54 protein-coding genes (1 of these 54 only partly in view) are annotated in these 56,223 nt (G+C 71.8%); 25 read left to right on the top strand and 29 right to left on the bottom strand.

Annotation, left to right across the window (positions count from 1 at the left end; translation table 11 throughout):
- The 3 genes from KBX08_RS06425 to KBX08_RS06435 form a co-directional block, all read right to left on the bottom strand.
- On the bottom strand, positions 1-1,097 hold a 1,097-nt coding region (locus KBX08_RS06425), incomplete at its 3' end, for a hypothetical protein (RefSeq protein ID WP_247668975.1).
- A 6-nt stretch (positions 1,098-1,103) separates the two neighbouring features.
- The gene (locus KBX08_RS06430) at positions 1,104-1,364 is read right to left on the bottom strand and encodes a hypothetical protein (protein ID WP_030332749.1); all 261 of its coding nucleotides are present in this window, start codon (positions 1,362-1,364) and stop codon (positions 1,104-1,106) included.
- A 152-nt stretch (positions 1,365-1,516) separates the two neighbouring features.
- Positions 1,517-1,909, bottom strand: a complete 393-nt coding sequence (locus KBX08_RS06435; protein WP_091408422.1) for a hypothetical protein — start codon at positions 1,907-1,909, stop codon at positions 1,517-1,519.
- Between the two features lie 140 nt (positions 1,910-2,049).
- Here KBX08_RS06435 and KBX08_RS06440 point away from each other — a divergent pair, with 140 nt between their 5' ends.
- From KBX08_RS06440 to KBX08_RS06450, 3 genes are read left to right on the top strand one after another with little or no spacing between them, the layout of a single operon-like run.
- Positions 2,050-4,608: an ATP-dependent Clp protease ATP-binding subunit gene (locus KBX08_RS06440; RefSeq protein ID WP_210781669.1), complete on the top strand. Its 2,559-nt coding sequence runs from the start codon at positions 2,050-2,052 to the stop codon at positions 4,606-4,608.
- Positions 4,605-4,817, top strand: coding sequence for a hypothetical protein (locus KBX08_RS06445; protein ID WP_210781670.1), 213 nt, complete (start codon positions 4,605-4,607; stop codon positions 4,815-4,817). The genes KBX08_RS06440 and KBX08_RS06445 overlap by 4 nt, the downstream gene beginning before the upstream one ends.
- Complete coding sequence (locus KBX08_RS06450; RefSeq protein WP_091408434.1) at positions 4,817-5,167, top strand: DUF3140 domain-containing protein; 351 nt, start codon at positions 4,817-4,819, stop codon at positions 5,165-5,167. The genes KBX08_RS06445 and KBX08_RS06450 overlap by 1 nt, the downstream gene beginning before the upstream one ends.
- A gap of 53 nt (positions 5,168-5,220) precedes the next feature.
- Here the strand turns inward: KBX08_RS06450 and KBX08_RS06455 are convergent, their stop codons facing one another.
- The 4 genes from KBX08_RS06455 to KBX08_RS06470 form a co-directional block, all read right to left on the bottom strand.
- Positions 5,221-5,466, bottom strand: coding sequence for a hypothetical protein (locus KBX08_RS06455; RefSeq protein WP_210781671.1), 246 nt, complete (start codon positions 5,464-5,466; stop codon positions 5,221-5,223).
- A gap of 60 nt (positions 5,467-5,526) precedes the next feature.
- Positions 5,527-6,507, bottom strand: a complete 981-nt coding sequence (locus KBX08_RS06460; RefSeq protein WP_210781672.1) for a LysR family transcriptional regulator — start codon at positions 6,505-6,507, stop codon at positions 5,527-5,529.
- A gap of 83 nt (positions 6,508-6,590) precedes the next feature.
- The gene (locus KBX08_RS06465) at positions 6,591-7,202 is read right to left on the bottom strand and encodes a hemerythrin domain-containing protein (RefSeq protein WP_210781673.1); all 612 of its coding nucleotides are present in this window, start codon (positions 7,200-7,202) and stop codon (positions 6,591-6,593) included.
- Between the two features lie 176 nt (positions 7,203-7,378).
- The gene (locus tag KBX08_RS06470) at positions 7,379-9,229 is read right to left on the bottom strand and encodes a hypothetical protein (protein WP_210781674.1); all 1,851 of its coding nucleotides are present in this window, start codon (positions 9,227-9,229) and stop codon (positions 7,379-7,381) included.
- 280 nt (positions 9,230-9,509) lie between these two features.
- Between KBX08_RS06470 and KBX08_RS06475 the strand changes: the two genes are divergently transcribed.
- Entirely contained in the window at positions 9,510-10,838 is a 1,329-nt protein-coding gene (locus KBX08_RS06475; protein WP_210781675.1) for a M20/M25/M40 family metallo-hydrolase, read from the top strand.
- Positions 10,839-10,896: 58 nt separating this feature from the next.
- The gene (locus KBX08_RS06480) at positions 10,897-11,559 is read left to right on the top strand and encodes a hypothetical protein (RefSeq protein WP_091408864.1); all 663 of its coding nucleotides are present in this window, start codon (positions 10,897-10,899) and stop codon (positions 11,557-11,559) included.
- A 50-nt stretch (positions 11,560-11,609) separates the two neighbouring features.
- On the opposite strand, the gene KBX08_RS06485 is transcribed toward KBX08_RS06480, so the two are convergent.
- Positions 11,610-11,801 (bottom strand): DUF5703 family protein, encoded by a 192-nt coding sequence (locus KBX08_RS06485; protein ID WP_013734349.1) that lies wholly within the window; start codon positions 11,799-11,801, stop codon positions 11,610-11,612.
- Between the two features lie 281 nt (positions 11,802-12,082).
- On the opposite strand from KBX08_RS06485, the gene KBX08_RS06490 reads away from it, so the two are divergent.
- Positions 12,083-13,045: a hypothetical protein gene (locus tag KBX08_RS06490; protein WP_210781676.1), complete on the top strand. Its 963-nt coding sequence runs from the start codon at positions 12,083-12,085 to the stop codon at positions 13,043-13,045.
- On the opposite strand, the gene KBX08_RS06495 is transcribed toward KBX08_RS06490, so the two are convergent.
- A complete protein-coding gene (locus KBX08_RS06495) occupies positions 13,024-13,995 on the bottom strand; it encodes an aldo/keto reductase (RefSeq protein WP_112587412.1) in 972 nt (323 codons plus the stop codon). The genes KBX08_RS06490 and KBX08_RS06495 overlap by 22 nt on opposite strands.
- A 185-nt stretch (positions 13,996-14,180) precedes the next feature.
- Here KBX08_RS06495 and KBX08_RS06500 point away from each other — a divergent pair, with 185 nt between their 5' ends.
- The 6 genes from KBX08_RS06500 to mshC all read left to right on the top strand — a co-directional run bounded on the left by KBX08_RS06500 (position 14,181) and on the right by mshC (position 19,681).
- The gene (locus tag KBX08_RS06500) at positions 14,181-15,233 is read left to right on the top strand and encodes an LLM class F420-dependent oxidoreductase (RefSeq protein WP_210781677.1); all 1,053 of its coding nucleotides are present in this window, start codon (positions 14,181-14,183) and stop codon (positions 15,231-15,233) included.
- Positions 15,230-16,066, top strand: coding sequence for an undecaprenyl-diphosphate phosphatase (locus KBX08_RS06505; RefSeq protein ID WP_112587410.1), 837 nt, complete (start codon positions 15,230-15,232; stop codon positions 16,064-16,066). The genes KBX08_RS06500 and KBX08_RS06505 overlap by 4 nt, the downstream gene beginning before the upstream one ends.
- Positions 16,067-16,114: 48 nt before the next feature.
- Positions 16,115-16,819 carry an MSMEG_4193 family putative phosphomutase gene (locus tag KBX08_RS06510; RefSeq protein ID WP_210781678.1) on the top strand — a complete coding sequence of 235 codons (705 nt, stop codon included), beginning with the start codon at positions 16,115-16,117 and terminating at the stop codon, positions 16,817-16,819.
- A gap of 157 nt (positions 16,820-16,976) precedes the next feature.
- Complete coding sequence (locus KBX08_RS06515) at positions 16,977-17,561, top strand: DUF3090 domain-containing protein (RefSeq protein ID WP_179778971.1); 585 nt, start codon at positions 16,977-16,979, stop codon at positions 17,559-17,561.
- Positions 17,558-18,376 (top strand): SCO1664 family protein, encoded by an 819-nt coding sequence (locus tag KBX08_RS06520; RefSeq protein WP_210781679.1) that lies wholly within the window; start codon positions 17,558-17,560, stop codon positions 18,374-18,376. The genes KBX08_RS06515 and KBX08_RS06520 overlap by 4 nt, the downstream gene beginning before the upstream one ends.
- Before the next feature lie 66 nt (positions 18,377-18,442).
- Positions 18,443-19,681: a cysteine--1-D-myo-inosityl 2-amino-2-deoxy-alpha-D-glucopyranoside ligase gene (mshC, locus tag KBX08_RS06525; protein ID WP_210781680.1), complete on the top strand. Its 1,239-nt coding sequence runs from the start codon at positions 18,443-18,445 to the stop codon at positions 19,679-19,681.
- Between the two features lie 320 nt (positions 19,682-20,001).
- Here the strand turns inward: mshC and KBX08_RS06530 are convergent, their stop codons facing one another.
- On the bottom strand, positions 20,002-20,793 hold the full coding sequence (locus KBX08_RS06530) for a GntR family transcriptional regulator (RefSeq protein ID WP_091408867.1): 792 nt from the start codon (positions 20,791-20,793) through the stop codon (positions 20,002-20,004).
- Positions 20,794-20,916: 123 nt separating this feature from the next.
- Complete coding sequence (locus KBX08_RS06535; protein WP_030332815.1) at positions 20,917-21,786, bottom strand: PAC2 family protein; 870 nt, start codon at positions 21,784-21,786, stop codon at positions 20,917-20,919.
- A gap of 276 nt (positions 21,787-22,062) precedes the next feature.
- Between KBX08_RS06535 and metH the strand changes: the two genes are divergently transcribed.
- Positions 22,063-25,563 carry a methionine synthase gene (gene metH, locus KBX08_RS06540; protein ID WP_247668985.1) on the top strand — a complete coding sequence of 1,167 codons (3,501 nt, stop codon included), beginning with the start codon at positions 22,063-22,065 and terminating at the stop codon, positions 25,561-25,563.
- A 444-nt stretch (positions 25,564-26,007) separates the two neighbouring features.
- Complete coding sequence (locus KBX08_RS06545) at positions 26,008-28,497, top strand: helix-turn-helix domain-containing protein (RefSeq protein ID WP_282102796.1); 2,490 nt, start codon at positions 26,008-26,010, stop codon at positions 28,495-28,497.
- Between the two features lie 57 nt (positions 28,498-28,554).
- On the opposite strand, the gene KBX08_RS06550 is transcribed toward KBX08_RS06545, so the two are convergent.
- On the bottom strand, positions 28,555-30,063 hold the full coding sequence (locus KBX08_RS06550; protein WP_210781683.1) for a cellulose binding domain-containing protein: 1,509 nt from the start codon (positions 30,061-30,063) through the stop codon (positions 28,555-28,557).
- A 195-nt stretch (positions 30,064-30,258) separates the two neighbouring features.
- Here KBX08_RS06550 and KBX08_RS06555 point away from each other — a divergent pair, with 195 nt between their 5' ends.
- On the top strand, positions 30,259-30,699 hold the full coding sequence (locus KBX08_RS06555; RefSeq protein ID WP_210781684.1) for a VOC family protein: 441 nt from the start codon (positions 30,259-30,261) through the stop codon (positions 30,697-30,699).
- A gap of 83 nt (positions 30,700-30,782) precedes the next feature.
- Here the strand turns inward: KBX08_RS06555 and KBX08_RS06560 are convergent, their stop codons facing one another.
- Positions 30,783-31,703, bottom strand: a complete 921-nt coding sequence (locus KBX08_RS06560; protein WP_210781685.1) for an NAD(P)-dependent oxidoreductase — start codon at positions 31,701-31,703, stop codon at positions 30,783-30,785.
- A gap of 322 nt (positions 31,704-32,025) precedes the next feature.
- Between KBX08_RS06560 and KBX08_RS06565 the strand changes: the two genes are divergently transcribed.
- A complete protein-coding gene (locus KBX08_RS06565) occupies positions 32,026-32,610 on the top strand; it encodes a hypothetical protein (RefSeq protein ID WP_247668976.1) in 585 nt (194 codons plus the stop codon).
- Between the two features lie 29 nt (positions 32,611-32,639).
- Positions 32,640-33,584 carry an acyltransferase domain-containing protein gene (locus KBX08_RS06570; protein ID WP_210781687.1) on the top strand — a complete coding sequence of 315 codons (945 nt, stop codon included), beginning with the start codon at positions 32,640-32,642 and terminating at the stop codon, positions 33,582-33,584.
- On the opposite strand, the gene KBX08_RS06575 is transcribed toward KBX08_RS06570, so the two are convergent.
- Positions 33,581-33,967 (bottom strand): nuclear transport factor 2 family protein, encoded by a 387-nt coding sequence (locus KBX08_RS06575; RefSeq protein ID WP_210781688.1) that lies wholly within the window; start codon positions 33,965-33,967, stop codon positions 33,581-33,583. The two genes, KBX08_RS06570 and KBX08_RS06575, sit on opposite strands and share 4 nt — an antisense overlap.
- 81 nt (positions 33,968-34,048) lie before the next feature.
- Here KBX08_RS06575 and KBX08_RS06580 point away from each other — a divergent pair, with 81 nt between their 5' ends.
- Positions 34,049-34,816, top strand: a complete 768-nt coding sequence (locus tag KBX08_RS06580; protein ID WP_210781689.1) for a helix-turn-helix domain-containing protein — start codon at positions 34,049-34,051, stop codon at positions 34,814-34,816.
- A 44-nt stretch (positions 34,817-34,860) separates the two neighbouring features.
- Here KBX08_RS06580 and KBX08_RS06585 read toward each other — a convergent pair whose 3' ends face one another.
- From KBX08_RS06585 to KBX08_RS06605, 5 genes are all read right to left on the bottom strand, one after another.
- Positions 34,861-37,692: a PQQ-dependent sugar dehydrogenase gene (locus KBX08_RS06585; RefSeq protein WP_210781690.1), complete on the bottom strand. Its 2,832-nt coding sequence runs from the start codon at positions 37,690-37,692 to the stop codon at positions 34,861-34,863.
- A gap of 87 nt (positions 37,693-37,779) precedes the next feature.
- On the bottom strand, positions 37,780-38,967 hold the full coding sequence (locus tag KBX08_RS06590; protein WP_210781691.1) for a ThuA domain-containing protein: 1,188 nt from the start codon (positions 38,965-38,967) through the stop codon (positions 37,780-37,782).
- A gap of 406 nt (positions 38,968-39,373) precedes the next feature.
- Positions 39,374-40,087, bottom strand: a complete 714-nt coding sequence (locus KBX08_RS06595; protein ID WP_210781692.1) for an alpha/beta fold hydrolase — start codon at positions 40,085-40,087, stop codon at positions 39,374-39,376.
- A gap of 113 nt (positions 40,088-40,200) precedes the next feature.
- A complete protein-coding gene (locus KBX08_RS06600; RefSeq protein ID WP_210781693.1) occupies positions 40,201-41,010 on the bottom strand; it encodes a CPBP family intramembrane glutamic endopeptidase in 810 nt (269 codons plus the stop codon).
- 37 nt (positions 41,011-41,047) lie between these two features.
- Positions 41,048-41,791, bottom strand: coding sequence for a cyclopropane-fatty-acyl-phospholipid synthase family protein (locus KBX08_RS06605; protein WP_210781694.1), 744 nt, complete (start codon positions 41,789-41,791; stop codon positions 41,048-41,050).
- Positions 41,792-41,853: 62 nt separating this feature from the next.
- On the opposite strand from KBX08_RS06605, the gene mug reads away from it, so the two are divergent.
- Complete coding sequence (gene mug, locus KBX08_RS06610) at positions 41,854-42,423, top strand: G/U mismatch-specific DNA glycosylase (protein WP_210781695.1); 570 nt, start codon at positions 41,854-41,856, stop codon at positions 42,421-42,423.
- Here mug and KBX08_RS06615 read toward each other — a convergent pair.
- Positions 42,420-42,923, bottom strand: coding sequence for an SRPBCC family protein (locus tag KBX08_RS06615; protein ID WP_210781696.1), 504 nt, complete (start codon positions 42,921-42,923; stop codon positions 42,420-42,422). The two genes, mug and KBX08_RS06615, sit on opposite strands and share 4 nt — an antisense overlap.
- Positions 42,920-43,282, bottom strand: coding sequence for a helix-turn-helix transcriptional regulator (locus KBX08_RS06620; RefSeq protein WP_238688832.1), 363 nt, complete (start codon positions 43,280-43,282; stop codon positions 42,920-42,922). Before KBX08_RS06620 ends, KBX08_RS06615 begins: the two co-directional genes overlap by 4 nt.
- A 110-nt stretch (positions 43,283-43,392) precedes the next feature.
- On the opposite strand from KBX08_RS06620, the gene KBX08_RS06625 reads away from it, so the two are divergent.
- Positions 43,393-44,493: a calcium:proton antiporter gene (locus KBX08_RS06625; RefSeq protein WP_210781698.1), complete on the top strand. Its 1,101-nt coding sequence runs from the start codon at positions 43,393-43,395 to the stop codon at positions 44,491-44,493.
- A gap of 78 nt (positions 44,494-44,571) precedes the next feature.
- On the opposite strand, the gene KBX08_RS06630 is transcribed toward KBX08_RS06625, so the two are convergent.
- Positions 44,572-45,828, bottom strand: a complete 1,257-nt coding sequence (locus KBX08_RS06630; protein WP_210781699.1) for an RNA polymerase sigma factor — start codon at positions 45,826-45,828, stop codon at positions 44,572-44,574.
- 4 nt (positions 45,829-45,832) lie between these two features.
- The gene (locus tag KBX08_RS06635; protein WP_238661275.1) at positions 45,833-46,225 is read right to left on the bottom strand and encodes a YciI family protein; all 393 of its coding nucleotides are present in this window, start codon (positions 46,223-46,225) and stop codon (positions 45,833-45,835) included.
- Positions 46,226-46,430: 205 nt separating this feature from the next.
- Here KBX08_RS06635 and KBX08_RS06640 point away from each other — a divergent pair, with 205 nt between their 5' ends.
- On the top strand, positions 46,431-46,640 hold the full coding sequence (locus KBX08_RS06640; protein WP_210781701.1) for a hypothetical protein: 210 nt from the start codon (positions 46,431-46,433) through the stop codon (positions 46,638-46,640).
- 6 nt (positions 46,641-46,646) lie between these two features.
- On the opposite strand, the gene KBX08_RS06645 is transcribed toward KBX08_RS06640, so the two are convergent.
- On the bottom strand, positions 46,647-46,817 hold the full coding sequence (locus tag KBX08_RS06645) for a hypothetical protein (RefSeq protein WP_210781702.1): 171 nt from the start codon (positions 46,815-46,817) through the stop codon (positions 46,647-46,649).
- Between the two features lie 219 nt (positions 46,818-47,036).
- On the opposite strand from KBX08_RS06645, the gene KBX08_RS06650 reads away from it, so the two are divergent.
- The gene (locus KBX08_RS06650; protein WP_210781703.1) at positions 47,037-47,780 is read left to right on the top strand and encodes a neutral zinc metallopeptidase; all 744 of its coding nucleotides are present in this window, start codon (positions 47,037-47,039) and stop codon (positions 47,778-47,780) included.
- A 121-nt stretch (positions 47,781-47,901) separates the two neighbouring features.
- Positions 47,902-48,558, top strand: a complete 657-nt coding sequence (locus tag KBX08_RS06655; RefSeq protein WP_210781762.1) for an HAD family phosphatase — start codon at positions 47,902-47,904, stop codon at positions 48,556-48,558.
- 46 nt (positions 48,559-48,604) lie between these two features.
- Here the strand turns inward: KBX08_RS06655 and KBX08_RS06660 are convergent, their stop codons facing one another.
- The 5 genes from KBX08_RS06660 to KBX08_RS06680 all read right to left on the bottom strand — a co-directional run bounded on the left by KBX08_RS06660 (position 48,605) and on the right by KBX08_RS06680 (position 54,629).
- Positions 48,605-48,982: a carboxymuconolactone decarboxylase family protein gene (locus KBX08_RS06660; protein ID WP_210781704.1), complete on the bottom strand. Its 378-nt coding sequence runs from the start codon at positions 48,980-48,982 to the stop codon at positions 48,605-48,607.
- A gap of 157 nt (positions 48,983-49,139) precedes the next feature.
- Positions 49,140-51,695 (bottom strand): ABC transporter permease, encoded by a 2,556-nt coding sequence (locus tag KBX08_RS06665; protein WP_210781705.1) that lies wholly within the window; start codon positions 51,693-51,695, stop codon positions 49,140-49,142.
- The gene (locus KBX08_RS06670; RefSeq protein WP_210781706.1) at positions 51,695-52,462 is read right to left on the bottom strand and encodes an ABC transporter ATP-binding protein; all 768 of its coding nucleotides are present in this window, start codon (positions 52,460-52,462) and stop codon (positions 51,695-51,697) included. The genes KBX08_RS06665 and KBX08_RS06670 overlap by 1 nt, the downstream gene beginning before the upstream one ends.
- 355 nt (positions 52,463-52,817) lie before the next feature.
- A complete protein-coding gene (locus tag KBX08_RS06675; RefSeq protein WP_210781707.1) occupies positions 52,818-53,504 on the bottom strand; it encodes a response regulator transcription factor in 687 nt (228 codons plus the stop codon).
- A 210-nt stretch (positions 53,505-53,714) separates the two neighbouring features.
- A complete protein-coding gene (locus tag KBX08_RS06680; RefSeq protein WP_210781708.1) occupies positions 53,715-54,629 on the bottom strand; it encodes a PD-(D/E)XK nuclease family protein in 915 nt (304 codons plus the stop codon).
- A gap of 140 nt (positions 54,630-54,769) precedes the next feature.
- On the opposite strand from KBX08_RS06680, the gene KBX08_RS06685 reads away from it, so the two are divergent.
- Positions 54,770-55,861 (top strand): site-2 protease family protein, encoded by a 1,092-nt coding sequence (locus tag KBX08_RS06685; RefSeq protein WP_372494731.1) that lies wholly within the window; start codon positions 54,770-54,772, stop codon positions 55,859-55,861.
- Positions 55,858-56,223, top strand: partial view of a tRNA (adenine-N1)-methyltransferase gene (locus KBX08_RS06690; RefSeq protein ID WP_372494722.1) — the start only. 636 nt of this gene lie beyond the right edge of the window; only the first 366 of its 1,002 coding nucleotides appear in the window; it begins with the start codon at positions 55,858-55,860; its stop codon lies off the right edge, out of view. Before KBX08_RS06685 ends, KBX08_RS06690 begins: the two co-directional genes overlap by 4 nt.

Below are 56,223 nucleotides of genomic sequence, written 5' to 3' on the forward strand. Positions count from 1 at the left end.
TCCCGCCAGGGGCTGCCCGTGCGCGGCGGCGGCCCGCCGGGGCGCGGCGGCCCATCCGAGCGTGGCGGCAGGCCACCGGAGCGCTGCGTGGTGGCGCCCGGCCGTTGCACCGCACCGCCGACGGGGGGAGCCGCACCGGGCCGCCCGGTCCCGCCCGGTTGTTGCGTGCCCGCCGGTTGCCCGGCCCGCGTCGGCTTTCCCGGGTCGCCTCGCTGCCCCGCGCCCGCCGGTTCTCTCGCGCCGGTCGGTTCTCTCGCCCCGCCGGCCGGCAGGTCCCGGCCGAGGCGGGCGAGCAGCAGCCCGGTCGCCACCCCGGCGGTCACCGCGGAGTCGGCGGCGTGTGGTGGTTCCCCGGAGGCGCGCGGCGGCGGCATCCGGCACACCCGGGTCAGCAGCGTCTCCAGCACCGGCGGCGGCAACCCGGGCAGCAGGTCGCGGACGCGTCCGTCCAACTCGCCGCGCAGCCGCCCGAGGTCGGTGGCGCGCGGCGGGTGCCCGAGCAGCTCCCCGGCCAGCTCGCGCAGCAGCGGCGGCGCCAGCGCCGCCATGCCCAGCCCCACGTCGGCAGGGGCCCGGCGCAGCTCCTTGCGGAGCCGGTCGCGGTCGCCGGAGCGGACACCTCCCACCACTCGGCGCAGCAACTCCTGGGAGTCGTCCACCCGCTCGTCGGGTTCGTCGTCGGTGCCCTCGCGCCCGCCGGTCAGCTCGGCCACCCGCACCGACCACCACCGGCGCATCCGCACCTGCTCGGCCGGTTCCGGCGCGACCGCGGCCGGCCCGGACGCCGGTGGCGTGTCGTGTCGGGGAGCGCGTTGCTCAGGGCGGGGCGCCGGGGCTCCGTCCGCGCCGAGGCCGATCGCCGTCAGATAGGCCGACAGCTGCTCCTGTGCCACCCGCAGCGCGTAGCCGGCGCTCTCGGCGTGCTCGGTGGCGGCGGACAGCTCGGGCACCCCCATCGGGTTGGCCGACTCCTGTCGTACCCAGCGCAGCCGCTCCGCGGCCAGGCCGAACTTCTCCAGCGCCTGCCCGAGCAGCGCCACCGGGAACTCCTCGGTGGCGGCACGGACCTGCCCGCCGACATCCTCGATGATGGACATGGCGGCCTACAGGGTGGAGACGTAGAGCTGCGCCTGCTCCACCGCGACAAGTGTCGCGGCGAGACACTCCTCCAGCTCCTGGCTGGCCTGGGTCAGCGACGCCTGGGCCGCCTCCACCGTCTCGTGCCCGCTGCCCTCCAGCGCCCCGGCCAGGGTCTGCTGTGCCTCGGAGAGTTTCTCGCCGGCCGCCTGCACGGCTGTCTGCCCGTCTCCGATCTGTTGGAGGGCGACATCGATGGCAGCCTTCAGCTCGGCGACGCTCGCCACGGCGGAACCTCCTGGGGGCGGGGAGATCTCCATTAGAGCCTATCGGCGGTTCCGAAAGAACATCCGCCCTGTCGGTGTTCCTGCCCGCCTGTCCGGAAGGCCCTCGGAAGTGCCGGGAGTCCGATCTGTGGGAGTCCCAGTGCGAGAATTTCTCAGTTGCTGGTCGGGTTCTCGCGGAGCCAGCGCGGGCCGTACACCTCGGCGCCCAGCGCTGTCACCCGCCCGCGCAACTCCCGGTCGGCGGTGACCACCAGCCGTCGACGCCGCGGCGCGCCCTCGACCAGCTCGACCACCGTGTCGTCGCCGGAGCCGGCGGCGGAGACCACCCGGACACCCTCGGTGCCCGGCACGTCCCGGGCGGCCCCCTCGACCACCAGGACCACCTCCACCGGGGCCGTCAGCCGGGCCGGCAACCCGATGGTCGCCACCGGGGCGAGCGAGTCGCGCAACCGGGCAGCGGCCCCGGCACGGTCACGCCACCACCCGTTCGGGCGCGAGCCCACCACGTTGGCGCCATCCACGATCAGCAGCGGGGTCTCATCCATCCCGTCAGCCTGCCACCATCGCCCGGCCCTGACCCGACGCCACTCCCGGAATGCCGGTGCTCGACCACCTGCGGCGTTTGTCGGGGCGCGCGCCGGGTAGCCCCTGCCGACCGTGCCGCGCCCGACTGCGGAGGACAGACATGATGGGACCCGGTGACATCGGCTCCGACCCGTGGGACGAATTCCTGGCCAGGTACTTCGGCCGGGGCGAGGGAGGGCGCCGGCCACCGCACCGGGTCGACATCACCCGCCTGATGACGGCCGACGCCCGGGAGATGCTGGCCGACGCGGCCCGGCGGGCCGCCCAGCGCCAGAGCAGCGACCTGGACACCGACCACCTGCTCTGGGCGGCGCTGCAACGCGAATCGCTGCGCGACCTGGTACGCCGGGCCGGCGCCGACCCGGACACCCTGCTCAACGCGCTCGGTGGGAAGGGCGACGGCGCGCCGCGCGGGGAGGTGCCGCCCAACCTGTCGTTGACCCCCGCCGCCAAGCGGGCGCTGCTCGACGCCCACCAGTTGTCCCGGGCGATGGGCGCCAACTACATCGGCCCCGAGCACATCCTGATGGCGTTGCCGCTCAACCCGGAGTCGCCGGCCGGGCGGATGCTGGCCGCCGGCCGGATCCAACCCGAGTCGTTGCAGGCCGCCAACGCCGAGCGCGGGCCGATGAACGGGCCGAAGCCGGACCGCGGCACCCCCACCCTGGACCAGTACGGGCAGGACCTCACGGACCTGGCCCGCAACGACCAGATCGACCCGGTGGTCGGCCGGGCCGACGAGATCGAACAGGCCATCGAGATCCTGTCCCGGCGTACCAAGAACAACCCGGTGCTGATCGGCGAGGCCGGCGTCGGCAAGACCGCCATCGTCGAAGGGCTGGCCGAACGGATCTGCGACGGGGACGTACCGCAGACCCTGCTCGGCAAGCGGGTCGTCCAGCTCGACCTGGCCGGTCTGGTCGCCGGCACCCGCTACCGGGGCGACTTCGAGGAACGGCTGAAGAAGGTGATCGACGAGATCCGGGCACACCGGGACGAACTGATCATCTTCATGGACGAGATCCACACCCTGGTCGGGGCCGGTGGCGCCGGCAGCGAGGGCGGAATGGACGCGTCCAACATGCTCAAACCCGCCCTCGCCCGCGGCGAGCTGCGGGTGATCGGCGCGACGACGCTGGACGAGTACCGCAAGAGCATCGAGAAGGACGCCGCCCTGGCCCGGCGCTTCCAGCCGGTGCTGGTGCCCGAGCCCAGCGTCGACGACACCATCGCCATCCTGCGCGGGCTGCGCGACCGGTACGAGGCCCACCACCAGGTGCGCTTCACCGACGAGGCGCTGGTCGCCGCCGCCGAGCTGTCCGACCGGTACGTCACCGACCGGTTCCTGCCGGACAAGGCGATCGACCTCATCGACCAGGCCGGCGCCCGGGTGCGGCTGCGCACCCGCACCCCCGCGTCCGACGTGCGGGAGCTGGAGCAGGAACTCGACGAGGTACGCCGGGACAAGGAACAGGCCGTCACCGACGAGCAGTACGAGCGGGCCTCCGCGCTGCGCGACCGGATCGCCGAGCTGGAGGAGGACATCCGCCGCGCGAACGGCGAGGACGGCTCGTCCGGATCCCAGGTGCCCGAGGTGGGCCCGCAAGAGATCGCCGAGGTGGTCTCCCGGGCCACCGGCATCCCGGTCAGCCAGCTCACCGAGGAGGAACGCGACCGGCTGCTGCGCCTGGAAGGTCACCTGCACCAGAAGGTGGTCGGTCAGGACGACGCGGTCACCGCGGTCGCCGAGGCGGTACGCCGCTCCCGGGCCGGGCTGGCCGACCCGGAGCGACCGATGGGCAGCTTCCTGTTCCTCGGCCCGACCGGTGTCGGCAAGACCGAGTTGGCGCGAGCCCTGGCCGAGGCGTTGTTCGGCGAGGCGGACCGGATGGTCCGGGTGGACATGAGCGAGTTCCAGGAGCGGCACACGGTCAGCCGGCTGGTCGGCGCGCCGCCCGGATACGTCGGCTACGAGGAGGCCGGTCAGCTCACCGAGGCGGTGCGGCGCCGCCCGTACGCGGTGGTGCTGCTCGACGAGATCGAGAAGGCCCACCCGGACGTGTTCAACATCCTGCTCCAGGTGCTCGACGACGGGCGGCTCACCGACAGCCAGGGTCGCACCGTGAACTTCAAGAACACCGTCCTGATCATGACGAGCAACCTCGGCTCGGAGCTGATCACCGGCGCTCAGCGCTCGGTCGGCTTCGGCACCGGGGACGTGGGCAGCGAGCAGGAGAGCAACGAGCTGCGGGAGCGGCTCATGCGCCGCCTGCAGGAGAACTTCCGCCCGGAGTTCCTCAACCGCATCGACGAGGTCATCATCTTCCGCCGGCTGGAGGCCGAGCAGCTGCGCGACATCACCGCGCTGCTGCTGGAGGAGACCCGCCGCCGGATGCACGCCCAGGACCTCCAGGTGGAGTTCACCACCGCCGGCATCGACTGGCTCGCCGAACACGGCTACCAGCCGGAGTTCGGTGCCCGCCCGCTGCGCCGGGTGATCCAGCGGGAGGTGGACAACCACCTGTCCCGGATGCTGCTGGAGTCGGCGATCTCGCCGGGGCAGAAGGTCACTGTGGACGTCCGCGACGGCGCGCTCACCTTCGACGTGACAGCGGGCGAGCGGGGGTACACCGCCGCCACGACCACACACCCGCGATGAGCGGGCCGGCGCGAAGGGACGATCACGAGGACCCGCACCAGCCCGCGGAGTCCGCGAAACACCGGGACGAGGACGACCATCCCGACCCGATCCTGGCGCCGCCCACAGCGAACCCCCGCCGCACGCGGGTGCCCGCGGAGGGCCTGCATCCGAAGACCGACCAGGACGACCCGGAGACGTCCGGGCCGCCGCCCGGAGAGGAGACCTGATGGTACGCGAAGCGCGGCTCGACCCCGAGGTGGAAGTGCTCTGGGAGGACTTCCACGCCGAGGTCAACGTTCCGTCGGAGCAACTGCGGACCTGGCTGCTGACCAGGGGTTCGGGGGAGGAGTCGTTCAGCCCGAACCCGAACCTCGACCTGCCCCAACCCGGCCGGGAGATCCTCAAGGTGCTCAACAAGCGCAAGGTGGACCTCACCCCCGAGGACATCGAGGTGATGCGGGAGGCGGTCGAGCGGATCCGCGAGCTGATGGACGCCAAGCCGTCGCGCGGCAACGCCGACGACAGCTGGCGGCACTCCCTGCTGGACCTGGGTCACGACCCGCTCGTCGAACGCTGAGCGACCGCACGACGGTGCCGTCCCGGGCAGGGACGGCACCGTTCGGCGTCCTGCTACTGGCCCTTGTCGGATTCCAGGCTCGCGATGGTCAGGCCCGCCGCGTCGGCGGCGGCGTCCCGGTCGCCGCGGGTCTGGTCCTCACGGGTGAGCAGGTTCGCGTACTCGGTCACGTCGGCAGGGTCGGGCACCGTCGGCAGTCGGCGCAGGAACGCCTCCACCTCGCGGGTGGCGGCGGTATGCGCGGCAGCCGCCTGGCGCAGCAGTTCGCGGTCGTCGGCGGGCGGGTAGAGGTCGGTCATGTCCGCCAGATACCCGGCCCACGGCGGTTCGCACCGCCATCGGCCGGGAATACCGGCCGCTCAGCCCGGCCGGACCCCGGTGGGCTGCCGGACGCCGAACCCCGGGTTGCGGGGCAGCCAGGCCAGGTACGCCGGATGCGGCGCCAACGAGTCGACGTAGGCCGCCTTGGCCGTTCCCAGCACCAGCTCCGCGCCCTGGGCGGCGGGGGAGTCCGGATGCCAGCCGAGCAGCAGCCGCCAGCGCAGCGGCGTCCCGGCGAGTTGACGGGTGACCAGACCGCTCACCGGGCGGAACGTCGCCTGGCACAGGGCCACCGCCACGCCGGCCTCCACCAGGTCGACGCAGCCGCGGATGTCGGTCTCGTACACCTTGCGGGGGGTGAAGCCGGCGCGGGCGCAGGCGGCGGCGAAGCAGTCGGCGAAGCAGCCGTCACCCGGCGCGGCGACCCACTGCTCGTGGCGCAGGTCGGCCAGGCGGACCTCGTCCTGCGCCGCGAGGGGATGGGTCTCCGGCAGCAGCACCAGCACCGGGTCGACGGCCACCTCCTGCCAGCTCAACCCGAACCCGGCCGACGGACTGGCGTCGCCGCACACGCCGGCCAGCGCGAAGTCCAGCCGACCGCCGGCCACCAACTGCGCCAACTCGTCCACCGACCAGGACGCGTACGTGGTGATCTGGGCGGGCGGCTGCTCGGCCGCCAACCGGTGCACCAGCCGACCCAGGATCGGGCTGTTCACCCCGCCGAACCGGTAGCACGGCGGCGTGTCGCCCGCCCCGGCCAGCCGGGCGGCCTCGTCCTGCAACCCCTTCATGGCCGGCAACAGCACCCGGGCGCGGGCCAGCACCAGCTCACCGAGCGCGGTGGGTCGAGCCCCGCGCCGGTCCCGGTCGAACAGCGGGCCGCCCAGGGTCCGTTCGATGCGTTGGAGCTGGGCGGTGAGCGCCGGCTGGGCCAGGCCGAGCGCCGAGGCCGCCTTCGTCACACTTCCCGTCTCCGCGATCGCGCAGACCACCCGCAGGTGACGCAGCTCCAGGTTCATAGGGTGACGGTAGGACTACGCGTCTGCTGGCGGAATAGCCCGAGCGGATCGGTGATAATGAATGCATTGCCGGCGGTCGCCGGTCACCGGTCCCGCGGTGGCTCCGGCAGGTCCGCCAGGTACGTCGGTCGCCGGGTCACCGCGTCGAGAACCTTGTCCACGACCCCGACCGCCGGCTCCACGATCCGGTTCCACGGAGGGGTGGCCGGCGTGCCCGGGTGCGGTCGGGTCGGCGCGGCCTCCTCGGCGATCTCCAACCGGTTGCCGAGCCGGATCAGCTCCTCCTCGGTCGCGACCGCGCGCAGCTCGGTGACCAGCGCGCCCACCCCGTCGACATGCCGGCGGACCCGCTCGGCGACCTCGGTCAACGCCTCGTCCGTCAGCCCCTTCAGGGTGCCCAGCAGGGCCGCGTCGGCGTTGATCTCCGCGTCCACCCGCTCGGTGGCCGCCGGCAGCGCCGCGCGGACCGCCGGCAGCAGGTACTGCTCCTCGGCGGACAGGTGCCGCGACAGCGCGGCGGTGAGCACCGCCAACCCCTCCTGCGGTGTGGTGTCCGGGCCGGAGAGCTGGTCCAGCAACGCCAGCAGTTGCCGGTGCTCCCGGTCGACGATGTCGGCGATGCTGCGACCGCCGGGTCGGTAACCCTCCTCGGGTGCGGGCGCGGGCGGCAGCGGCGGCAGGGGAACAGCGGACATGGTGCCCTCCTCGACTGGCGGGCGGAAGCTCCGGCAGGGACGTACGGTCGTGGGCGGCGGTACCCGAACGCGGCCAACGCGAAACCGGCCCGCGCCGGGGCTGCCAGTTCGGTCTCGACGAACGGCAGTGGCGCGCTCAGCCGGGCGCCGGGAGTCCCCTGCGGAATAGGCGGAGGTCAGGTGCCGCAGCCACAGATCCGCACCGCCTTGGCGAGGTCGGTGGCGGTGACCTCCCGGACTCCGCGGCCCGACAGGTTGTGCAGGGTCACGGCGGCCGCGCGACGGAGATCGGGCGACGCCGTCGTGGTGTCGATTGTGGAACGCAGCTCCGCGACGACCGCGCGCCGCACCGCCTCGCTCGCGTTGGCGGTGTCCGCGAGGGCCCTCTCGTGGGTGTTCCCCTGGAGCAGTTCGGTGAGCAGAGCGGCCCGCGCCGTCGACTGCTGACGCCTGGCCGTGAGGGCCGACAGGGTGTTCTGTGCGGCGGTGACGGCCTGCCGCGCCTGATCGGCGTACCGGCCGGCGATGGCGGGGATGTCGATCGTCGCCGTGAGGTCGCGGACGGCAGTGCTCATGGCCGCCTGCACGTCGCCCGACCGGGCCGAGATCTTCCGAACGAGCGGCGGCACCTGGGCTCGCAGCCGGTCCTGCAACTGGGTGTCGAAGGCCTCGGCGACGGCGTCGATCAGTGGCTTGGCCGCCGGGTGATGGTCCTGGGCCCAATCGCCCAGTCGCTTCCACGCTGCCAGTTCGGTCGCGACCTTCGGCATCTGCGCGAGGACCTCCTTGCCCCCGTCAGTGGCGACGCTGGTCGCCGCGACAGGCGGCGCAGTATCCGCCCAGCGTCGCGCCGTCTCGGCGTCCTCGCCGGTCAGATCGCCGGGAGTCGGCAGCGCCGGGGCGTCACCGGAGACGGTGATGACCGACTGGTCCGGCAGGGCGCCCCGGCGGGCGACGCGATCCTCCTCGGTGGCGACGACCGGATCGTCGCGGGACCGGTCGCCGTCGGCCGCCCGGATCCGCTCCAGCTCGCTGATCACCTGGACTGAGACGGTGCCGGCGAGCACCTGCTGGTAGTCCGTCGGCAGCTGCTCGCGCAGCGCGCGGACCACCTGTTCGAGGACCTGGCCGGCCAGCCGCTCCTCGACCGCGGCCGCGGCGTGCCGGTAGTCGTCAGTCGTCCACTCGGCGGCCAGTTGCACCCGTCCACGGAGGGTGGCCACGGTGCCGGTGAGCAGGGTGAACACTGACAGCGCGGTGACCGTGGCAACCGCCGGCCCGCTGTAGCGTCCGTAGCCGCGGACGATCCCGTTGAGCCATGCCCCCGCTGCGCCGGGAGTGCCGGCCGCCGTCAACAGGGAGGTCAGCAGCCACGCCCCGAGCAGCACGAAGGCCAGGCCCCACTCGGGCAGTTTCAACTTGCCGACCAGGTCGGCGGCATCGTCCAGGACGTTCTGCGTGGCCAGGATCGTGTCCTGCGTCGCCGTCGGAACGATGAGCGATCCGAGCACCGCCGCGGCCACGAGGTACAACGCGAGCACCGCGCCCAGCGGGAACAGATACAGTCGGGCGGTGCCGGCCAGGTTGTCGCGCAGCGTGGCCGCGAAGCCGCGCCGCACCGCCGGATCGAACCGGTCGACGTCGTGCAACCGGGCGTGCGCGGCGCTGACCGCCAGCGCCGCGCAGATCAGGGCCAGCGCGAACGCGTACAGCCACGCCTCGGCGATCAGGCCGGCCAGCACGCAGAGCGCGGCGAGGGCGTAGCGCCACCGCCAGTCGGGCACTGTGATCTGGACCAGTTGCTCGTCCGGCCAGTCGCGGCCCGGATACTTCTTCTCGAGAGCCGCCCGGGTCAGCCGGAGGGACCTTCGGCGGGACGCGCCACCCGGGGGGATGTCGCACCGGACGACGAGGGTGGCGCCGCCGACGTCGGTGACCGGGACGCGGTGGCCCCGGACGCCCGCCCGAGCCTGGTCACGGGTGAGAACGGTGCGGGTTCGGAGGCGGCGCGGCGCGGACTCTGTCACATCGCATCCCTGCGTAGAGCGGCGGAAAGCAGGCGCATCCAGTCATCGCCAGAGCCTCGACTGTACGGTTCGTCCGTGGCTGAGCCGAGGTCCCGCACGGCGGCTCTTGCGACGTGTTTCCGACTGAGGTCCGAGGCGGTCGCGCGCAGCGGGGCCGGGAACACCAGTCGATGCGTCAGCTGACGGGCGCGGGCGCGTACGGTCCGCCCGCACACCCGCGCCGGACCGTCCGCGTCGGTGCGCCGGCCCGTCGACCACCTCGGGCTGGTATGAAGAGGCGATGACGAGCGATGCCGCCTCCGCCCGACCCGACCCCACCGCAGAGGTCGTGGACCTCTGCCGCGACCTGCTGCGCATCGACACCACCAACACGGGTGACAACGACACCAGCGTCGGCGAGCGCCGCGCGGCCGAGTACGTGGCGGAGAAGCTCGCCGAGGTGGGCGTGGAGTCCGTCCTGCACGAGTCCGCGCCGGGCCGCGCGAACGTGGTGGCCCGCATCCCGGGCACCGACCCGAGCCGGGGCGCGCTGCTGGTGCACGGCCACCTGGACGTGGTGCCCGCCGACGCCGACGAGTGGTCGGTGGGCCCGTTCTCCGGCGAGCTGCGCGACGGCTACCTCTGGGGCCGGGGCGCCATCGACATGAAGGACTTCGACGCGATGGTGCTCGCCGTGGTGCGGCACTGGCAGCGCACCGGCGTACGGCCCCCGCGCGACATCGTGCTCGCGTACACCGCCGACGAGGAGGCGGGCAGCGACTACGGGGCGCGCTTCCTGGTGGACAACCACCGTGGCCTCTTCGACGGCTGCACCGAGGCGATCGGTGAGGTCGGCGGCTTCTCCTACTCGGTGAACGACAACCAGCGGCTCTACCTCATCGAGACCGCCGAGAAGGGCATCGACTGGCTGCGGCTGCACGCCAAGGGCCGCCCCGGGCACGGCTCGATGATGCACGACGACAACGCCGTCACCGCCCTCGCCGAGGCGGTCGCCCGGATCGGCCGGCACCGCTTCCCGGTGGTGGTCACCGACACCGTGCGGGCCTTCCTGACCGAGGTCTCCGACCTGCTCGGCATCGAGTTGGACCCGGACGACCCGGAGACGGCCATCGCGAAACTCGGCCCCATCGCCAACATCATCGGCGCGACCATCCGCAACACCGCCAACCCGACCCGGTTGAGCGCCGGCTACAAGGACAACGTCATCCCCGGCCGGGCCACCGCCACCATCGACTGCCGCAGCCTGCCCGGCCAGTCCGAGCTGCTGGAGCGGCAGCTGCGCGAGCTGGTCGGTCCGGACATCGCGATCGAGTACGTCCAGCGGCAGCCGGCACTGGAGACCACCTTCGACGGTGACCTGGTCGAGGCCATGTCGGCGGCCCTGCGAGCGGAGGACCCGGGGGCGCGACCCGTCCCCTACATGCTCTCCGGGGGCACCGACGCCAAGGCGTTCTCGCAGCTCGGCATCCGCTGCTTCGGGTTCGCCCCGCTGCGGCTGCCCGCCGACCTGAACTTCTCGGCGTTGTTCCACGGCATCGACGAGCGCGTTCCGGTGGACGGACTACAGTTCGGCGTGCGGGTTCTCGACCGGTTCCTCCGCACCTGCTAGTCGTGTCCGGCGGTGGCCGCCGGCGCGCAACCTCCCCAACGTGAAGGGACTGCCCCACATGACCGACCAGCATGGTGAGCTGGACGCCGCTCTCGAGCGGGTGATCGAAGCGGCCCGCCACCACCTGGCCGCCGTACGCGCCGCGCAGGGCCGCGTCGACGACGACGACGTCTGGCAGGCGTACGTGGCGTTGAACAACGCCTCCTTCGCGTACGACGAGCGGCTGCTCGACGCCTTCGGCGAGGTGACGCCGTGGGATGTCGACTCGATCGACCCGGACGAGGCCGACGAACGTTTCGGCGGCGGCGAGGGCGCCGAGGCCAGCGACCCGCACCCCAGGGTGATCTCGGTGCGTCAGCGTCGTGACTACCGGGTGCCGAGCGTCGCCGCGCTGCTGCGGGTGGCCGAGGCGGCCCGCCGCGAGGGCACCCCGGAGGACGACGAGCCGGCGCCGGTGGAGGGCGTCGGCGAGGCGGTGCTGGAGCTGCTGCAGAGTGGTGACGGCTCGCTCGGCGCGTTGGACGTCCCCGAGTTGGAGCCGCTCGACGGGGTGGTCATGGTCAGCGAGGTGGGCACCCCGGTCGACCTGGAGTCGTTCGACGACGACGACGCGGTCGGCCCGTTCCAGCCGGCTGCCGACGACCGGCTGGTCGGTCGGCTCGACGAGCACCCGTTCCTGGAGCTCGACGACGACCACGACCACGCCGGGCACCAGCACTAGGCCGGGTGCCGCCCGGGGCCGACTCCGGCCTCGGGCGGCACCGCCCGGTGTCAGTACGACAGACCCGGTTGCGGCTGGTTGACCCGCCGCCGACGCAGCACCACCTGCCGCGTGCCGTCCCGGTACAGCCGCACCCGGGCCAACTCCCATCCGGAGAACTCCGCCTGGATCGCCAACTGCGCCGCCGCGGTCAACCGGTCGACGTTCGGCGGCAGCCGCAGTGGCGCGTACTCGTAGTCCATGCTCTCCATGCTGCCCAGCCCAGCGGCCGTTCGCCACCCCCTCCGGAGTGACCGACGACGCCACCGCGGGCGGTTCGTACCGCCCCGTGCCTCGTCGCGCCGATCTCGCGGTTTCGGTCGCCGAGATGCCCCGTGTGGGAGGGCAGATCCTGACGATGCCGGCCCCGGTCGGGTCGATCATCAAGTTGTGGTGCCTAATTTGGCCCTGTTGCGGCGACTTCGTCGCCGACCGGGTAGCCGCCGCCGGGGTCAGCCGGCAGGTCGTTGGGGAGGAACGCGCAATGTCAGGGGAGCGAGGCCGGCTCGGTCGGTTCACCGACGCGGTGCTCGGCGGCGCGCGGGCCGCCCGGGACAAGGCCCGTGAGTTGCGCGACGAGTTCCGCACCAGCGACGAACCCGAACGTGCTCTCGTCGCGCCACTGCTGCCCGGGCAGGAGCTGCGCTATGTGGGGCTGGGCCCGGTCCGCGCCCCGCAGACCCACAAGGCTGGTCGGCAGCTCGCCGATGTGATGGCCGACGAGTTCGTCGACTCGCTCGACCCGAAGGTGCTGTTCGGGCTCCTCAACATCGTCAACCCGGTGGTCTGGGTGGACGCGGTGCTGACGCCGGTCCGGCTGGCCGCTGGCGTGCTGCTGCTGCCCGGCAAGGCCGGTGCCATCGCCGCCGGTGTGCCGGAGGCGGCCGAACCGGAGCCAGCCCCACCACACCAGCGGGTGCAGCGGGATCCCATCCCGCTCACCGAGGAGCAGGAGGCGTTCCGCGCCCTGTTCCGGCTCAGCCTGTACCGCCCGCTGGCCGAGCAGCTCGCCGAGATCGCCTACCGTCGCCGGTTCGTCTTCAGCGGCGACCTCGCCACCCTCGCCGGCAGCCTGCTGCTCTTCCTGGAGCGCTACAACGGCACCCCGCTGGCGGTGACCGACACCCACCTGCACCTGCTGCGGATGGGCCCCCGTCCGGACGCCGACCGGCCCGACCGACGGCAGCCGCGGGTGCTGTGGAGTGTGCGACGCGACCGGGTGGCCCGGGTCGACTCGGAGCGCGGCGCGAACCGGGCTCGTGCAGCTGACGTCCACGATCGTCTTCGACGACGGCTCGTGGATCCGGCTCACCCAGCCCGCGCTCCGCGACGACCAGTCGCGCTTCCTGGCCGCGATCCACGACCTCCCCGGGCAGCGCCCTCAGCCGTGACCCGGCGGCTGCTCAGCCGTGACCCGGCGGCTGCTCAGCCGTCGCGTTCGGGGTAGCCGACCGGCACCGCGGAGACGTCGTCCAGCGCTGTGGTGATCTCCTCGGGCAGGGTGATCCGCTCCACTGCGAGCGCGCCGAGCAACTGCCCGACCGTCCGCGCGCCGAGGATCGGCGCGGTCACGCCGGGCCGGTCCCGGATCCAGGCCAACGCCACCTCCAGCGGCGACACCCCCAGCCCACCGGCCGCGGTCGCCACCGCCTCCACAATGCTGGAACAGCGCGGCTCCAGGTAGGTCGATACGAACCGTTCGAAGTGCGGCGACGCGGCCCGGGAGTCGGCCGGCCGACCGTGCCGGTACTTGCCGGTGAGCACGCCCCGGCCCAGCGGCGACCAGGGCAGCACGCCGAGGCCGAGCGCGTCGCACGCGGGCAGCACCTCCCGCTCCACGCCCCGCTCCAGCAGCGAATACTCCACCTGGGACGCGACCACCGGCGCCCGCCCCGGCCAGGCGGTCTGCCAGGCGGCGGCCCGCGCTGTCTGCCAGCCGGAGAAGTTCGACACCCCGACGTAGCGGACCTTGCCGCTGGCCACCGCGTGGTCCAGGGCGGCCAGGGTCTCCTCCAGCGGGGTGTCCGGGTCGTACCCGTGCACCTGGAACAGGTCGACGTGGTCGGTGCCGAGTCGGCGCAGCGACGCGTCCAACGTGCGCAGCAGGTGCCCCCGGGAGCCGTCCCGACGCCGGCCGCTGCCGGGGCGCAACCCGGCCTTGGTGGCGATCAGCAGCTCCTCGCGGGGGACGAGGGAGCCCAGCAACGAGCCGATCACCGACTCGGCGTCGCCGTCGCCGTACACGTCGGCGGTGTCGATGAGGTTGCCGCCCGCGTCGAGGTAACTCTTCAGCTGAGCGGCCGCATCGTCGGCGTCGGTGTCCCGGCCCCAGGTCATGGTGCCGAGCGCGAGCCGGGAAACCGCCAGCCCGCTTCGGCCGAGCGGTCGCTGTTGCATGGGTGAACCTTATTTCGAACCTGCCGCCACCGATATCCTCGCTCCCGTATCTCTGCCGGTTCTGCCGGTTCCGCCGCCCCGGGCTGCCCCGATGGAGGGGGATCAAAGGGGTCGAGCCGGTGATCGAGTCCGTTATCGGCATTGCGTAACCTGGGGCGACCTGTGCCACGGATGGGGGAGGACCAGTGCGACTCGGGCTCAGTCTCGGATACCAGACGGCGTGGAGCACACCTGCCGACCACCTGGCGCTGGCCCAGGAGGCGGACCGGCTGGGCTATTCGGTGGTGTGGGCGGCGGAGGCCTACGGCTCCGACTCGCCCAGCATGCTCGCCTGGATGGCCGGCCAGACCGAACGGATCGACGTCGGCGCCGCGGTGATGCAGATCCCCGCCCGTACGCCGGCCGCCACCGCCATGACCGCCGCCACTATCGACGCGCTCTCCGGCGGCCGGTTCCGGCTCGGCCTGGGTGTATCCGGCCCGCAGGTGTCCGAGGGCTGGCACGGCGTGCGCTTCGCCAAGCCGCTCGCCCGGACCCGCGAGTTCGTCGACATCGTCAAGCTGGCCATCGCCCGCAAGGAGGTGGCGTACGACGGCGAGCACTACACGCTGCCGCTGCCGGACGGCCCGGGCAAGGCCCTGCGACTGGGCTTCCACCCACCCCGCGAGCACATACCGATCTACCTGGCCGCGGTCGGCCCGAAGAACCTGGAGCTGGCCGGCGAGATCGCCGACGGCTGGCTGGCCGTGTTCTACGCCCCGGAGTTCGCCGAGGAGCAGCTCGCCTCGGTGCAAGCCGGGCGGGCCAAGGTCGGCAAGGAGTTGGCGGGGTTCGACGTGGTGCCGTCGGTGCCCGTGGTGATCGGCGACGACGTGGCCTCCTGCGCCGAACTCGTCCGCTGGTACGCCGCGCTCTACATGGGCGGCATGGGCAGCCGGCAGCAGAACTTCTACAACCAGCTCGCCACCCGGATGGGCTACGGCGACGCCGCCCGCGAGGTGCAGGACCTGTACCTGGCCAAGCGGCAGCGCGACGCCGCCGCCGCCGTACCCATGGAGTTCATCGACCGCACCTCGCTGCTCGGCCCGAAGGAGCGCATCGCCGAGCGGATGCGGGAGTACGCGGCGGCCGGCGTCACCACGCTGTCGGTGACCCTCTTCGTGGCCGACCGGGACAGCGGTGTGCAGACCCTGCGTACCGTCGCCGAGGCTCTCGACCTCTCGGGAGTCGGCGAGTGACCTGGGTCGAGGCCATCGTCCTGGGCATCGTCCAGGGACTGACCGAGTTCCTTCCGGTCAGCTCGTCGGGGCATCTGCGGATCACCTCGGCGATCTTCTTCGACCGGGACGCCGGCGCGTCGTTCACCGCGGTCACCCAGCTCGGCACCGAAGCGGCCGTGCTGATCTACTTCGCCAAGGACATCTGGCGGATCACCCGGACCTGGCTGGTGGGCATCCGGGACAAGTCGGTCCGCTCCAGCCTCGACTACCGGATGGGCTGGTACGTGATCGTCGGCTCGATCCCGATCGGGCTGTTCGGTTTCGTGTTCAAGGACCAGATCAAGACCGCCGGGCGCAACCTGTGGGTGGTGGCGACCACGCTGATCGTGTTCGCCTTCGTGTTGGCGTTCGCCGAGTACTGGGGGCGGCAGACCCGCACCCTGGAGAACTTCCGGATGAAGGACGGCATCGTGATGGGCTTCGCCCAGGCGATGGCGCTGGTCCCCGGGGTGTCGCGCTCCGGCGGCACGCTCACCGCCGGTCTGCTGCTCAACCTGACCCGCGAGGCGGCGGCACGGTACTCCTTCCTGCTGGCCATCCCGGCGGTGGTGATGTCCGGGGTGTTCAGCCTCGGGGACGTCTTCGAACCGTCCGCCCCGGGCACCTCGGTGCCCACCGTTGCCCAGACGATCGTGGCCACCCTCATCGCCTTCGGCATCGGCTACGCGGCCATCGCCTGGCTGCTGCGCTACGTCGCCCACCACACCCTGTACGTCTTCGTGCTGTACCGGGTCGCGCTGGGCACCCTGGTCCTGGCCCTGCTGCTGACCGGCACGATCGACGCCACCTGACCGATCTGTCGACGGCCCGGCGCGGGGCCCAGGTCATAGGGTGGTCCCGTGGCGACCCTTCTGCTTCTGCGACACGGCCGAACCACGGCGAACGCCGATGGCGGCCTGGCCGGTCGGCAACCGGTCGAGTTGGACGACACCGGGCGCGCCCAGGCCACCGCGGTCGGCGAGCGGTTGCGGGCGGTGCCGCTGGCCGCCGTGGTGACCAGCCCGCTCATCCGCTGCCGGCAGACCCTGGAGCTGGCGCTCCCGCAGGCCGCCCCGGTGGTCGAGGACGGGCTGATCGAGTGCGACTACGGCAGATGGGAGGGGCAGCCGCTGAAGAAACTCGCCAAGGAGCCGCTCTGGCCGGTCGTCCAGCAGCACCCCAGCGCGGCGGTCTTCCCAGGTGGCGAGGCGATGGCCGCGATGGCGGCACGTGCGGTGGCGGCGGTGCGTTCCTGGGACGCCCGGGTGACCGCCGAGCACGGGCCCGATGCGCTCTGGTTGGCGTGCAGCCACGGCGATGTGATCAAGGCCATCGTGGCGGACGCGCTCGGCGTACACCTGGATGCCTTTCAGCGGATCGTGGCCGACCCGGCGTCGGTGACGGCGATCCGGTTCACGCCGCTGCGTCCGTTTCTGGTGCGACTCAACGACACCGGTGGCGACCTGGCGACGCTGGTGCCACCGCCGGCCAAGCGGCGTCGGCGCGCGAACCGGGTGGCCGACTCGGACGCGGCCGTCGGCGGTGGAGCGGGTGCGTCGCGGTGAGGCGCGTCACGACACCGCCTGCGGCCGGGGCGGCAGCGCACGCCGGAAAGGCCGCCACGCCCGGGTTTAGCCCCTGGTACGCCGGGCGCGCCGCCGCTGCGGCGATTCGCGTCGGTGGGGTGCGCGACGCCAAGGCGGGCCGGATAGGGTCGTGGGTATGACCCACCAGGTGCACGCCTTCGAACCGCCGGAGCGGTTCGTCGCCGGGACTGTCGGGCCGCCGGGGGAGCGCACGTTCTTCCTGCAGGCCCGCGGCGGCGGCAGGCTGGTCAGCGTCGCGCTGGAGAAGGTCCAGGTTTCCCTGCTCGCCGAGAAGCTTGAGGAACTGCTCACCGAGGCGCAGCGTCGCTTCGGGGTGGACCTGCCCGAGCTGGCGCCGGTGATCGGCGACAACGAGCCACTGGACACTCCCGTCGACGAGGAGTTCCGGGTCGGGACGCTCGGGCTGGCCTTCGACGTGGACACGGCGACAGTGGTGATCGAGGCGATCGCGGCGGGCGAGGTGGAGCCCGAGGTCGAGCTCGGCGACGAGGACGACGAGGACGAGGACGACGACGAGGACGACGAGCCCGACGAGGACCTGGACCGGCTCCGGGTCCGGCTCACCCCGCAGGCGACCCGCCAGTTCATCGAGCGGGCCCGGCGAGTGGTCAACGCGGGCCGGCCACCGTGCCCGCTCTGCGGCCAACCGTTGGACCCCGCCGGGCACCTCTGCCCGCGGCACAACGGTTATCACCGGTGACCTCGTCCGGCCTCCAGCCTCGCCAGGACGGCGACGCCGCGCTGCGGCTACTGCGTGACGGCGTCCTCGACCTGGAGGGTCGGCTGGTCGACGCGTCGAACACGACGCTGCGCGGCATCCTGACCCTGGACGGGTTGACCGCCCGCTGCGTCTACAAGCCGGTCCGGGGCGAGCGCCCACTCTGGGATTTCCCCGACGGCACCCTGGCCGGTCGGGAGGTCTCGGCGTACCTGGTCTCCCGGGCCACCGGATGGGACCTGGTGCCGCCCACAGTGCTGCGGGACGGCCCGTTCGGCTCCGGCTCCTGCCAGCTGTGGATCGACGAGCCGGAGGACGCCGAACCACTTGTCGGTTTCCTGCCCGCCGGGGAGTTGCCGCCACGTTGGATCCCGATCGCCGCCGCGCGGGACGACGACGGCGCCGCGTACGCCCTCGCCCACGCCGACGACCCGCGGCTGGCCCGGCTCGCGGTGCTCGACGCGGTGCTCAACAACGCCGACCGTAAGGGCGGTCACGTGCTCGTCGGTGCCGACGACCGGATCTACGGCGTGGACCACGGGGTGAGCTTCCACGTGGAGGACAAGCTGCGCACTGTGCTCTGGGGCTGGGCCGGTAAGCGGCTGCCCGCGGACGCCGTGGAGATGCTCGACGCGCTGGCCGGGCAGGTCGCCGGGGCGCTCGGTGCCGAGCTGGCCGACCATCTGACCATCAGCGAGGTGGCCGAGGTGGCCGCCCGGGTCGACCGGCTGCGCGAGACTGGCTGCTTCCCCCAGCCTCCGGAGGACTGGCCGGCGATGCCCTGGCCGCCCATGTGACCCGCTGTCATCTTGATCACCCGTGGGGTGCTCCGGCGTTGTCGCCGGGCTGGCTAGGCTGATCCCATGGAGTCTTGGGCGGGACACGAGGTGCCACGGCTGCCGGGCAGGGGCGAGCCACTGGCGTTGTACGACTCGGCGCGGCAGGGTGTCCACCCGAGTGAGCCGGCCGACGCGGGCAGCATGTACGTCTGCGGCATCACCCCGTACGACGCCACCCACCTCGGCCACGCCGCCACCATGATCACGTTCGACCTGGTGCAGCGGATGTGGCGCGACGCCGGCCGCCCGGTGCGCTACGTGCAGAACGTCACCGACATCGACGACCCGCTGCTGGAGCGGGCCGCCCGCGACGGCGAGGACTGGGTGGTCCTGGCGATGCGCGAGACGGCGCTGTTCCGGGAGGACATGGAGGCGCTGCGGATCATCCCGCCGGCGCACTACGTGGGTGCGGTCGAATCGATTCCGGACATCGCCGACAAGGTAGAGGTGCTGCTCAAGGACGGCGCCGCGTACCGGCTCGACGACGGCACCGGGGACGTCTACTTCGACATCTCCGCCACGCCCCGCTTCGGCTACGAGTCGAACCTGACCCGCGAGCAGATGCTGGAGATCTTCCCCGAGCGCGGCGGCGACCCCGACCGGGCCGGCAAGCGGGACCCACTGGACCCGCTGCTGTGGCGCGGCGCCCGCGAGGGCGAGCCGTCCTGGCCGGGCGGCGAGCTGGGCCCGGGCCGCCCCGGCTGGCACATCGAGTGCGCGGTGATCGCGCTCAACCTGCTCGGCGACCGGATCGACGTGCAGGGCGGCGGCAACGACCTGCTGTTCCCGCACCACGAGGCCTCCGCCGCGCACGCCGAGCGGCTCACCGGCCAGGCGCCGTTCGCCGAGCACTACGTCCACGCCGGCATGATCGGTCTGGACGGCGAGAAGATGTCCAAGTCCCGCGGCAACCTGGTCTTCGTGTCCCGGCTGCGCGCCGACAAGGTCGACCCGATGGCGATCCGGCTGGCGCTGATCTCCGGGCACTACCGCAGCGACCGCACCTGGACCGACGACCTGCTCACCGCCGCGCACGAGCGTCTGGACCGTTGGCGGCGGGCCGCCGCCGCGCCCGCCGGGCCGTCCGGGGCTGAGCTGCTGGCCGAGGTACGCGCACGCCTGGCCGACGACCTGGACACCCCCGGCGCCCTGGCCGCAGCCGACCGCTGGGCCGAGGCGACCCTCGCCGGTGCCACCGACGACCCCGAAGCGCCCGCCCTCTTCGCGAACACCGTAGACGCCCTCCTGGGCATCCGCCTCTAGCCCCTCGCAGGCCTGCGTCTTCCGTTGGCTGGCGCCGTCCGCTGGCCTGCGTCGTCCGTTGGCCTGTGTCGTCCGTTGGCCTGCGTCGATCATGGAGTTGTGGTGGCCGGTATGGGGTGGCGGTGCACCTTGTGCGAGGCGCCACAACTCCATGATCGACGGAGCGCTCTGGGTGCGGCATGACCCCGTCGGGCCGCGCCCCACACCTCGCCGCCGATCTTGCACTTTTTGACGTTACGAAAGGTGCCAATCGGGGGCAAACGGGTGACAGGAAGTGCAAGATCGCCGGGCCGGGCCGGGCGGGGCAGGGCAGGGGCGGGTTAGCCCAGGACCAGGCCGGGGTCGGGTTCCGGGTCGGGGGTCGGGCCGGGGATCTTGTATTCCTCGGTGAGGGTGGTCATGGGGCCGGGCCAGGTCGCCTGGGACACCTCGATCGGCTTGCGGTGCGCGTCGTACGCGACGTGCAGCAGGTGCAGCACCGGGGTGTCCGGCCGGATCTGGAGGGTCTCGGCCTCCTCCCGGCTCGGCTGGCGGGCGCTGATCGTGTCGGTGGCCGAGACGTACCGCCGTCCGGTCGCTTCCTCGGCCTCCTGGTAGAGCGGCCGGCCGAACGCCTCGGTGCGCTCCAGCGAGGTGCCTGCGGTGTCGCGGGGCAGGAACCAGGAGGCGCCCACCTCGACGGGGGAGTCGTCGGTGCGGACGAGGTGCCGGCGGCAGAGCAGGTTGGTGCCGTCGGACACGCCGAAGGCGTCGGCCACCTCGGCGGGGGCGGGGGCGTGCCCCACGGAGACGAGCTGTTGGCGATATCGGGCGGCCAGGTCGGTGTGGTAGCCGCGGAAGCCGCCGTACCGGCCTCGGGAGAGGCGGTTGAGGCGGCGGCGAGTGCCCCGGACGTACGTGCCGGAGCCGGGTTTGGTGATCAGGATGCCCTCGACCCGCAGCTGGTCGACGGCGCGTTGCACTGTCTGCTTGGCGACGCCGAACATCTCGGCGATGGCCGGGATGGACGGTAGCCGCTCGCCCGGCCCCCAGTCGCCCCGGCGGACCTGGGCCTTGAGCTGCGCGGCGATCTGTCGGTGCGGGAACTCGGCGGCCCCGGGATTGATCTGCACACCCGCCTCCTTGATCACATCTAGGTTCCTAGGATGCCCCAGCGAGTGTGACGGCGCCACCCCGGACACGCGAAAACGGGCCCCCGGACCACAAAAGGTCCGAAGGCCCGCAACGAAACAGTGCTACCAGGAGCCGGCGGTGGGGCCGGCCGAACCGCCCCGGCGGCGCAGGTACTTCTCGAACTCCTGGGCGATCTCGTCACCGGTCAACGGGGTGATTCCCTCGTCGCCGACCCTTTCTTCCAGCTCGCGGACGTACTCGCCCAGCTCGGCGTCCTGCTCCGCGGCGCTGCGCACCCGCTGCTCCCACTCGGCGGACTCCTCGGCCAGGTCGGCCATCGGCACCGGCAGGTCGACGACCTCCTCGACCCGGTGCAGCAGGGCGAGGGTGGCCTTCGGGCAGGGCGGGTTGTTTGCGTAGTGCGGCACGTGCACCCAGAACGAGACGGCGTCCACCTCGGCGCGGGTGCAGGCGTCGTGCAGCACGCCGACGATGCCGGTCGGCCCGTCGTACCGGGTGGGAGTGAGCTGGTAGCGCTCGGCGGCCTGCGCGTCGGAGGCGCTGCCGCTGATCGGCAGCGGCCGGGTGTACGGCACATCGGCCAGCAAGGCGCCGAGCAGCACCACCCGTTCCACCTCCAGGCTGTGGCAGATCTCCAGAACCTGCTCGCAGAACGTCCGCCAGCGCATGCTCGGCTCGATGCCGCGGATCAGCACCACGTCGCGGTCGGTGCCCTCCGGGCTGGCCACCATGAACCGGGTCGTCGGCCACTCCACCCGCCGGGTCTCCCCGTCGGCCATCGTGATGGTGGGCCGGCTGACCTGGAAGTCGTAGAAGTCCTCCGGATCCAGCTCGGCGATCTGCCGGGCGTTCCAGACCTGCTCCAGGTGCTCGACCGCGGCGGTGGACGCGTCGGCGGCGTCATTCCAGCCCTCGAACGCGGCGATCGCCACCGGGGACCGCAGCACCGGCAGTCCGTCGAACTCGGTCACGCCGTCACCTCACCCTGCTCGTCGCGGCTGGCGTCGGGACCGCGCCCGGTCGTCATACCGTGTGGCCCGGCGGCGTCCCTGTTGTCCTTCACGTCCGTCAGCCTACGTGCAGGGCAAGGGTGCGGCCCGCCGGCCGCGCCGGTCGGCCGCTCCGGCAGCAGGTCATACCCGAACGAACCAGACAGGGTGATCCCCGTGACACAATAGGGGATCGCTCGAGGAGAGTCGTGGAGTCCGGCCGGATCGCACTAACCTGAACGGGTGCGGACTTCATTGATGGATGTGCTGGCTGATCGCATTCTCCTCGCCGACGGCGCGATGGGCACGATGCTTCAGGCCGCGGACCTCACGCTCGACGACTTCGACGGGCTGGAGGGGTGCAACGAGATCCTCAACGTCACCCGCCCGGACGTGGTACGCGGGGTGCACGACGCCTACCTGGCCGTCGGTGCCGACTGCGTGGAGACCAACACCTTCGGGGCCAACCTCGCCAACCTCGCCGAGTACGACATCCCGCACCGCATCCGCGAGTTGTCCGAGGCGGGCGCCCGGATCGCTCGGGAGGCCGCCGACGCGGCCAGCACCCCGGAGCGGCCCCGGTTCGTGCTCGGCTCGATCGGGCCGGGCACCAAGCTGCCCACCCTCGGGCACGCCGCCTACTCGACCCTGCGCGACGCCTACCAGGAGAACGCCGCGGGTCTGATCGTCGGCGGCGCGGACGCGCTGATCATCGAGACCTGCCAGGACCTGCTCCAGGTCAAGGCGGCAGTGGTCGGGTCGAAGCGGGCCATGGCCGAGCTGGGCCAGTCGGTGCCGATCATCTGTCACGTGGCGGTGGAGACCACCGGCACCATGCTGGTCGGCAGCGAGATCGGGGCGGCCCTCGCCGCGATCGAGCCGCTCGGTGTGGACCTGATCGGGCTCAACTGCTCGACCGGCCCGGCCGAGATGAGCGAGCACCTGCGCTACCTGTCGCAGCACTCCCGCATCCCGCTGTCGGTGATGCCGAACGCCGGCCTGCCGGTGCTGACCGCCGACGGGGCGTACTTCCCGCTGACTCCCGTAGAGCTGGCCGAGGCCCTGGAGCGGTTCATCACCGAGTACGGCGTGGGGCTGGTCGGTGGCTGCTGCGGCACCACCCCGGAACACATCCGGGTGCTGTCCGAGCGGCTGCACGGCGTCACCGCCCCGGCCCGCGAGCCCCGGCACGAGGCGGGCGTCTCCTCGGTCTACCACCCGGTGCCGTTCGCCCAGGACGCGTCGGTGCTGATGGTGGGGGAGCGGACCAACGCCAACGGCTCGAAGGCGTTCCGGGAGGCGATGCTCGCCGGCGACTGGCGGGCCTGTGTGGAGATCGCCCGCAGTCAGGCACGCGACGGCTCGCACCTGCTCGACCTGTGTGTGGACTACGTCGGCCGCGACGGCACGCAGGACATGCGCGAGCTGGCCGGGCGGTTCGCCACCGCGTCGACCCTGCCGATCATGTTGGACTCCACCGAGCCGGCGGTGATCGAGGCCGGGCTGGAGATGCTCGGTGGCCGGTGCGTGGTCAACTCGGTGAACTTCGAGGATGGCGACGGCCCCGAGTCCCGGTACGGGCGGGTGATGCCGGTGATCCGGGAGCACGGTGCCGCAGTAGTCGTGATGTGCATCGACGAGGAAGGGCAGGCGCGCACCGCGGCGGACAAGGTCCGCATCGCCTCGCGCACCATCGACGACCTGACCGGCCGGTGGGGGATGGACCTGTCCGACATCCTGATCGACACGCTGACCTTCCCGATCGCCACCGGGCAGGAGGAGACCCGCCGCGACGGACTGGAGACCATCGAGGCGATCCGGGAAATCGCCCGGCGTTACCCAGGGATCAACTTCACCCTCGGCATCTCGAACATCTCCTTCGGGCTCAACCCGGCGGCCCGGCAGGTGCTCAACTCGGTGTTCCTGCACGAGTGCGTGCAGGCCGGCCTGACCTCCGCGATCGTGCACGCCAGCAAGATCCTGCCGATGTCGAAGATTCCCGACGAGCAGCGCGAGGTCGCCCTCGACATGGTCTACGACCGGCGCCGCGAGGGCTATGACCCGTTGCAGCGCTTCCTGGAGCTCTTCGAGGGCGTCGACGTGACCAGCGCACGGGCCAGCCGGGCACAGGAGTTGGCCGCGCTGCCGTTGGACGAGCGGCTCAAGCGGCGGATCATCGACGGTGAGCGCAACGGCCTGGAGGCCGACCTCGACGAGGCGATGGCCGGTGGCCGGTCCCCACTGTCGATCATCAACGACATCCTGCTGGACGGCATGAAGGTGGTCGGCGAGCTGTTCGGCTCCGGCCAGATGCAGCTGCCGTTCGTGCTCCAGTCCGCCGAGGTGATGAAGACCGCGGTGGCCTACCTGGAACCGCACATGGAGACCCTCGAGGACGGCGGCAAGGGCCGCATCGTGCTCGCCACAGTGCGCGGCGACGTGCACGACATCGGCAAGAACCTGGTCGACATCATCCTGTCCAACAACGGCTACGAGGTGGTGAACATCGGCATCAAGCAGCCGATCAGCGCCATCCTGGACGCCGCCGAGCAGCACCGCGCCGACGCGATCGGCATGTCCGGGCTGCTGGTCAAGAGCACTGTCATCATGAAGGAGAACCTGGCCGAGATGGCCACCCGCGGGGTGGCGGAGCGCTGGCCGGTCCTGCTGGGTGGGGCGGCGCTGACCCGCGCGTACGTCGAGGACGACCTGCGGTCGACGTTCCCCGGGCAGGTGCACTACGCGCGGGACGCGTTCGAGGGTCTGTCCCTGATGGACAGGGTGATGACCGCCAAGCGCGGCGGCGCCCCGGTGATCGACCCGGAGCGGGAGGCGGCCCTCGCGGCCCGGCGGGCGCGCCGGGAACGGCAGCGCTCAATGGTCACCACGTCGCTGCCGGAGCTGCACGACTCCTCGGTCCGCTCCGACGTGGCCGCCGACGTGTCGGTGCCCACCCCGCCGTTCTTCGGCACCCGCGTGGTCAAGGGCGTGCCGATGGCCGACTACGCCGCGCTGCTCGACGAGCGGGCCACCTTCTCCGGGCAGTGGGGGCTGCGCGGCGCCCGGAGCGGCAGCGGACCCTCCTACGAGGAGCTGGTCGAGACCGAGGGCCGCCCGCGGCTGCGGTACTGGTTGGACCGGCTGATCGCCGACCAGGTCCTTGAGGCAGCCGTGGTGTACGGCTACTTCCCCGCGTACTCCGAGGGCAATGACCTGGTGGTGCTCGACGAGAACGGGCACGCGGAGCGCGCCCGGTTCTCCTTCCCGCGCCAGCGGCAGGAGCGGCGGCTCTGCCTGGCGGACTTCTTCAAGCCACAGGGCGACCAGCTCGATGTGGTCGCGTTGCAACTGGTCACCGTCGGTCAGCCGGTCAGCGAGTACGCGGCGAAGCTGTTCGCCCGCAACGAGTACCGCGACTACCTGGAGGTGCACGGCCTCTCCGTGCAGCTCACCGAGGCCCTCGCCGAGTACTGGCACCAGCGCATCCGCGCCGAGATGACCCTGCCCGACGGTCGTCCGCTGGGGCACGACGACCCGGCGGACCTGGCCGGCATCCTGCACAACGACTACCGGGGTTGCCGGTACGCGTTCGGCTACCCGGCCTGCCCCGACCTGGAAGACCGGGCGAAGATCATGGATCTGCTCGGTGCGGACCGGATCGGGGTCGAGTTGTCCGAGGAGTTCCAGCTCATGCCGGAGCAGGCCACCGACGCGATAGTGGTCCACCACCCGGAGGCCAACTACTTCAACGCCAAGTGACAGGCTCAGGCGCCCTGAACCGCACCTGTTGGTCGGCGCCGGCGATCAGCAAAGCCCTTGGTGGGGCAGCCAGCGTGTAGGCGAAGCGCATCAGCTCGACCGGGACCTGATTTCGGCGGCCCGCCTCCAGTCGTGGTGGGGTGAGCGCCTCCTCAGGAAGACCAACAGGGCGGGCAGCAGCGCGGCCGCGACCAGGAGCGGACTCCGGCGGCACCGTCCTGGTTGGTCGGTCCAGATAGAACTGAGGGCCGATAGCTTGCGCCTGGCTCGGGAGATCCGTGGGTGTGAACTGTGGCCGGCCGAGCGCAACCTGGCTTCCGATGGCTCGTCGAGGATTCGCCATGGCGATACTCACACTCGGTGCACAGTGGCCGGTAATCCGTCACGCATATGCGAGCATCGACGCACGCTACGTAAGTGCGGCCGTTGGGTGGTTGGGGGAACATGCCCAAGAGTCAGGTGCGGCGTGACCAGTTCGGAGGCCTCCTCAGGACCCTCCGCTTGGAGCGGCGGCTGACCCAGGAGGAGCTTGCCGAGTCGGCCGGTTCCAGTGTCCGCGGCATCCGGGAGATGGAGCGCGGCCGGGTGCGCAGCCCGCAACGACGGACGGTGGTGCTGCTCGCCGACGCCCTGCGGCTGGCCGGGGCGGACCGCGACCGTTTCGTCGCCCTGGCCCGGGTCGAGAGGCAAACGCACGACCGCGCGGAGGCGCCGCACGACCGCGCGGAGGCGCCGCACGACCGCGCGGAACTGCCGGGCGACCGCGCGGAACTGCCGGGCGACCGCGCGGAGGCGCCGTACGACCGAGCGGCGATGGTCGTACCCGGGGAACTGCCCGCCGCCGTTCCGGACCTGGCCGGCCGGGCGGAGATCCTGGAACGGCTCGCGGCGCTGGCCGCCGACGTCACCGCAGGGCGGCCGGACACCGCCTCGGTGGTGGTGCTGCACGGGCCGCCGGGGATCGGCAAGACCAGCCTCGCCGTCGCCGCTGGACATCGACTCAGCCCGGCCTTCGCCGGCGGACAGCTCTTCGTCGACCTGCAGGGCGTCTCACCGGACGGCCCGGTCGATCCGGCCGAGGCGCTGGCCGGACTGCTGCGGTCGCTCGGGGTGCCGGACAGCCGGGTGCCGGTGTCGCTGGCCGAGCGGGGTGGCCTGTTCCGCACCCTCACCCGGGACCGGCCGCTGCTGGTGGTCCTGGACAATGCCGCAAGCGAGGCACAGGTACGCCCACTGCTGCCGGCCGGGCGGGGATGCCTCGCGCTGGTCACCTGCCGGCGTCCACTGACTGGCCTTGCCGGTGCGGTCCGCCTGCCGCTCGACCTGCTCACCCCGGCAGCCGGTCGACTGCTGCTCGCGGCGATCGTCGGTGCCGACCGGATCGCCGCCGAGCCGGTCGCGGCCGACCAACTGGTCAAACTCTGCGGCCGGCTGCCGCTGGCCGTCCGGATCGCCGGCAACCGCCTCGCCAGCCGACCGCAATGGTCGGTCGGTTGGCTGGTGGACCTGCTCCACGACCAGCGTCGGCGCCTCACCGTGTTGACCGCTGGAGACCTGGGCGTCCGATCCGCGTTCGAGGTCTCCTATCGGCAATTGGACCCGATGACCGCGCGAGTGTTCCGGCGGGCCTCGCTGATTCCCGGCACCGACTTCGAACCCGCGCTGGTCGCCGCCGTGGCCGGCACCGCCGAGGAGACCGCGGCGGCGGCCCTGGAGGAGTTGGTCGAGGCTGGTGTTCTCCTGACCCTGGGGGACCGGTACCAGTTTCACGACCTGGTCCGGCTCTACGCCCAGGAACGCCTCGACGCCGAGGAACAACAGGTCTGCCGGACGGAGGCGCACGATCAGATGGTCGGCTGGCTGCTGCGGCGTACCCGGCAGGCCGGCTTGATGTTCGAACCGGTCGCCTGTCGGGTCGATTCCCCGTTCGACGACGATCGGGCGGCGGCGTACTGGTTGGATCGGGAGTCCGGCAACTGGCTGGCGGCGCTGCGCGACGCGGCGCGGCGCGGTCGGCACGCCGACGTGGTCGCGGTCACCAGGGATCTGCACTGGTACTCGGACGCCAACAGTCACCGGCACTCCTGGGACGAGATCTTCTCGCTGGGAGTGGCCGCGGCCCGGGCCGCCGGTAGCCCTCGCGACGAGGCGGTCCTGCTGAACTTCCTGGGCTGGGCCCGGTACTTCTGCCGGGACCGCAACACCGATGGGCTGGCTGCCCTGGACCGGGCGCTGGAGTTGGCCCGGCTGATCGGGGACCGCCGGGAGGAGGCGTGGGCGCTGACCTACACCGCCGCGATCTTCATTCGGATCGGCAGCGGTGTGCTAGCCGTCGACCATTGCCGCCGGGCCGTCGGCCTGTTTCGCGAGATCGGGTACGCCCTCGGCGAGCACGGCGCGGCGAGCGTGCAGGGCGGAGCGCTGGCCGCGCTCGGCCGGTTCGCCGAAGCAGCCGACCTGCACCGCGACGTGCTGGCGTTCTACGGCCGCGGCAGCGGCCTCAGCCGTACCGGCGCGGCGGTGGCGAGGGCCGGGGCGATGATGAGTCTCGGGGCTGACCTGGCCGGGATGGGCCAGTGGCGGGCCGCCGCCGACGAGTACGCCGACGCCCGGCGGCTGTTCCACAGCTGCGGCGCGACGTTCAGCGAGGCCAACGCCATCCACCGGTACGGACTCGCGCTCCGGGCGTTGGGTGAGGTCGACGCGGCGGCCGAAGCGCTGGGGGCGGCGCTGGCCCTGTATACCGCGCTGTCCTGCCCGTGGTGGGAGGCGCAGACCCTGTACGCGCTCGCGGCGCTGGCCGGATCGGCTGCGGGCGGGGCCGCCGACGCCCGCCGGCTGCGCGAGCGGGCGCTCGACCGGTGCGGCGAACTCGACGCACCGGAGGTGCGGACCCTGCGCGCCACCCTGCGACGGGAACTGGCCGGGTTCTGACCGACACGCACCGGGCCCCGCCGGCGATGCGGCGGGGTCCGGTGTCGGTGGACAGGGTCAGTTGCAGGTGGTGCCGTTGAGGGTGAACGGGGACGGGGTGGCGGGGGAGCCGTTCGCGGTGAAGCCGAAGTTGACGGCGCCGCCGGTCGGGATGCTGGCGTTGTGGTTCTCGTTGGTCACAGTCACCGCTGCGCCGGTCTGCTGGAAGATGCCGTTCCAGTGGCCCTGGATGAGTTGTCCACCCGGGAAGGCAAAGCCCAACGACCAGCTGTTGGTGGCCGGGCCGTCGTTGTAGACGGTGACGCTGGCGCTGTAGCCGGTGCCCCACGAGTTGGTGACGACGAAGGAGACCCGGCAGGTGCTGGCGATCGTCGTCGCCGGCACGATGTTGCCGTAGTCGTCGCGGGCGGTGGCGAAGTCCTGGAAGCCGAAGCCCCGACCGGCCGATCGGGTGGTGGTGCCGGCGGCGAGCACGGTGCCGTTGGCGTTGACGGAGTAGACCGGGCCGCCACTGTCGCCGCCCCGGGCGGCCTCCTGGCCGTCGAGCTGGGTGGCCTCGACGAGGTCCTCGATGTCGTCGTAGTGGAAGTCGACCCGCAGGTTGCAGACCGGACCGCCGACCTCACCCGCGGAGGTGTACCCGGACTGGCACAGCAGCTGGCCGGGGAAGACCTCGGTCCAGCCGACCACCTGGGCGCGGACCTCGTCATGCTGACCGCCGACGTAGAGGTGGTCGCCGGGCGTCGACGTCGAAATGATCATCGTGTCGTGGTCGTCGTTGCTGTCGACCGCGTAGCCGACCAGCGTGCCGGTGCCGGTGGACAAGCCGACGTGCCAGGGTGAGCCGATGGCACCGCAGTGTTCGGCGGTGAGGAGGTAACCGGCGTCGGTGTCCACGTCGCGTACGCCGAAGCCTGCGGTGCACCAGGGTATGGTGACCCCGATGGACGCCCCGCCGTCGAACGGCGCGGCATCGTTGGCCCGCGACCGTTCGACCATCCGGTCGCTCCTGACGAAGCTGGTACGCACGCCGGTGGCCGGCAGCTTCGGCAGCTTGGCGCCCGCGGTGTAGTCCACGCCGATCTCGATGCCGGTGCCGTCGGTGCGCAGCCGGACCGAGTGGCTGGCGTCCGCCGGGTCGGCCTTCACCACCGGGGTGAGGGCGGCAGCCGCCTTGTGCAGTTCGGCGCGGGAGTAGGTGGCGTTGGCTACCTGGACCGGCGCGGTGCGGCGGGCGGCGGTGACGGCTGCGGCGATGTCGGTGGGCGGCACACCCTTCCACCACAGGGTGACGTGGTCGTCGACCAGGCCGATGCCGGCATAGCCGCGGGCCGGCGCGCGTTCCACAGCGGTGCGGATGACATTGGCCGCGTCGACCAGTGGGGCCTGGGCGACCATCTGGTCCAGGGTCTGTGCCGGGATGATGTCGAGGAGGGACTCGGCGGCACCGGCGGCCCCCGGTTGGCCGGACTCCGCGTACGCGGAGGTGGGACCGGTGAGCGCCGTTGCGCCGACCAGTGCCCCGACGACCACCGTACGGGTGATCGCTTTCCGTATTGATGTCATGCCGCTGAGTCAAGCAACGTTCGCTGCCGGGAGACAGGCAGGACGCCCGGCAGGAGTCAACATGCCGGCGGTCCTGCCGGCTGGCCGGGCCGTCCTGCCGCAAAGAACCCGTTCTTCATGTCGAGAACGGCCGGGTGGCTCCGTCCTCGGGGAGGATGCGGTCACCGTGAGCGCACCAGAGCAGGGAGATCCAGCATGGCGATCCAGCGGATGGACAACGTCCTCATCGTTGTCGAGGACCTCGACGCGGTCATCGCGTTCTTCGTCGAACTCGGCATGGAGTTGGAGGGGCGGGGGCCGGTCGAGGGGCGGTGGGTGGAGCGTGTCATCGGCATCGACGACGTCCGGCAGGAGGTCGCGATGCTGCGGACCCCGGACGGCCACGGCAAGGTCGAGCTGGCGATGTTCCACCGACCGGCGGCGATCGGCGGGGAACCGAAGAACGCGCCGGCGAACACGCTGGGCATTCGCCGCATCATGTTCGCCGTCGACGACATCGAGGACGTGATCACCCGGCTGCGCGGCCACGGCGCCGAACTCGTCGGGGAGTTGGAGCGATACGAGGACGCCTACCGGCTCTGCTACGTCCGTGGCCCGGAGGGCATCATCGTCGGCCTGGCCGAACAGCTCCGCTGACGGCCGCCGTGGGTCGGCCCCCTATTTCGCGGATACGGGGGCCTCGTGCGCGATGGAGACAGTTGCGCGGATATTGGGCCCCGCTAGGCTCCCGCGCCGCGCGGGAAGGTTTCGCGCAGCGCCGGGTCCAGCGGGCGGCCGCTCGTCGGTTCGATGAACAGGTCGGTGAGCAGGAGGTCGGCGAGGTAGCTGGGGTTCACCCCCGACTCCTTGCGGCCGAGGGACTGTAGCGCGCCGCCCAGTCGCAGCGCGGCCTTCGCGGCGCCGGACGGCATCCGCGCGACCCGGCGGGGTCGGCCCACCGCCTCGGCGATGCGCCCGATCATGTCGGTCCAGGTGAGGTTCTCGTCGGCGACCGGGATGTCCGCACCGCTGGCCTGCTCCAGGGCGTCGACCGCGACCTCGGCCACGCTGCGGGCGGAGGCCGCGGCGCTGCCGCCGGTCGGGGCGACCAGAGGGGTACGCGAGCGGGCCCACCGGTCCAGCGGACCGGCCCAGTTGGGCAGTCGGTCGCCGGCCCGACCGAAGACGAACGGCAGTTCGAGTACGGCGACCGGCAGACCCTCGCCGGCCGCCGCCCGCCCCTCCCTGGCCTGCTCCAGGCGGCACCGGATGTACGTGTGCCGTTCGGCGAGGCGCCACTGCGGGTGGAGCCGGTCGAAGTAGGTGTAGTAGGAGCCCATCACGACGCCCCGGGTGAGACCTTCGAGGCGGGCGGCGGTGAACAGGCGTACCACCGGGTCGACGTTGTCGCGGCGGAACTCGGGGTAGATCGGTTTGGGCAGCGGTCGTTGCTCCTCGGTGCGGGTGGCGTACACGACGCCGTCGTGACCGGCGAGCAGCGGCCGCAGGTCCTCGATCGAGGCGGACCCGACGTCGAGCAGGTGGTCGACGTCGGGTCGCGCGGTACGCGCCACGGTGGTCGCGGCATGGCCACGCTCCCGAAGAACGTCCACGACGTGAGCGCCGATCAGGCCGCTGCCACCCACCACAAGAATTCGCACGGTGCATCGTCCACTCTGGAACCCGCCCTTTGTCAAGCCGCCCGTCGCTGCGGCAAGGGCGTCGAGGGGGTGCTGGTCCAGCATGAGCGCGTGCTGCGCCTCGGCGGTCGGCTGTTGTACGACCGCATCAACGACCCGGAGGAGCCTCTGCGCGTGGTACGCCGACCTGGCCGGGCATCCCTTCTGCGTCTTCGTCGGCTGAGCGGGGTGCCGGCACCTCGCCGGAGCGGCAGGTTGACAACGGGCGAGGATGGCGTCCGCAACCCCGACATTCGCATAGGTTCGAGGTACGCAACACCATCGCTGTGAAACGGGGTTGAGAATGCCGGAGCCGCGCGCCTTCTGGCTGGACGAGCAGTTCGACCGTGAGCATGGCACCGACGGGCGCGGCCGGTACGAGGCCGAGGTGTTTCGTCGGATCGACGAGTTCGCCGACACCTGGGGTGACTTCGCGCCCGTGGCGTTCGCGGTGACCGCCTGGCGGCTGGCCACCGAGCTGTCGCCCGGCTTCGTGCGCTGGCACCGGCGGATCATCTCGGCGACCTGCGCGCGTAGCCCGTGGGACGGCAGCCTGGTCTGCGAGGTGACACTGGCCTCCCGCTGGCCGGCCGAGCTGACCTGGACCAAGCAGTGGCAGCGCGATCGTGGTTGGCAGAACTGGCCCCAGCTGTTCGGCCAGTTCACCACGCCCACCGAGCAGGACCAGACGCGCCGCCCGTATCTGCGCGCGTTGCTTCAGGTGGAGGCGCCGGTCCCGTTGGATGACCTGCCGCCCACGCCCGACGGTCCGGACGACGAGGTCGCCGCGGCGGCGCGCCGGGCCGTGGCGGTGGTGGCCCGGGAGCTCAACGATCTCCTCGCGCCGATGATCGGGCAGCTCGATGCCGGGGTGCCGGCGGACTCCTGAGAAACCCGCCGGCCGGTATGGTCGTCGGCGTGGATCTGGACGACACCGCCGCCCGGCTCGGGGTGCCCGTCGAGGAGGTCGAGCGCGTGCACCGGCTCGCCGGTGACGGGCCGTCAGCTCCGTTGCCGGCCAAGGCCGACGCGTCCGCGCTCCTCGACCGGCTCGCCGTGCCGCCGGACGACGCCGCGGAGATCATGGCGGGCTGGCCCGACCCCGACTCTCCGCTCTGGATTCCGGAGTTGCGCTGGCTGCTCGACCGCTCGATCGCCCTGGTCCGCGCCGACCTCGCGGGCTACGACTGGCTGTCGCCCGGCCCGGAGCTGCCCCGAGACCGAGGCCCGGCCTGGCGCCATCTCTACGTGTACGCGTACCTGGCCCTGGTCGACGTGGTGCACGGGTACCACCGCGACCACGGCATCCCCGATGCCGTGACCTGGGTGACCCTGGCTGACCTGGGCCGCAACCTCGCCATCGACCGGCGGATGCGCGGCGAGGGTTGGCCGATCATGCAGAGCTGGCTGACGCTGCACTCGCGCGGCAGCGTCTACGAGCTGGGCCGGCTACAGCACCAGCGTGGCGACGACGCCATCGGCCTGCACGTCCCCGATTCGGGGCCGTTGACCCCGGAGGCGGTCGAGGCGTCCCTCGACGAGGCCCGCGCGTTCTTCCCCCGGCATTTCCCCGACGAGCGCTACACCGCGTTCTCCTGCGCCTCGTGGCTCCTCGACCCGCAGCTGCGGGAGTACCTACCGGAGGACTCCAACATCGTGCGGTTCCAGCGCCGGTTCGAGCTGGAGCCCTACGACGAGTCGGCGGGGCCGGACGCCGACATCGAGGTGTTGCGGTTCGGGTTCCGGACCCTGACCACCCCGCTCGGCGAGCTGCCGCGCCGCACGGTGCTCCAACGCGCGATCATCGACCACCTGCGGGCCGGCGGTCACTGGCACTGGCGCCACGGCCGCTTCCCGATCTAGGCACTCGCGTCCCACCACGCGCCGTTGGCGGCCGCCTGGGCGGCCGGTTCGATGACTTCCCACACCTCCGCGATCAGTCCGTCGGCGATCCGCAGGACGTCGACGACCACGATCTCCGGCCCCCCGTCGGGGAGTCGGCGTCGCGAGTGCACCACGACGTGGTCACCGTCGGCCAGTAGGTGCAGGATGTCGACCCGCATGCCGGCGGTCGGGCCCAGCGCGGCGCGGACCGCGGCGAGCCACTGCGCCCTGGTCGAGGTCGTCGAATCCGACCGGTGATGGGTGAAGTCCTCGCTCAGGTACGACGCGAGCGTGTCGACGTCGCCGGTGTCGACCAGCCCCGCCAACGCACGACCGACGATGCTCTTGTTCTCGGTGCTCATGGCCGCAAGTGTTTCCCCGGCCTCGTGTGCTTGTCGATGACATCGCACTTCATGGTGTCCGGGGCGACGATGAGTAGGCTCATGATCGTGTATGCGGTCGGAGAACTCCTGCGGCGGTGGCGCAAGCGCCGAGGGCTCAGCCAGCTCGACCTGGCGATCGCCGCGGATGTCTCGGCTCGGCACGTCAGCCTGGTCGAGACCGGCAAGTCCACGCCGAGCGCCGACATGATCCTCCGGCTCGCCGACCAGCTCCACGTGCCACTGCGTGATCGCAACCAGCTGTTGCTCGCCGCCGGCTTCGCGCCCCGGTACGCGCAGCGCCCGCTCGACGACGCCGCACTGTCGGGTGCCCTCGACGCGGTCCGCAGGGTGCTCCAGGCGCACGAGCCGTATCCGGCGCTGGTCTTCGACCGCCGGTGGAACATCGTGCTGACCAACCGCGCGGTCGACCCGTTCTTCGCGTACGTGGCACCCGACCTGTTGCGACCGCCGGTGAACCTGGTTCGGCTGGGCCTGCACCCGCGCGGGCTCGCCCCTCTGGTCGTCAACCTGGCGGACGTGCGGGCGGTGTTCCGCAGCCGGATCTCACGCCAGCTCGCCGCAGCGCCCGACGCGGAACTCGCGGCGCTCTACGAAGAACTGCTGAGCCCGCTGCCCGAGGAGCCACCGGACCAACGGGTCGACGCCGACGTGGTGATCCCGATGATCCTGCGGATCGGTGGACGCGAGCTGCGGCTGTTCTCGACCATCACCACGTTCGGCACCCCGATGGACATCACCATCGAGGAGATCGCTGTGGAGTCCTACTATCCGGCGGATCCGCAGAGCGCCGCCTACTTCACACGGTAGGGCCCGGCCTGGTCGCCGCCCAGGCCGGGCCCACCACTCGTTCGTCAGCCCGTGGTCAGGACGAACCTCTCCCAGGACCCGACCGACGTCCGGTTCGCGATCAGTGACCCGGCCCCGGCGTTTTCGGCGGCGACGATCTGGTTGTTGATCGTGGCGCGCAGGCTGACCGTCCCGTCGGAGTTGTTGATGAGCTGGAAGGTCTCCCACGCCCCCACAGAGGTGCGGTTGGCGATCAACGGCTCCGCGCCCGCGTTCTCGGCGGAGACGTAGAGCCCGTTGGCGCGCGACCGCAGGGCGATGGCACCGTTGCCGGCGTCCACCCGGTCGAACTGCTCGGTCGTACCGACGCTGGCCTTGTTGGCGATCAACGCGGTGCTGCCGACCGCCGACACGTACTGGTTGTTGACCTGCGCCCGCAAGGTGGTCGCCGGCGCGCTGCTACCGGTGCCGGTGGCGAAGGTGAAAGCGTCGACATCGAACAGGTAGCCGGACCCACCCTTGAACACCAGGTACAGCGTCGTCGACGCGGTGGGCGGGTTGCTGATCGTGGCGGACGCCTCGACGAAGGTCTCCCAGTTGCCGGTCACCGGAACCGTGACGGTGCCCAGCAGGGTGCCGGTGGCCGACCCGGCCCGGACCTCGATGGTGCCACCGGCGCCGGCCGACGACGCCCTTACGGTGATGCGGTTGGCGTTGGCCAGGTTGTACGGCTGGTAGGAGATCCAGTCGTTGTTCTCGATGAACCCGGCCGTGCGGCCACCCTCGGCGTTGGTGTGGTCGGTGGCCTGGACACCGGACTGGGCGCCGAAGTGCTCACCCTGGCGGTGCTTCGGTTGCAGCGTCTTGATGCTGTGCGTGGTCAGCCCACCGTTGTCGGTGTACGCGGCGTCGAAGACCCCGTAGATGTTTGCGGCCGAGTCGTGCTCACCGTCGGTCGGCAAGGTGATCGTGCCGCTGCACCCGGTCTTCGAGGTGATCTGGTGGGCGTGGCTGTCGTGGCCCAGCGCGTACGTCAGGCTCACCTTGGAGCAGTCGATCGTGCCGTCCTGCGGGTCGCTCACCGAGATCTGGTACGGCACCGTGTCACCGAAGCTGAACAGCTGCCCGTCGGTGGGCGCGGTGAGTGACACCGTCGGCGCGGTGTTGCCCACTGTGACGATCAGGCTCGCCGTGCCGGACAGGCCGGTCGGGTCGGTGACCTTCAGGGTGGGGCTGTACGAGCCGTTGGTGGTGTACGTCTTGGTGGGGTTGGCCGCCGTCGACGTGGTGCCGTCACCGAAGGTCCACAGGTAGCTGAGCGCGCCGCCCTCGGGGTCGGAGCTGCCGGCCGACGAGAAGTTGACAGTCAACGGGTTGGCCCCCGACGTCGGGTTCGCCGAGGCGACCGCGATCGGGCTGCGGTTGCCACCACCGATGTACTCGATCCGGAAGAGCGCCTGATTGTTCGAGCCGGTGCCGTAGTCCAGCACGTACAGGGCGCCGTCCGGGCCGAAGGCCATGTCCATGACCTGGGTGCCGGTCCACGGGAAGTTGGAGATCTCCCCGCGTGAGCCGTCGGAGTTGACCTTGATGGCCTTGATCCAGCGGCGGCCGTACTCGCCGGCGAAGAACTGGCCGTCCAGCGACGGCGGGAACTTGATGCTGGAGTTGAGCGAGGCGTTGTACCGGTAGACCGGCCCGCCCATCGGCGACTCCGAGCCGCTGCCGAACTCCGACGGCGAACCGGAGTCGCCCGCGTACTTGATCCAGGCCGGCTTCGCCGCGGGCAACGTGCCGAGCCCGGTGTTGCGGAACGAGTTGTTGGTCGGCCCGCCCGTGCAGTTGTACTTGGACTGCGACGGCCCGGACGGGAAGGTGTATTCATTGTATGTTTCCGTGCTGGTGTTGCTGCCGGTGCAGTACGGCCAGCCGTAGTTGCCCGGCGCCGCGATGCGGTTGAACTCGACCTGACCCTGAGGGCCCCGGCTGGAGTTCGTGGACCCGGCGTCGGGGCCGTAGTCACCGAGGTAGACCACGCCGGTCGCCTTGTCGACGCTCATCCGGAACGGGTTGCGCAGACCCATCGCGTAGATCTCCGGGCGGGTGCCCGACGTGCCGGGCGCGAACATGTTGCCCGACGGGATCGTGTACGTGCCGTCCGCCTGCGGCTTGATCCGTAGCACCTTGCCCCGCAGGTCGTTCGTGTTGCCCGCCGAGCGCTGGGCGTCGAACTGCGGGTTGCGGTTGGTCCGTTCGTCAAGTGGCGCGTAGCCGGACGACTCGAACGGGTTGGTGTCGTCGCCGGTGGTCAGGTACAGGTTGCCGGCGGCGTCGAAGTCCAGGTCACCGCCGACGTGGCAGCACTGCCCACGGTCGTTGGCGACCTGGAGCACGATCTTCTCGCTGCCCAGGTTGAGCGTGTCGTCGCTGTTGAGGGTGAACCGCGACAACCGCAGGTGCCCCTTCCACCGGTCCCAGTCAGACTGCGAGCCGGTGGTCGGGGCGTCCCCGGACGGGGTGCTCAGCGTGGGGGAGTAGTACAGGTAGATCCACCGGTTGCTGGCGAAGTTGGGGTCGACGGCGACGCCCTGCAACCCCTCCTCGTCGTGGGTGTAGACCGACAGGGTGCCGGAGACCTTTGTGTTGCCGGCCACGTCGGTCACCCGCAGGACACCGTTTCGGGCGGTGTGCAGCACCGAGCGGTTGGGCAGGACGGCCAGGGACATGGCCTCACCGAGCTCGCCCGAGCCGGTGGCGAGCTTGACCTGCTGATAGTCGGAGGCGGGGATCACCGCCGCCTGGGCGGTGGACGGTGCAGCCACAGCGAGGGCCGCGCTCGCGACGGTGAGGACCGCCGCGAAGAGCGCCCGGGGCCAGCGCCGGGGGTACGAGAGCATGATCGTCCTTTCTCGACGACCGGTGGACGGGCGCGCGGGGGCGCACCACGACCAGGTGGGGTGGTGGAGACGAGCGGGGGGACCAGGTCAGTTGGTGGTGACCAGGTCGAACTTCTCCCACTGGCCGATGGAGGTCCGGTTGGCGATCAGCGGGGACCCGCCTGCGTTGTCGGCGGCGACGTAACGGTTGTTCACGGTGGCCCGCAGGCTCACCGTGCCGTCGGAGTTGCGGACCAGCTGGAAGGTCTCCCAGGCGCCGGCGGTGGCCCGGTTGGCGATCAGCGCGGCGGCACCGGCGTTCTCGGCGGCGACGAACTGCCCGTTGCCCTTGGCGCGCAGCGCCACGTTGCCGTTGGCGAGGTTCACCAGGTCGAACCGCTCGGTGGTGTTCACCGAGGTCTTGTTGGCGATCAGCGGGGTGGTGGCGTTGGGCGCGCTGACGTACTGGTTGTTGGCGCGGGCCCGCAGGGTGGAGCCGCTGGCGGTGGGCGGCGGGGTCGTGGTGCGCGGCGAGCAGTCAGCCGTCACGGAGCCCGCGGCGACCTGGAGGCCGCCGAGCAGCATCCGGGTGAAGTTCGGGTCGGTGTACGACGCCTCGGTGTGTCCGAGGCCCGTGTACCAGGCACGCCCGCCGCCGTACGCCTTGCACCAGGTGATCGGGTGGTCGCCGCCCATGTTGCCGCCGCTGTAGGACGACTCGTCGAGGCTGGCCAGCACCCGGGCGCTGGACCGGGGGTTGGTGCGGTAGTTGTACCACTCGTCGGAGCGGACCCAGGTGGTGCCGAGGTGGGCGGTCGAGGGGTTGGTCTGGTCCTCGATCTTCACCGTGGCGTTCTGGATCGCCGGGTGCGAGTCGAACCATGCTCCGACCAGCGAGCCGTACCACGGCCAGCTGTACTCGGTGTCGGCCGCGGCGTGCACGCCGACGTAGCCACCACCGGCGGCGATGTACGACTCGAACGCGCTCTGCTGGCTGGCGTTGAGGACGTCGCCGGTGGTCGACATGAAGACCACTGCCTGGTACTGGGCCAGGTTGGAGGTGGTGAACTGCGCGGCGTCCTCGGTCGAGGTCACTGTGAAGCCGTTGGCCGAGCCGAGCTGCTGGATCGCGGCGATGCCGTTGGGGATGGACGAGTGCCGGAAGCCGGCGGTCTTGCTGAACACCAGGACCTTGGTCAGGGGTGCCGCCGAGGCGGGGGTCGGCAGTGCGACCAGGCTGGCCAGCATGACGGCCAGGCCGGTGACGAGTGCCAACAGGCGGGGACGGGAACGCATGGTCTTGCTCCTCTGCTGAGCGTCGACCTCAGGCTGTGCACACGGGCAGGCCGGAGGCCGCGATGGCGGTGGTGCCGAAGCCGGGCCGCCGATGCTCGGCTGAGGTGCTGCGGGGTGGTGGGGGGTGCAGGGGTGGGTCGCTGAAACCAGCCGATGACGTGGACCACCCACATTGGACGATCAGAGTTCATCGACTGGCATCGTTGACGCAGTAAACCTCCGATGTCTACGCCCCGTCAAGCCCAGGTGCTCCGGTCCGAGCGCGCCAGTGCCCGGCCGGCGGCCGTGTTGAGGTGAGACGTATGACGTATGCTCGATGCCATGGTCGCCGACGAAGATCGAGCACGGCTCGCCCGGGCAACTCGTGGCGCTGCCGGCTGGCCGTCGCGCGGCCAGCCTCGCCGCCCTACGCGGGGCTGCGGGTGCCCCGGGTCGCCATCAGAATGAGATCGGCGATCGTCTCCGGGTGGGTGACCATGGCCAGATGCGATGATTCGACCTCGATGGTCGTCGCGTTCATCCGATCGGCCAGAAACCGCTCCAGCTCCGGCGCTGTGGTGCGGTCCTGTGTGGAGATCGAGTAATAGCACTGCCGGTCCCGCCAGGCGGCCGTCGTCGTCCGGCCCCCGAAGAGGTCCTTGGCGATCGGGCCCTGCACCGCGTACAGGGCACGGGCGCGGGTCTCCTCGATTCCACCGGCGAAGTCGTTCAGGAAAGCGCTCTCGCTGAGCTGCGCGTACCCGTCGTGGTGCACGAGGCCGGCGTTCGCCGGCGGCGTGGGATATTTCGCCGCGAGCGCGGTGTAGTCCTCGCCGGCGTCCGGCGCGCGGGCCGCCACGTACACCAGGGCGGTGACCCTCGGGTGGTTGCCGGCCTCGCTGATGATCGTGCCGGCCCAGGAGTGGCCCACCAGCACCGTCGGCCCGTCCTGGCGGTCGAGGGCGCGGTTGGTTGCCGCGACGTCGTCGGCCAGGGAGGTCAGCGGGTTCTGGACCGCGGTGACCGTCAGCCCGGCCCGCTGCAGCAGCGGGATGACGTCGGACCAGGACGAGCCGTCGGCGTACGCGCCGTGGACCAGGACCACGTTGCGGGCGGGCTTGGCCGAAGACGTGTCGCTCATCCGAAACCTCCGCACGACGCCGTGCCGTCGCTCGCTCGTCGACGACAGCTCTCGCCCGCCACTCTTCCCCACGCCGGTCGGGGCGGTGGGCCGAACGCCCAGGCTTCAGCCCCTCAACGCACCGTTTCCGGTGCGAGGGCGCGCCAGTTCAGGCGGTCCCGGTAGTGGTGTCGCAGGACCAACCAGCTGACCGAGAACGGGATGGCCCCCATGGCGACGACTCCCAGGACGTTCGCGCCGGCCACGTCGAAGACCGCCCCGACGTCGCCGAACAGCTGAGCGACCGTCTGGAACGCGACGTGTAGGCCGATGCCGGCCCAGATGTCACCGGTGGCGGCACGGAAGGCGCCCAGCAGCAGCGCGAAGACGAGGAAGAGCGCCAGTCGGTCGACGGATCTGGCCGCCCCGATGAGGAACCCGAACACTGTGAACAGCACTGCCTGCCCGACGACGGCCTGCCAGGCGGGCAGCCGGGTGGCGAGGTGGTGTTGCAGGTACCCGCGGAAGACCAGCTCCTCCGGCAGCGCCTCCTTCAAGAAGACGAGCACGACCAGCAGCGCCGCCGCCCGCAGCACGTCCCCGACGGACGTCCGGACACTGATCTCGACCCAGCCGAGACCGAGGCAGAGCGCGAACCCCGCCGCGGCGGGAACGAGCCAGCAGGCCATGCCGAACAGCAGACGCCGCCAGCCGGCGCGCAGCGACGGCAACCCGAGGCCGGCCCAGGGCCGTCGGTCCAGGACGCGACGGGCGACGACCACCAGGGGTACGACGACAGCGGTGGTGAGGACCGCCCCGATCGCGTGGGTGGGCCGGTCGTAGTCACTGTCGAGAGGGGCGCCCAGCAACAGCCAGACCAGCACTGCGGCGGTGGCCACGACGAGGATCCGCCAGGGCAGGGCGAGACGAGATCCGGCGCTCACCACGCGCAGCGTAGCCGGCGGCGTCAAGGGCGGACGGTCAGCGCCCCAGGACGAGATAGCCGAGGCCGAGGACACCCCGGTAACCGCCGACGTACTGGCGCAACCGGTCGTCGAGTTCCGCGCGGACCTCGGCCGCACGGGGGTCCTCCGGGTACGCCAGCAGCCACTCCTGCCGTCCGGCGAGCCAGGTGGACTCGAAGTCGTCCCATTCCCGCTGGTCGGCGGTGCTCAGGTGCAGCAACCGCCAGCCCCGCCGGCGGGCGGCCTCGACCAGCCCGGGCAGGGTCGGGACCTCCGGGCCGAAGACCTCGGCGATTTCCGCGGTGGGGGACCGATCCCAGTACGCGTCGCCGAACAGCAGCCGCCCACCGGGCCGGACCACGGCGGCGAGGGCGTCGAGGGCGGCCTCGGTGCCGCCGAAGGCGTGTGCCGAGCCGATGCAGAGGACCCGGTCGGCCGGCTCCTGCCAGGCCGCCGCTTCCCCCATCACGAAGGCGACGTGCCGGTTCAGCGACCGCCCCGCGGCCAGCCGCCGCCCTCGGGCGAGCGCTGCCTCGTCGGTGTCGACGCCGACGCCGCGGGTCGCGACCGGGCCGGAGACACCGCCGGCGGCGACCGCCCACAGCAGCAGCTCACCCCAGCCACAGCCGAGGTCGAGCACCCGCGCGCCGGGGCGGACGTCGAGCCGTTGCAGCAGCAACGCGGCGTGCTCCGGCGAGAGCGGCGTGTTCCAGCGCATCCGCGCGTAACGGCTGGCGGCGAGGTGGTCGGTTGACTGCATCCGTTGAGGGTCCCAAGCCGTGTGTCGGGTCCGGCACCCGGGCGTACGGCAGGATCGGTGGAATGGACGCGGAGCCTGCGGGGCCGGCGCGGCGGCCGACCCCGCAGGAGGTGGCGGCGGCGGCCGGTCGGGGTCTGCCGGACATCATCGGCCCCGGGCTGCGCGTGCTGTTCTGCGGCTACAACCCCGGCCTCTACTCGGCCGCCGTGGGGGAGCCGTTCGCCCGCCGGGGCAGCCGATTCTGGCCGGCCCTGCACGGGGCCGGCTTCACCGACCGCCAGCTGCACTCGTGGGAACGCGACGAACTGCTGCGGCAGGGCCTGGGCATCACCAGCCTGAGCAACCGGGCCACCGCCCGCGCCGACGAGCTGACCTCGGAGGAGTTGGTGGCCGGGGTCACCGGGTTGGCGGTGAAGGTCGAGCGCCACCGGCCGCAGTGGGTGGCGATCCTCGGGGTGACCGCGTACCGGATCGCCTTCGCTCGGCCGAAGGCCGGGCTGGGCCCGCGACCGGACCGGCTGGGGCCGGCCCAGGTCTGGGTGCTGCCGAACCCCAGCGGCCTGAACGCGCACTTCCCGCTGCCGGCGTTGACCGCCGAGTTCGCCAAGCTGCGGCGGGAGCTGGACCGCTAGCCGGCCGTGGCGACCAGCCCCTGGTAGTAGGGCTGCATGGCCGGGTGGTACTCGTCGAACTCCGGGCGGGGCGAACCGTCCCGGGAGGCGACCAGCAGGTCCAGGTAGTACTCCCAACCGGCGCCCACCTCGGCGATGCCCTCCACGCTGCTCAGGTGCTGCACGAACCGCAGCTCGGTGGTGCCGTCGGTCTCGGTCAGCGACAGCTCCAGCAGCCAGCTGCCGTAGTCGTCGACCATCGACACGGCGAGACGCCGCTGCGGTTCGCACGCGTCGATGCGTACGTCACACCAGGGCTGCTGCTCCTCGTACGCCATCTGGACCCGTATGGTCCGTCCGGGCCCGGCGTCGCCCTCCCACGGGCCGAACCAGCGGGCCGTACGGTCCGGCTCGGTCAGGCTGGCCCAGACGTCGGCCGCCGGGGCGCGGAAGGTCCGGGTGAGGACGAGATCGTGGCCGGTGTCGGTCTGAAACAGGCGTCCGGCGGGTGTGCGGGTCATGCCGTGTGCTCCCTTCGGTGCTCCGCCGGGCCGCGGCTGCGGCGCTCTCGGCGGGTGCGATAGACCTCGGTCTCCAACGCGTCGAGGTGCCGGCCCCACCGGTCGACTGTGGTGAGCCCGGTGAGCCAGTCGAGCAGCGGGGCGAGCGGGCCCGGGTCGAGCCGGTAGATCCTCCGCCGTCCGACCAGCTCGTCACGGACCAGCCCGCAGTCGCGCAGCACCCGCAGGTGGCGGCTGATGGCGGGCCGGCTGATCGTGAACCGCTGGGCGATGTCGCCGGCGGAGAGGGGTTCGGCGCGCAACATGGTCAGGATGTGCCGGCGTACCGGGTCGGCGATCGCGACGGCCACCTCATCCACCCAGGAAGCGTAACCCATAGGTTACGGGTTTGCCGGTTGTGGACCGTCGACACGGCGGATCAGTGGTCGGTGGTGGGCACATGATCACCTGACCTGGCACTCTTTACGGCATGGCCGCCCTGCTTCGCTCCCGCTGGACCGACTGGACCTTCGTCGTACCCGTGCTCGCCGTCCTGGTATTGATGGTCACCTGGGGGCGGAGCCTGCCCGGCCCGATCATCGTGGTGGTCGCGGTGCTGCTCGGAGGTGCCGTGCTCGCGGCAGTGCACCACGCGGAGGTGGTCGCCCACCGGGTGGGGGAGCCGTACGGGTCGCTGGTGCTCGCCGTCGCGGTCACCGTGATCGAGGTCGCCCTCATCGTCACGCTGATGATCAGCGGCCCGGAGAAGACCCAGTCGCTCGCCCGGGACACCGTCTTCGCCGCCGTCATGATCACCTGTAACGGGATACTCGGCCTGTCCCTGCTGCTCGGGGCGCTGCGCCGTCGTGTCGCGGTGTTCAACCCGGAGGGCACCGGCGGAGCCCTGGCCACCGTGATCACCCTGGCCACCCTGAGTCTGGTCATCCCGACCTTCACCACGGCCCGGCCCGGTCCGGAGTTCAGCCCGGCCCAGCTCGCCTTCGCCGCCGTCGCCTCGCTGGCGCTCTACGGGCTGTTCGTGCTCGTGCAGACCGGCCGGCACCGCGACTACTTCCTGCCGGTCGACAGCCGGGGCCAGGTGATCGACGCGGAGGAGCACGCCAAGCCGCCCACCACCCGCGCGGCGCTGATGAGCCTGGGGCTGCTGCTGGTGGCGCTGGTCGCGGTGGTCGGCGACGCCAAGACCGTCTCGCCGACCATCGAGGCCGGCGTCGCCGCGGCGAACCTCCCGCACGCGTTCGTCGGCGTGATCATCGCCCTGCTCGTGCTGCTGCCGGAGACCCTGGCCGCCGCTCGCGCCGCCCGCCGCGATCGCGTGCAGATCAGCCTGAACCTGGCGCTCGGCTCGGCGATGGCCAGCATCGGTCTGACCATCCCGGCCATCGCGATCGCCTCGATCTGGTTGGACGGCCCGCTGCTGCTCGGCCTCGGCGGCACCCAGCTTGCCCTGCTCGCGCTCACCGCCGTGACCGCCGTCCTCACCGTGGTGCCCGGCCGGGCCAACGTGTTGCAGGGCGGCGTGCACCTGGTGCTGATGGCCGCCTTCGTCTTCCTGGCCGCCAGCCCGTGACCCGCACGGCCCGCCGGCTCGGCCCGTGACCCCGCGTGGCCTGTCGGCTCAGCCCGCGACCCGCACGGCCCGTGCGGGTCAGCCGGTGGGCGGCGGGTCGCCCGCGAGACGCTCCGCGCGGGCGTTCAGGTAGCGCTGCTGCGCCAGGTTCGTCGAGCGCGCCGCTGCCATCCGGTACGCCTCCCGCGCCGCGACCCGCTCACCCTCCAGCTCCCACAGGTGGGCGCGGGCGGCCGGCAGTCGAGGGTCGTCGGCGAGACGGGGGTCGTCGGCCAGGTCGGCGAGCAGCGCCAACCCGGCCGGCGCGCCCCGGCTCATGGCCACCGCCACCGCGTGGTTGAGCGCCACCACCGGGTTGTCGGACATCCCGAGGAGCACCTCGTACAGCGCGGTGATCTGCGCCCAGTCGGTGGCCGCCGCGCTGGGCGCCTCGTCGTGCACGGCCGCGATGGCCGCCTGGAGCTGGTACGCCCCGACCACCCCGTGCGGCAGCGCCCCGGTGATCAGCTCGACCCCCTCGGCGATCTGCTCGGCCCGCCACCGGGAGCGGTCCTGCTCGGCCATCGGCACCAGCTCACCGTGCGGGCCGATCCGCGCCGGCGCGCGGGCATCGGTGAGCAGCATCAACGCGAGCAGCCCGGTGACCTCGGGGTCCTCGGGCACCAGCCGGCGCACCAGCCGGGTCAGTCGGATCGCCTCGGCGGTCAGGTCGGCGCGCAGCAACCCGGGCCCGGCGGTGCGGGCGTACCCCTCCGTGAAGATCAGGTAGAGCACGTGCAGCACGGCGGCGAGCCGGTCGGCACGCTCCGGGCCGGTGGGCGGCGCGAACCGCAGGCCACTGTCACGGATCCGCTGCTTACCCCGACTGATCCGCCGGGTCATCGTCGCCTCCGGCACCAGGAACGCGCGCGCCACCTCGGCGGTGCTCAGCCCGCCCACCGCCCGCAGGGTGAGCGCGATCTGCGACGCCGCCGACAGCGCCGGGTGGCAGCACAGGAACAACAGGATGAGCGTGTCGTCGGCGTCCGCCGCTGGATGGTCGGCGGCGGGGGCGCGCCACTGCTCCGGCAGCACCCAGCGGGCCACAGTGTCCTCCCGCCGCATCCGGGCCTGCTCGCGACGCAGCAGGTCGGTCAGCCGACGGGACGCCACGGTGATCAGCCAGCCACGCGGATTCTGCGGTACGCCGTCGCGCGGCCAACCCTCCGCCGCGGCGATCAGCGCCTCCTGCACCGCGTCCTCGGCCGTGTCGAAGTGCCCGTAGCGGCGGACCAGCGCGCCGAGGACCCGCGGCGCCAGCTCGCGCAGCAGGTCCTCGGCGGGAGTCTCCGGCACCGGGTCAGCCGGCCAGGTCCTCGACACCGTCGAGCACCGGCCGCACGTCCACGTACCCACCGGGGGCGTCCGGGTCGACCAGGCCGGCGGCGATCTCGGTGGCCCGGTCGAAGCTGGCGCACTCCACGATGGTGTAACCGGCTAGCACCTCCTGCGTCTCCGGGTACGGGCCGTCGGTGACCACTGGTGCCCCCTCGCGCACCTGCACCCGGCGGGCGTGCACCGGCTCGCTCAGCCCTCGGGCGTCGACCAACTCCCCGGACTCGGCCAGCGCCTGGTGGAAGGTCTCCATGTGCTTGTGCATCGCCGCGATCTGCTCGGCCGACATCGCCGGCCGGTCGGAAGCCCGCCCGGACAGCACGTCGTAGTCCTGCTGCGACCCATAGAGCAAAATCATGTACTTCACGGTTCTTCCCCTCCTCCTGCAAGAGCACCACCCCGGTGCCCACAGGAAACGTCGAACCCAACCCCCGGTCCCGGACACGCCACCCCCACCTGATCTGTTGATCAAGAGGTTTCTGTCACGACACGCCGGACGGGACGACGCGAACCTCTTGATCACCGGAGCGCAGGGGGTGGTGGGTGGGGCCTAGGTTGGTGGGATGACGGTGGTGTGGGCGGTGGTGGGGGTTTTCGTTCTTGTGGCCGGGGTGGCGTCTGGCGTTGTGGTGCGGCGGGGGCGGGTCGGTGAGGTCGGGGGCGACGACTCTCGGGCTGGGCGGGACGCTCGGGAGCGCCAGCAGCGGTACGAGGCCGAGCGGCACGGTGACCAGGGTGACACGTGGCAGCGCGGTCGGGAGTCGGGCGGATGAGCGACCCTACTGGCCGTACGAGCGGCGCAGCCGGCCGTTGATCAGGTAGTTGAGGCGGTGGCGTAGGTGGCCGAGGGTGCTCTCGCTCGGCAGCTCCCCGTCGGTGGTGAGCGTCCAGCGCAGCGTGCAGTCCCCGCCGGGCAGCCCGGGAGTCAGGTCGAAGCGGATCCGGTCCAACGGTCGGTGCGGCCACAGCGACGACAGCGGTGCCCCGCGCCCACCCGGGCCCGCCGCGCGACACCACCCCAGCCCACCCGGGCCCGCCGCGCGACAGCCCATCCGGGCTCAGGGCCGTGAACCGTCCGGCCGTGCCGTACGTGAAACCGGTGACGGGCGTTTCGGTCCTATCGTCGGGGTACTAGTACCAGGCCGAGCACCGATGTCTGGGGAGGCACAGTGGGGGCACGGTTCGGACGCGACGCGCGAGGCCCGGTGGCGGGTCTGCTGATCGCCGCCCTGGTCTCCCTCGCCTGCGCCGGCGGTGGTCTGGCCGAGCCGGAGGCCGAGCGTCCCGGGGCGACCCCGTCGGCAGCGTCACCGGGACCGAGCACCACCCGGGCCGACAGCACCACCAGCGTCGCCGAGTTCGAGCAGGACGTCGCCGACGCGCAGGCGGTCGCCGAGCGGTACTGGGCGGCCCAGTTCAAGGAATCCGGGCAGCGGTTCCGACCGATCCGGCGGATCATCCCGTACCAGCGCGACGGCGAGGTGTCCTGCGGCGGCCAGTCGTTGCCCCGCAACAACGCCGTCTACTGCTCGCAGGGCGACTTCATCGCGTACGACGTCGCCTGGTCGGTGGCGGCGTTCCGTCAGGTCGGCGACGCGTTCGTGTTCTACCTGCTCGGGCACGAGTACGCGCACGCCATCCAGGTGCGGCTCGGCATCAACTACAGCTTCACCATCCAGCAGGAGTTGCAGGCCGACTGCATGGCCGGGGCGTACCTCGGCGACTCGGTGCGCTCGGGGACCCTGACCCTCGCCGAGGGCGACCTGGACGAGTTCCGGGAGGGGGTGGCGGCGGTCGGCGACGACCCGGACCAGCCGTGGTTCGCGGAAGGTGCACACGGCACCGCCGAGCAGCGCACCGACATGTTCTTCCGGGGTTACGAGGGTTCCCTGAAGGAGTGCGACCTCGGCTGAACGGGGTTGCCCGGATCACCCTGGCGCCCGTTGCCGCCACCGGCCTTGGCGGCTGCTGGCAGGATCGCCCGTGTCGGTCACGACCCTGGAGGTTCCGCTGAGCAGCCATCACCCCGCCGCTGTGCTCTTCGACATGGACGGCACGCTGGTCGACAGCGAGAAGCTGTGGGACGTCGCGTTGCAGGAACTCGCCAAGGAGTACGGCGGAGAACTCTCCGTCGAGGCCCGCCAGTCGATCATCGGTACCGCCATGGCCGAGTCGATGCGCATCCTGCACGACGACCTGGGGCAGCCCGAACGGGATCCGGCGATCAGCGCGGCGTGGATCAACACCCGGATCCTGGAGCTGTTCCGCACCGGCCTGCCCTGGCGGCCGGGCGCGTTCGACCTGTTGCGTGCGGTCCGGGCGGCGGGAATCCCCACCGCGCTGGTCACGTCAAGCCCTCGGGCGTTGGTCGAGATCGCCCTGGACACCCTCGGTCGGGACAACTTCGACACGGTGGTCGCCGGCGACGAGGTGGTGGCGGCCAAGCCACACCCCGAGCCCTACCTGACCGCCGCCCGGCTGCTGGGTGTGCCGATCGAGCGCTGCGTGGCGATCGAGGACTCACCGACCGGGGTGGCCAGCGCGCTCGCGTCGGGCGCGGCGGTCCTGGCCGTACCGGCGGAGGTGGCGTTGCCGAGCACTGTCGGCGTACACCAGGTGGAAACCCTGACCGGCGTGGACCTGGCGCTGCTCGCGGCGCTGCTGACCGATCGGGCAGCGGCGACCGGCTGACCCGCCCGGCGCGGGTCGGCGCCGCTCGGCTCCCGACCGGCCGGGGTCACCGGCGCTCGGCGAAGACCGCGGCGACCACCTGGTAGCTGTCGAACGCCCGTGCCGCCCCCGCGTACGCGGCCAGGTGGATGAACAGCTCGACGATCTCCTCCCGGCTCACCCCCGAGGTCAGCGCGATGCGCAGCTGCCCGCGCAGCGGTTCGTGGGTGCCGAGGGCGGCGGCGATCGCCACCGAGACCAGACACCGGCTGCGCAGGTCCAGGCCCTCCCGGGGCCAGGCCGCGCCGAAGGTCTGCACTGTGGCGAGACGACGGAAGTCGTGCCCCACCTCCGGCTCACCCTCGCCGAGCGGCAGAACCAACGGCTGCCCGAGCAGCCGCTCGGCGTTGTCGAGTGCCAACTGGTACGCGTCCTGATCGGTCATGTCACCGGCCCCGGATCTCCGGCCGCCCGGCTCGCGGGCGGGCCGGCGCCCTGCCGGCAGCACCAGCCTGGCAGTCGCGCACGGGTGGCCGAGGGCGAATGGGACAGGCAGAGGCCCCCGGCGCGCGGATGGCGACCGGGGGCCTCGGAAGTGCCGATCAGTCGTGGGCGATGGCGCCCAGGACGTTGATCCGGGCCGCCCGGACGGCCGGGAGCACCGCGGCCACCACGCCGATGATGGCGGCGAGACCGAGGAAGACACCCATCTGCCCCCACGGCAGGATCAGGTCGGTGATGCCCTCGTCCTTGAGGGCCTCGACCACAGCGGCGCCGAGGCCGGTGCCCACCACCACGCCGAGCAGCGCGCCGAACACCGAGATCACCACCGCCTCCACGGTGATCATCCCCATGGTCTGGGACCGGCGCAGGCCGATGGCCCGCAGCAGACCCAACTCGCGGGTCCGCTCCAGCACCGACAGGGCAAGGGTGTTGATGATGCCCAGCACGGCGATCACGATTGCCAGCGCGAGCAGGATCTGGATCATCGTGAGCAGCCCGTCGAGCGAACTGGTCTGCTGCTTGATGAACGCGTCCCGGTCCGCCACCGACACCTCGGGGCTGTCCGCGAGCAACGCCTCCACCTGCGGCTGCACGTCGGACACGCGGGTGCCCGGGTCCAGCTGGATGAAGCCCTGGATGGGCTGCGGGATGGCGAAGTCCTTCGCCGCGGTCGCCGGCAGCGTCACCGGGTTGGTCAGCTGCGACGACTCGTAGATGCCGCTGATCGTGTAGGTGCGTGCCTCGCCCCGGGTCAGCTGCACGTTGACGGTGGAGCCCACCGACCAGCCACGGGACGTGGCAGTGTCCGAGCTGGCGAGCATCTGGGTCGGCCCGAGCCGGTCGATGTCACCGGCGGTCGGCTTCGCGCCGAAGATCTGCCGCAGCGACGCGATGTCGCTGCTCGCCGCCACCCAGGTGCTCTCGCCGTCGATCCGCCCCATGTCGCCGTACTCGCCGTCGACCAACCGCACACCGGGCAGGGCCTTTGCCTGGTCCAGCACACCCGGGTCGAAGGTCGGCGGACGCGGGCCGCCCTGCTGCCCGGCGATCACCAGCTCGGCCTTGATGGTGTCCTGGGCGAGCGCGCTGATGCTGCCCTTGGCCGAGTCGAGGATCACCGTGACGCCGGTGACCAGCGCGATGCCGACCATCAGCGCGGCGGCCGTGATCGCCGTGCGACGCGGGTTGCGCCCGGAGTTGAGCCGGCCCAGCTTGCCCGGCACCGACCAGGAGAAGATCGCGCCGAGCAGGCTCACCACCGGCCGGCTGATCAACGGGGTCAGCAGCGCCACCCCGATGAAGGCGAACAGCACGCCACCGAGGATTGTCGACAGCGTCTGACCGCCGGCGTTGCCACTGAGCCCGAGGAACAGCAGCACCGCGCCGACGCCGGTGACCAGCGACCCGGCCACCGTGATCTTGGTCAACGGCCGGTCCGGGGTGGCCACGTCCTGCATGGCCGCGATCGGCGGGATCCGGGACGCCCGCAGCGCCGGCAGCAACGCCGCCACCACGGTGATCACCAGACCGACGGCGAACGAACCGATCACCGCGGCCGCCGGCACGCCGATCCCGGCCAAGGTGAGCCCACCGGCGAGCTTGCCGAACAGGAACGCCAGCAGCGCGCCCACCCCGATACCGGCGGCGAGGCCGAGCACCGACGCGATCAACCCCACCGCGATGGCCTCCAGCACCACCGAACCGATGATCTGCCGGCCGCTGGCCCCGATGGCGCGCATGAGCGCCAACTCCCGGGTCCGCTGCGCCACGATGATCGAGAAGGTGTTGAGGATCAGGAAGGTGCCCACCAGCAGTGCCACCGCGGCGAAGCCGAGCAGGATCTTGTTGAAGAAGGACAGGCCCTCCTTCAGGCTGGCCGAGGCGTCCGCGGCCACCTGCTCGCCGGTCTTCACCTCGAAGTCAGCGCCCAGGGTGCGGGCAACGTCGTCGCGCAGCTTCTCGTCCGAGACCCCGTCGGCGGCCTGCACGGTGATGCTGTTGAACACGTCCGGCTCGCCCAGCATCAGCCGCTGCGCCACCGGAGTGGTGAAGAAGACCTCGTTGACCCCGCCGATCGAGTCCCGGTCACCGCTGTAACCGAAGACGCCGACCAGTGTGAAGTCCCGCTTCTTCGACTCGAACGCGGTGAGCACGCCGACCTTCTGGCCGACCTGCACCTTCGCGGCCGTGGCCAGCGCCTTGTTGATGACGATCTCGTCCTCGGCCTGCGGCGCGCGCCCCTCGCGCAGCTTCAGCAACTCGCTCTCGCCGGTCCAGTTCTCGCCCAACTGCGGCGGACCGAACGAGGTGACGACCTTGCCGTTGCTGCCGATCACCCGGGCGCCGTCGGCGTTGACCACACCGGTCGCCGAGGCCGCCCCCGGCACCTGCTTCACCCGGTCCACCAGCGTGGCCGGCAGCGGGGCGACCGTCTGCTCGCCCTCCATCTCGTTGACCTGCACCTTCGGCTTCGCCGCGACGTTCACGTCGATCTCGGAGAAACCGTCGGCGAAGACCGAGTCGAAGGAGCGACCCAGCGTGTCGGTGAGCACGAACGCGCCGGAGACGAACATCACCCCGAGCACCACCGCCAGGCCGGACAGGATCAGCCGGACCTTACGGGCCAGCAGACTCTTCAGCGTCGCGCGGAACATCAGTTGCCCACCTCGGCCGCGGTGTCCAGCTTCTTCATGGTGTCCAGCACCGTCTCGGCGGTCGGCTCGATCAGCTCCGAGACGATCTCGCCGTCGGCGAGGAAGACCACCCGGTCGGCGTACGCGGCGGCCGTCGGATCGTGGGTGACCATGACGATGGTCTGGCCGTGCTCCCGAACCGAGTTACGCAGGAAGTTGAGCACCTCCGCGCCGGAGCGCGAGTCCAGGTTGCCGGTCGGCTCGTCCGCGAAGATCACCTCGGGGCGGGAAACCAGCGCCCGGGCGCACGCCACCCGCTGCTGCTGCCCACCGGAGAGCTGCGCCGGCCGGTGGTCCAGCCGGTCCTTCAGACCCACCGTCTCGATCACCGTGTCGTACCAGGCCGGGTCCGGCTTGCGCCCGGCGATCGACAGCGGCAGCAGGATGTTCTCCTTGGCCGTCAGCGTCGGCAGCAGGTTGAACTGCTGGAAGATGAAGCCCACCTTGTCGCGGCGCAGCTTCGTCAACCCCGCGTCGCCCAGCCCCGTGACAGTCGTCTCACCGATCGACACCGTCCCCCGGGTCACCGAGTCCAGGCCGGCCAGGCAGTGCATCAGCGTCGACTTACCGGAACCCGACGGGCCCATGATCGCGGTGAAGCGGCCACGTTCGAACTCCGCGCTGACCCCCCGCAGCGCGATGACCTGAGCCTCGCCGCTGCCGTACACCTTCCACACGTCGTTCGCCCGGGCCGCGGCCTGCGCCTGCTGGCCTACCGTCGCGGTCACGTCATCTACCTCTTCCGTCTGTCCGAAAATGCACGCCGCCCCCCGATGGTCCGGCGCGACTGTTCAATCATCGGTGCTGCACCCGCCCGCCCCGTCCAACCCTGGGGGGACCCGGCGCGGATTTCCCGCTGCGGGTGCACCCCCATGTCGCATCAGGGTTGCCCCTGAGTCGACGGCCGGTCGACCGTTTTTTCCCACGGCGGCGGGCGGCAGCACCGACACTTGCACCTGACGCCACAGGAGGGTCAACCGAACCGAGCCATCTCCGGTCACGGTAGGTGACGACGGCAACGGCAGCCGTCCCCCCACGGAGGGATCTTCGAGTACGCCGGGTGAGGTACCCGGGCCGGCGGAACTACGCCCGGGGGCGGACCAGCCCCGACTCGTACGCCAGCACCACCGCCTGCACCCGGTCGCGCAGCCGCAGCTTGGTCAGCACATGCCCGACGTGCGTCTTGATGGTGGTTTCGCTCACTGACAGGACCGTCGCGATCTCGGCGTTGGACAGCCCCCGGGCGACCTGCACGAGCACCTCGCGCTCCCGGTCGGTGAGCGCGTCGAGCGCCGCCGACGGCGTCGCCGCCGGATCGGGCAGCAGTTCGGCGAAGCGGTCCAGCAGTCGCCGCAGGATCCGAGGTGTCACCACCGCGTCCCCGCCGGCGACAGTGCGGATCGCCGCGATCAGATCCTCGGCCGGCACGTCCTTGGCCAGGAACCCGCTGGCGCCGGCCCGCAACGCGCCCACCACGTACTCGTCCAGGTCGAAGGTGGTGAGCACCAGCACCCGTACCGGCAGCCGGGCGTCGACGATGGCCCGGGTCGCCGCCACCCCGTCCATCCGGGGCATCCGGATGTCCATCAGTACGACGTCGGGCAGCAGCCGGCGGGACAGCTCCACCGCCTCCACGCCGTCACCGGCCTCCGCCACCACGTCCAGGTCGCGCTCGGCGCCCAGCACCATCCGGAACCCGGTCCGCAGCAGCGGCTGGTCGTCGGCGAGCAGGATCCGCACCGGCCGCGCCGAGGGCGCCTGATGGATCATCTCGTCTCCCGTCCCGCCGACAACGTGGCGCGCACCGGTCATCCTCGCGTACCGGAGCAGGTGCGTCGCGGATCACCGTAGAGGCCGGCCGGTCGCCCTGTCCCGACCGCGTCGGCACCGTTGCGGTCGGGTCTCCGGCGTCGGCGTGCGGCAGGCGGTCCCGGCGGCCTGAATCGCCGCGCCCGGGCGTACGCGTCGGTCAGGAGGCCGTCACTCGTCGGCGCCCGGCGCCACCGGGGTGGACCGGGAGTCGCGCAGGGGGTCGGCGCTCACGGCGGCGACCGGGAACGGCGGCGGGGTGCCGCCGAAGCTGGGACAGAGCGCCTGGTGGCTGCACCAGTCGCAGAGCCGGCTCGGCCGGGGGCGGAAATCCTGCCGGGCGGTGGCCTGCTCGATGGCCCGCCACAGCGCCACCACGGTGCGCTCGAAGCGGACCAGCTCGTCGGCGTCAGGGGTGTAGTCCAACACCTCGGCGTCGCGTAGATAGAGCAGCCGCAGCACCCGGGGCACCACGCCCCGGGTGCGCCACAGCACCAGGGCGTAGAACTTCAGCTGGAACAGCGCCCGCGCCTCGAACGCCTCCCGCGGAGCGCCCCCGGTCTTGTAGTCGACCACCCGCAGCGCGCCGTCCGGAGCGACGTCGAGCCGGTCGAGGTAGCCCCGGATCAGCAACTCCTCGTCGACGACCGCGGAGATCAGGCTCTCGCGTTCGGCCGGCTCCAGCCGGGTCGGATCCTCCACCGCGAAGTAACCCTGCAGCAGCCCGGCGGCGGAGCGGAGGAACTCCACCGGGCCGGCCGGCTCCGCGCCGTCGAAGATCCCGGCCAGCTCCGGCTGCTCGGTGACCAGCCGGTCCCACTGGGGGGCCACCAGGTCGCCGGCTGCCTCCGGTGTGCGGCCGGTGGCCGGCAGGTCGAACAGGCGCTCCAGCACCGCGTGCACCAACGTGCCCCGGGCCTGCTCGATGGTGGTGCGCTCGGGCAGCCGGTCGATGCTGCGGAACCGGTAGAGCAGCGGGCAGGTCTTGAAATCCGCCGCCCGTGACGGCGACAGCGAGGCCCGCACCGTCGGCGGCGCCTGCGCCGCGGGGGAGGGCTGGGAGGTGGTGACCGATTCCGCCGTCATGTCGGCAAAGGTTAGGGCACCGGTGTGACACCGACCGCCGCCCGCCCCACACAGCGACGGTCCGTAGCATCGTGGCGATGGAGCAGACAACCAGGCCGCCGCGCCGACCGGACCGACGTCTCGGCCTGAACGTCGGCAAGGTGTTCGGGGTGCCGCTGTACCTCAACGGCTCCATGGTCCTGCTCGCGGTGCTCATCGCGGTGCTGTACGGCGAGTTCGCCCGCCGACAACTGGACCTGCCGCAGCTCAGCGGCTACCTGATCGGCTTCGGGTTCGTCGTGTCGCTGCTCGGCTCGGTGCTGCTGCACGAGCTGGGCCACGCCCTCACCGCCCGGCGGTACGGCATCGGTGTGCGCGGGATCACCCTGGAGCTGCTCGGCGGTTACACCGAGATGGACCGGGACGCCCCGTCGCCCCGCGTCGACCTGCTGGTCTCGCTGGCCGGCCCGGCGGTCTCCGCGGTGCTCGGCGTCCTGGCGGTCGCCGCCACGCTCGCTCTGCCCGAGGGGACCGTGGCCCACCAGCTCGCCTTCCAGCTCGCGGTCAGCAACGTCATCGTGGCGCTGTTCAACAGCCTGCCCGGGCTGCCGCTCGACGGCGGCCGGGCGCTGCGCGCCGCAGTGTGGGGGCTGACCCGCGACCGGCACCTCGGCACCGAGGTCGCCGGGTGGGCCGGCCGGGTCGTCGCCGTCGGCACCGCGGCCCTGGTCCTGCTTCTCACCGTCGAGCGGCGGCTGGCGCCGCTGGCGCTGCCGCTGATGCTGCTGGTCGCCGTCACCCTCTGGCGTGGCGCCGGCCAGTCGATCCGGGCCGCCCGGGTCAGCCGCCGGTTCCCGCTGATCGACCTCGCCCGGCTGGCCCGTCCGGTCTGGCCGGTGGCCACCGGTACGCCACTGGCCGAGGCCCAGCGCCGGCGCGCCGAGAGCGGGCAGCCCGGCGCCGCGCTGCTGGTCACCGACTCCACGGGTCGACCGGTGGCGCTGGTCGACCCGGCCGCCGCCGACGCGGTGCCGGCCGAGCGCCGACCGTGGCTGGCGGTGGACGCCGTCGCCCGGTCGCTGGGCACCCTTCCCACGTTGTCGGTCGGGTGGGACGGCGAGCGGGTGATGGAGGCCGTACAGACCTACCCGGGCGCACAGTACGTGGTGACGTCAGGCGAAGATGTCGTCGGCATTCTGCACATCGCGGACCTGGCACAGCTCCTCGAACCCAACCGGAAGATGACACCGTGACCGCAACTCCCTCCACCGTCGCCGCCGACCCCGCCAACCGGGCGCTGACCCCCGTGCACCGTGGGCCGTTCCGGCCCGGCGACCGGGTCCAGCTGACCGACCCCAAGGGGCGGATGCACACAGTGACGCTGGAGCCCGGCAAGGAGTTCCACACCCACCGCGGCATCCTGGCGCACGACGCGCTGATCGGGCTTCCCGACGGCAGCGTGGTGACCACCGCCGGTGGCGGCACCGCGTTCCTGGCCCTGCGGCCGCTCCTGTCGGACTACGTGCTGTCCATGCCGCGCGGCGCCCAGGTGATCTACCCCAAGGACTCGGCGCAGATCGTGGCGATGGGCGACATCTTCCCCGGCGCGAAGGTC

It is taken from the genome of Micromonospora sp. H61 (genome assembly GCF_018070325.1).
Classification (GTDB): domain Bacteria; phylum Actinomycetota; class Actinomycetes; order Mycobacteriales; family Micromonosporaceae; genus Micromonospora; species Micromonospora salmantinae.

Coding starts and splice junctions, on each gene's coding strand:
- KBX08_RS06435 (WP_091408422.1), bottom strand. CDS start 1,909: ATGGATGAGACCCCGCTGCTGATCGTGGATGGCGCCAACGTGGTGGGC.
- KBX08_RS06440 (WP_210781669.1), top strand. CDS start 2,050: ATGATGGGACCCGGTGACATCGGCTCCGACCCGTGGGACGAATTCCTG.
- KBX08_RS06445 (WP_210781670.1), top strand. CDS start 4,605: ATGAGCGGGCCGGCGCGAAGGGACGATCACGAGGACCCGCACCAGCCC.
- KBX08_RS06450 (WP_091408434.1), top strand. CDS start 4,817: ATGGTACGCGAAGCGCGGCTCGACCCCGAGGTGGAAGTGCTCTGGGAG.
- KBX08_RS06455 (WP_210781671.1), bottom strand. CDS start 5,466: ATGACCGACCTCTACCCGCCCGCCGACGACCGCGAACTGCTGCGCCAG.
- KBX08_RS06460 (WP_210781672.1), bottom strand. CDS start 6,507: ATGAACCTGGAGCTGCGTCACCTGCGGGTGGTCTGCGCGATCGCGGAG.
- KBX08_RS06465 (WP_210781673.1), bottom strand. CDS start 7,202: ATGTCCGCTGTTCCCCTGCCGCCGCTGCCGCCCGCGCCCGCACCCGAG.
- KBX08_RS06475 (WP_210781675.1), top strand. CDS start 9,510: ATGACGAGCGATGCCGCCTCCGCCCGACCCGACCCCACCGCAGAGGTC.
- KBX08_RS06480 (WP_091408864.1), top strand. CDS start 10,897: ATGACCGACCAGCATGGTGAGCTGGACGCCGCTCTCGAGCGGGTGATC.
- KBX08_RS06485 (WP_013734349.1), bottom strand. CDS start 11,801: ATGGACTACGAGTACGCGCCACTGCGGCTGCCGCCGAACGTCGACCGG.
- KBX08_RS06490 (WP_210781676.1), top strand. CDS start 12,083: ATGTCAGGGGAGCGAGGCCGGCTCGGTCGGTTCACCGACGCGGTGCTC.
- KBX08_RS06495 (WP_112587412.1), bottom strand. CDS start 13,995: ATGCAACAGCGACCGCTCGGCCGAAGCGGGCTGGCGGTTTCCCGGCTC.
- KBX08_RS06515 (WP_179778971.1), top strand. CDS start 16,977: ATGACCCACCAGGTGCACGCCTTCGAACCGCCGGAGCGGTTCGTCGCC.
- mshC (WP_210781680.1), top strand. CDS start 18,443: ATGGAGTCTTGGGCGGGACACGAGGTGCCACGGCTGCCGGGCAGGGGC.
- metH (WP_247668985.1), top strand. CDS start 22,063: ATGGATGTGCTGGCTGATCGCATTCTCCTCGCCGACGGCGCGATGGGC.
- KBX08_RS06545 (WP_282102796.1), top strand. CDS start 26,008: ATGCCCAAGAGTCAGGTGCGGCGTGACCAGTTCGGAGGCCTCCTCAGG.
- KBX08_RS06550 (WP_210781683.1), bottom strand. CDS start 30,063: ATGACATCAATACGGAAAGCGATCACCCGTACGGTGGTCGTCGGGGCA.
- KBX08_RS06555 (WP_210781684.1), top strand. CDS start 30,259: ATGGCGATCCAGCGGATGGACAACGTCCTCATCGTTGTCGAGGACCTC.
- KBX08_RS06565 (WP_247668976.1), top strand. CDS start 32,026: ATGCCGGAGCCGCGCGCCTTCTGGCTGGACGAGCAGTTCGACCGTGAG.
- KBX08_RS06575 (WP_210781688.1), bottom strand. CDS start 33,967: ATGAGCACCGAGAACAAGAGCATCGTCGGTCGTGCGTTGGCGGGGCTG.
- KBX08_RS06580 (WP_210781689.1), top strand. CDS start 34,049: ATGATCGTGTATGCGGTCGGAGAACTCCTGCGGCGGTGGCGCAAGCGC.
- KBX08_RS06585 (WP_210781690.1), bottom strand. CDS start 37,692: ATGCTCTCGTACCCCCGGCGCTGGCCCCGGGCGCTCTTCGCGGCGGTC.
- KBX08_RS06590 (WP_210781691.1), bottom strand. CDS start 38,967: ATGCGTTCCCGTCCCCGCCTGTTGGCACTCGTCACCGGCCTGGCCGTC.
- KBX08_RS06595 (WP_210781692.1), bottom strand. CDS start 40,087: ATGAGCGACACGTCTTCGGCCAAGCCCGCCCGCAACGTGGTCCTGGTC.
- KBX08_RS06605 (WP_210781694.1), bottom strand. CDS start 41,791: ATGCAGTCAACCGACCACCTCGCCGCCAGCCGTTACGCGCGGATGCGC.
- mug (WP_210781695.1), top strand. CDS start 41,854: ATGGACGCGGAGCCTGCGGGGCCGGCGCGGCGGCCGACCCCGCAGGAG.
- KBX08_RS06615 (WP_210781696.1), bottom strand. CDS start 42,923: ATGACCCGCACACCCGCCGGACGCCTGTTTCAGACCGACACCGGCCAC.
- KBX08_RS06625 (WP_210781698.1), top strand. CDS start 43,393: ATGGCCGCCCTGCTTCGCTCCCGCTGGACCGACTGGACCTTCGTCGTA.
- KBX08_RS06635 (WP_238661275.1), bottom strand. CDS start 46,225: ATGATTTTGCTCTATGGGTCGCAGCAGGACTACGACGTGCTGTCCGGG.
- KBX08_RS06640 (WP_210781701.1), top strand. CDS start 46,431: ATGACGGTGGTGTGGGCGGTGGTGGGGGTTTTCGTTCTTGTGGCCGGG.
- KBX08_RS06660 (WP_210781704.1), bottom strand. CDS start 48,982: ATGACCGATCAGGACGCGTACCAGTTGGCACTCGACAACGCCGAGCGG.
- KBX08_RS06665 (WP_210781705.1), bottom strand. CDS start 51,695: ATGTTCCGCGCGACGCTGAAGAGTCTGCTGGCCCGTAAGGTCCGGCTG.
- KBX08_RS06675 (WP_210781707.1), bottom strand. CDS start 53,504: ATGATCCATCAGGCGCCCTCGGCGCGGCCGGTGCGGATCCTGCTCGCC.
- KBX08_RS06680 (WP_210781708.1), bottom strand. CDS start 54,629: ATGACGGCGGAATCGGTCACCACCTCCCAGCCCTCCCCCGCGGCGCAG.